Origin of the sequence: Nonomuraea rosea, assembly GCF_039539705.1 — a bacterium.
GTDB lineage: Bacteria > Actinomycetota > Actinomycetes > Streptosporangiales > Streptosporangiaceae > Nonomuraea > Nonomuraea rosea.
Genome location: NZ_BAABDQ010000065.1, coordinates 1 through 52,617 on the forward strand (window position 1 = coordinate 1; position 52,617 = coordinate 52,617).

Below are 52,617 nucleotides of genomic sequence, written 5' to 3' on the forward strand. Positions count from 1 at the left end.
CGTCGCGGGGTGCCTGGCTGGAGTTCGAGATCGACAAGCGCGACAGCGTCGGTGTGCGCATCGACCGCAAGCGCAAGCAGCCGGTGACGGTGCTGCTCAAGGCGCTCGGCTGGACGAGTGACGCCATCTTGGAGCGGTTCGGCCAGTACGAGTCGATGCGTGCCACCCTGGAGAAGGACCACACGTCCGGCCAGGACGACGCGTTGCTGGACATCTACCGCAAGCTGCGCCCGGGTGAGCCGCCGACCAAGGAGTCGGCGCAGACCCTGCTGGAGAACCTCTACTTCAACCCCAAGCGGTACGACCTCGCCAAGGTCGGCCGATACAAGATCAACAAGAAGCTCGGCTCCGAGACGGACATCAACGTCACCGTCCTGACCGAGGACGACATCGTCGCCACGGTCGAATACCTGGTGCGGCTGCACGCCGGCGACGAGGCGACGGACCTGCCGCTCGAAGTGGACGACATCGACCACTTCGGCAACCGCCGGATCCGCAGCGTCGGCGAGCTCATCCAGAACCAGGTCCGCCTGGGCCTGACCCGCATGGAGCGCGTCGTCCGCGAGCGGATGACCACGCAGGACGTCGAGGCCATCACCCCGCAGACCCTGATCAACATCCGCCCGGTCGTGGCGTCGATCAAGGAGTTCTTCGGCACCTCGCAGCTGTCGCAGTTCATGGACCACACGAATCCCCTTTCGGGGCTGACGCACAAGCGGCGTCTCAACGCGCTCGGCCCCGGTGGTCTGTCGCGTGAGCGGGCCGGCTTCGAGGTCCGTGACGTGCACCCGTCCCACTACGGCCGGATGTGCCCGATCGAGACCCCGGAAGGCCCGAACATCGGCCTGATCGGCTCGCTCGCCTCCTACGGCCGGCTCAATCCCTTCGGCTTCATCGAGACGCCCTACCGCAAGGTCGTCGACGGCCGGGTGACCGAGCAGATCGACTACCTCACCGCCGACGAGGAAGACCGTTACGTCAAGGCGCAGGCCAACACGGTGCTCAACGCCGACGGCACGTTCGCCGAGGCCCGCGTCCTGGTCCGCACCAAGGGCGGCGAGACCGAGCTCATGCGGGCCGAGGAGGTCGACTACATCGACGTGTCGCCGCGCCAGATGGTGTCGGTCGCCACCGCGATGATCCCCTTCCTGGAGCACGACGACGCCAACCGGGCCCTGATGGGCGCGAACATGATGCGCCAGTCGGTTCCGCTGCTCAAGAGCGAGGCGCCGCTGGTCGGCACCGGCATGGAATATCGTGCCGCGACCGACGCCGGCGACGTCATCAGCGCCGAGAAGGCGGGCGTCGTAGAAGAGGCGTCGTCCGACTCCGTGACCGTGATGAACGACGACGGCACCCGCACCACCTATCGGGTGGCGAAGTTCAAGCGCTCCAACCAGGGCACCTCCTTCAACCAGAAGCCCATCGTCGCCGAGGGCGACCGGGTCGAGGTCAACCAGGTCATCGCCGACGGCCCGTGCACCGACCAGGGTGAGATGGCGCTCGGCAAGAACCTGCTCGTGGCGTTCATGCCGTGGGAAGGCCACAACTACGAAGACGCGATCATCCTGTCCCAGCGCCTCGTGCAGGACGACGTCCTCTCCTCGATCCACATCGAGGAGCACGAGGTCGACGCCCGTGACACCAAGCTGGGCCCGGAGGAGATCACCCGCGACATCCCCAACGTCTCCGAAGAGGTCCTGGCCGACCTCGACGAGCGCGGGATCATCCGGATCGGCGCCGAGGTCGTACCCGGCGACATCCTGGTCGGCAAGGTCACGCCCAAGGGTGAGACCGAGCTGACGCCGGAGGAGCGGCTGCTTCGCGCGATCTTCGGCGAGAAGGCCCGCGAAGTCCGCGACACCTCGCTGAAGGTCCCGCACGGCGAGCAGGGCAAGGTCATCGGGGTGCGGGTGTTCTCGCGCGAGGAGGGCGACGAGCTGCCTCCCGGCGTGAACGAGATGGTCCGTGTGTATGTGGCCCAGAAGCGTAAGATCACCGACGGCGACAAGCTGGCCGGCCGGCACGGTAACAAGGGCGTCATCTCCAAGATCCTCCCGGTCGAGGACATGCCGTTCCTGGAGGACGGCACCCCGGTCGACATCATCCTCAACCCCCTGGGCGTGCCCGGCCGGATGAACGTCGGCCAGGTGCTGGAGACCCATCTCGGGTGGATCGCCGCCCGGGGCTGGGACATCTCCGGCGTCCAGGAGGCCTGGGCCGAGCGGCTGCGCGACAAGGGCTTCGAGAAGGTCGAGCCGGGCACCAACATGGCCACGCCGGTCTTCGACGGCGCCCATGAGGAGGAGATCGTCGGCCTGCTCGACAGCACCATCGCCAACCGCGACGGGGATCGGCTGGTGCAGCAGAGCGGCAAGGCCCGCCTGTTCGACGGCCGCTCCGGCGAGCCGTTCCCCTACCCCATCGCGGTCGGCTACATCTACATCCTGAAGCTGCACCACCTGGTCGACGACAAGATCCACGCACGGTCGACCGGCCCCTACTCCATGATCACCCAGCAGCCGCTCGGCGGTAAGGCCCAGTTCGGCGGCCAGCGTTTCGGTGAGATGGAAGTGTGGGCGCTGGAGGCGTACGGCGCCGCCTACGCCCTGCAGGAGCAGCTGACCATCAAGTCCGACGACGTCCTGGGCCGCGTGAAGGTCTACGAGGCGATCGTCAAGGGCGAGAACATCCCCGAGCCCGGTATCCCCGAGTCCTTCAAGGTCCTCATCAAGGAAATGCAGTCGCTGTGCCTGAACGTCGAGGTGCTCTCCAGCGACGGCATGTCCATCGAGATGCGGGACACCGACGAGGACGTCTTCCGCGCGGCGGAAGAGCTCGGTATCGACCTGTCCCGGCGTGAGCCGAGCAGCGTCGAAGAAGTCTGACGGTCCCCCTGCGGGATCCGCGGGTGCCGGCCCGATCGCGGGCCGGCACTCCGTGGTGGAGAGCCCGTGGGTGCGCGAAAGACAGTCTGACCGATCCGTCGAAGGTCGCTTCACGCCACGGCAGGATCCGGGAACTTCAGATTTCGGAGGACACGATGAACGACGACACGGCGGCGCTGCTCTTCGATGTGGTGGAGCGTCTGCAGAAGAACATCGCCGCCCGTGAGTGCCCCGCGATCGTCGCTTTCGAAGGACAGCGGAAACTGGTGCTCAGCGACTACGACTATCTCCGCGATCCGCAGTCCGCCACCTCGTTCGAGACACGAGCCGCCGCCGAGGCGCAGGAGATCCAGGCGACGCGCTGGGTCTTCGCCGTCCCGTTGGTCTGGGTCACCACCTTGCAGACCGTCTACAGCCGCGCCGTGTCCAACCTCCCCCTGTCCGAAGGTGAACAGGAAATGATCACCTGGATGAGTTTCAACGAAAGCGACGGCGTGGATTACGGGCGCGTCCCGTACACCCGCCGCCCCAGCGGGGAGCCGGTGTTCGACGATCCGGAGATGTTCGCCGTAGGCGTGCAGCCGGCCCAGGCGATGCCGGGCCGGACGCTGCTCCAGGAGCTCCTCCCGGACAACTGATCGGGCCGGGTTCGACGGAAGGGCCGCCCGCCGATGTGGCGGGCGGCCTCCGTTCCTTCGCCGCACCCGCGCCCGTCGAAGTCCAGTCGCAGCCCGCTCAGGGTGTCGTCGCCGGCTTGCGCGTCCGAAACGCGGACCTGATACCCGTCAAGACCGTCATGACATGTGTCGAGCGTTGGCCCAGCTAGATAGGCATATTTCAAGAAACGTTGAAGTGATCCAGCATGATCGTGCCGGAAACCGATCACCAGAACAGGCCGGCCTTCGACGGCAGGCCGCGGACGTCGAAGGCCGGCTCACGTTCGTCACGCCGCACTGAGGGACTTCCAGAAGCCGCAGCGGTGCTCGCGGGCGAGGTTCACCTCGGCGATCCCGTTCTGGCCGGGGGCGAGTGACAGCACCTGGCCGACGGACGCGCGGTAGGGCGATCGCGGCTATCCGAGAGCGGCCACGCTGATGACGAACCTGGCCTACATCGAGGACCGGCTCCCCCAGGACGACGTCGAATTCGGGCTCAGCCGGATCCTGGACGGCATCGAGACCCTGATCGCCGAGCGGAACAGGGTGGCACGGCCACCTTCATGATCAAGTTACAGGTGTGTTGCGGAGTCTTGACGGTCCGCATATGACTGCGTAGACATGACTGCGCAGACAGAGACGATGTCCCTGAGAGACTCGGGGGCATCCGCCCATCAGGAGTGACCGTGACGCCATTGGTGAAAGGCAGCGCCCGGATGCCGCGCAGCGTCGACGTGGCCCGCCTCGCCGGGGTGTCGCAGAAGACGGTGTCCCGGGTGCTCAACAATGAGCCGTACGTCTCGGCCGACGTGCGGCAGCGCGTGCTCGACGCCGCCGACCAGCTGGGCTACCGGCTCAACAACGCGGCACGCACGCTGGCCTCCGGCCGGACCCGATCCATCGGCGTGGTCTCGCTCGGCACGGCGCTGTTCGGCCCCGCCTCGCTGCTGATCGGGGTCGAGCGCGCCGTCCGGGACGCCGGCTACGCGCTGCGCATCGTCAACACCCTGGAGGGCGACGCCCCGGACATCGCCGGGGCCGTGGAGTCGCTGCTGGAGCAGGGCGTGGACGGCATCGTCATCTCCGAGCCGATCGACGAGCAGACGGAGCCCGTCCGCGTGGACGTGCCGGTGCTCAGCCTGGGCGCCCCTTCGGCCTTCGCCGCCCCCCGCGTGCTCACGACGGGCGTCAGCACCGAGCTGCTGGCGCGGGTCGCCACCGAGCACCTGCTGGATCTGGGGCACGCGAGCGTCCACCACCTCGCCGGTCCCCAGCGGTGGTACGCCGCCAGGGATCGCCTGGAGGGCTGGCGGGCCGCTCTGCAGGCGCGCGACCGGCACGAGCCGGCCGTCCTGCACGGCGACTGGTCGGCCGCCTCCGGATACGCCGCGGGCCGCGAGCTGGCCGGCGACCGCGAAGTGACCGCCGTGTTCGCCGCCAACGACGACATGGCCATCGGCGTCATCCGCGCGCTGCTCGAAGCCGGCCGGCGCGTGCCCGAGGACGTCAGCGTCGTCGGATTCGACGACATCCCGGTGGCCGCCTACGTCACGCCTCCCCTGACCACCGTGCGCCAGCCGTTCGACGCCGTGGCCACCGAGGGGATCAAACTTCTGGTGCGAGCCATCGAACAGCCCCAAGCAGACCTTCCCCCGGCAGCCGGCCAACCGGTCGAGCTCGTCGTCCGCAGCTCCACCGCGCCCCCGCCCCGGACGACCCGGGGACGCCGGCGCGCGACCTCAGACTGATCAGCCCGTCCCCGCCTTCATCCACCCCCTGCTCCATGACGGGAGTTCACCATGCCCGAAACCTCCACCGTCCGCTTCCGCCGGATCACGCTCACCACCGCCGCGACGATGTCGCTCAGCCTCGTGCTGGCCGCCTGCGGCGGCAACAGCGCCTCCCCCACCCCCGCCGCCACCACGTCGATGAGCCAGGCCGAGATCGACAAGGCGCTGTCGACCCCCACCGAGCTGACGTTCTGGACGTGGGTTCCGGACATCGAGCAGGAGGTGGCCCTGTTCGAGAAGAAGTATCCGGCGATCGACGTCAAGGTCGTCAACGCCGGTCAGGGCGTGCCGCAGTACACCAAACTGCGCACGGCACTGCAGGCCGGCACCGGCGCTCCGGACGTGGTGCAGATGGAGTACCAGTACATCCCGACGTTCACGATCACCGGCAGCCTGCTGGACCTGCGGCCCTACGGCGCGCAGGCGCTGAAGGACACGTTCGTCGACTGGACGTGGGGGCAGGTCGGCGGCCCGGGCGGCGAGGTCTGGGCGATCCCGCAGGACACCGGACCGATGGGCATGCTGTACCGGCAGGACATCTTCGACAAGCACGGCATCCCCGTCCCCAAGACCTGGGACGAGTTCGCCGCCGCGGCCCGCAAGCTGCACGCCGCCGACCCGGAGGTCTACCTGACCAACCTCGCGGCGAACGAGGCCGCCGCCTGGCACGGCCTGCTCTGGCAGGCTGGGGCGAAGCCGTATGTTAACGCTAACAAGAGCGACATCTCCATCAAGGTCAACGACGAGCCGTCCAAGAAGCTCGCGGCCTACTGGGGCGGCCTGGCCAAGGACGGTGCCATCGGTGTCGAGCCGGACTTCACCGACTCGTGGTTCTCCGCCCTGAACAAGGGCAAGTACGCCACCTGGATCACCGCCGCCTGGGGGCCGGTCTTCCTGTCCGGCTCGGCCAAGTCCACGGCGGGCAAGTGGCGGGCGGCCCCGCTCCCCCAGTGGGACGCCTCCGCACCGGCGTCGGGCAACTGGGGCGGCTCGACCAGCGCGGTCGTCAAGACCACGAAGAACCCGATCGCCGCGGCGACGTTCGCGCAGTTCCTCAACAGCGACCCCGCCAGCACCAAGCTGTTCACCACCAAGCAGTTCTTCTTCCCGGCGACCAAGGCGCTGCTCGCCGATCCCGCCTTCGTCGGGGACACCCCCGCCTTCTACGGCGGGCAGCGGGTCAACCAGGTGTTCGCCGACATCAGCGGCACGGTCGGCCCCTCCTTCCAGTGGCCGCCGTTCCTGGACCGCGTCGTGACGGACTGGACGGAGACCGTCGGCAAGTCCCTGTCGGCCAAGACCGACACCGTCGCCGCGCTGGAGCAGTGGCAGACGCGGATCACCACCTTCGCCAAGAGCCAGGGCTTCACCGTCAAGGCTCAATGACCGCCAGGGGCCCGTGGGGCCTCGACTTTCCTAGAAAGGCCCCGACGATGACCGCTGTCGTCCGCGGGAACCCGCACCGAGCAGGCCCGATCCGCCGCTCGCGCATCGGCGCCGGCCCGCTGTTCGTCGCCCCGTTCCTGGCGCTCTTCCTGGTGCTGTTCCTGGCTCCGCTCGGCTACGCCGCCTATCTCAGCCTGTTCCAGAACCGGCTGATCGGCGGGACGACGTTCGTCGGGCTGGAGAACTACCTCACCGCCGCACAGGACCCGCTGCTCATTCAGGGAGTGCTCCGCGTCGCGGCGTTCTTCGTCATCCAGGTCCCGGTGATGCTGGTGCTGGCGCTGCTGTTCGCGCTCGCGCTCGACAGCGGCCTGATGCGGCTGGCCCGCGTGGTGCGGCTGGGCATCTTCGTCCCCTACGCCGTGCCCAGCGTGGTCGCCTCCCTCATGTGGGGCTACCTGTACGGCGCCGACTACGGCCCGTTCGCGCAGCTGGCCAAAGGGCTGGACCTGCCTGTCCCCCGCTTCCTCAGCGACGGCTGGATGCTCGGCAGCCTGGCCAACATCGTCACGTGGGAGTTCGTCGGCTACAACATGATCCTCCTGTACGCCGCGCTGCGCGCCATCCCGCACGAGCTCTACGAGGCCGCCGCGATGGACGGGGCCGGCGCCTGGCGGATCGCCTGGAGCGTCAAGCTGCCCGCGCTCCGGCCGGCGCTGCTGCTCGCCCTGGTGTTCTCCGTGATCGGCAGCTTCCAGCTGTTCAACGAGCCGAACCTGCTGCAGCGCCTGGCCCCCGACGTCATCGACAGCGCCTACACCGCCAACCTCTACTCCTACTCCCTGGCCTTCACCAGCCAGCAGATCAACTACGCCGCCGCGGTGTCCTTCCTGCTGGGGCTGGTCATCGTGATCGTCTCCTACGCCGTCCTGCTCACCGCCAACCGCAGGAGAACCCCGTGACCACGCTGACCCCGACCGCCTCCGGCACGCCGAGGGCAGCGGGCCGCCGGCCCCGCTCTCGGCGCAACACCCCGCTGACCATCGCCATGCTGGCCGCGCTCGCCTACTTCCTGCTGCCCCTGTTCTGGCTCGTCGTGGCCGCGACCAAGAGCACGCAGGACCTGTTCACCACCTTCGGCCTGTGGTTCTCGCGCGCTCCGCAGCTCCTGGCGAACGTCTCGGCGACCTTCACCCACGACGACGGCGTCTTCGCCAGATGGCTGCTCAACACCGTCCTCTACGCCGTCGTCAGCGCGCTCGGGGCGGCCCTGCTGGCGGCGGCCGCCGGGTACGGGTTCGCCAAGTTCCGCTTCCGCGGCGACCGCGCCGCCTTCAACCTGGTGCTCGGCGCCATCATGGTGCCGGCCACCGCCCTGGCCATCCCCACCTACCTGCTGTTCGCCAAGGTGGACCTGGTCAACACCCCCTGGGCGATCATCCTGCCCTCGCTGGTGAGCCCCTTCGGCCTCTACCTCATGCGCATCTACGCCCACGACGCCGTCCCGGACAGCATCCTGGAGGCCGCCCGCATCGACGGGGCCGGCGAGGCGAAGATCTTCTTCACCATCGCCCTGCGGATGCTGGCCCCGGGCCTGGTCACCGTGGTGCTGTTCACCCTGGTGGCGACCTGGAACAACTACTTCCTGCCGCTCATCATGCTCAACGACCCGAATCTGTACCCCATCACGGTCGGCCTCGCCTCCTGGGCCTCACAGGCCGTCGGAGGCGGCTCCGGCGCGAACAGCGACATGCTCGCGCTCGTCGTGACCGGGTCGCTGCTCTCGATCGCGCCCCTCGTCGCGGCCTTCCTGCTGCTGCAGCGCTACTGGCAGAGCGGCCTGACCAGCGGCGGCGTCAAGCAGTGACGCCCCGCAGATCCATCGCACCCCACCCTCCGGAGGTTTCCCCCATGGCGGTTCTCCCCGCCCGTGTCCTGTTCGGCGCCGCCTACTATCACGAGTACGAGCCCGCCTACGATCCCGGGCTCCAGCGTGACGAGCGGCTCAAGACCGACCTCGACCTGATGGCCGAGGCGCACTTCACCGTCATCCGCGTCGGCGAGTCGGTCTGGTCGACCTGGGAGCCGGAGAACGGCCGGTTCGACCTCGACTGGCTCCAGCCGGTGCTCGACGGCGCCCACGAGCGCGGCATCTCCGTCATCCTGGGCACCCCGACCTACGCGGTGCCGCCGTGGCTGGCCCGGCTGTACCCCGAGATCACCGGCGAGGACGCCACCGGCCGGCGTATGGGCTGGGGCGCACGCCAGGAAGCCGACTTCACCCATCCCGCCTTCCGCTTTCACGCCGAGCGCGTCATCCGCAAGATCGCCGTGCGGTACGCCGGCCATCCCGCGGTCATCGGCTTCCAGGTCGACAACGAGCCCGGCCTGCACCTGCTGCACAACCACGGCGTCTTCCAGCGCTTCGTCGGCCACCTGCGCGAACGCTACGGCGACGTGGAGACCCTCAACCGCGAATGGGGCCTGGTCTACTGGTCACACCGCCTGTCTGCCTGGGCCGACCTGTGGACACCCGACGGCAACACCCAACCCCAGTACGACGTCGCCTGGCGGCGGTTCCAGGCCGACCAGGTCACCGAGTTCATCGGCTGGCAGGCCGGCATCGTCCGCGAGTACGCCCGGCCGGAGCAGTTCGTCACCACCTGCATCTCCTACAACCGGCCCGCCGTCGAGGACGACCGGCTCACCGACAGCCTCGACGTCGCCGCCGGCAACCCGTACTACGTGATGCAGGACGCCCTGACCCTGCCCGACCACACCGAGGTCGAGCAGCACTGGATGACCACCGGCGGATGGGCGCTGCTGCAGAGCGCGGACCGGATGTTCTCCTCCCGCCAGGAGCCGTTCCTGGTCACCGAGACGAACGCCATGAGCATCGGCACGCCGTGGGAGAACCGGCCGGCCTACGACGGGCAGTGGCGCCAGGCCGCCTGGGCGCTCGTCTCACGGGGCGCCCGGATGATCGAGTACTGGCACTGGCACACGCTGCACTTCGGTGCGGAGACCTACTGGGGCGGCGTCCTCCCGCACAGTGGCCGGCCCGGCCGGACGTACGCGGAGCTGGCCCGCCTGGGGGCCGAGCTGGAGGCCGCAGGCCCGCTCGTCGCCGGGCTGGAGCCGGACGCCGACCTCACGATGGTCTACTCGCTGCCGAGCAAGTGGCTCATGCAGAAATACCCGCCCCTGCAGACGGCCGCCGGCGGGCCGGACGCCGCCGGCTACCACGGCATCTTCGACCCCTTCTACCGGGGGGCCGTTGACGCGGGCCGCCAGCTGCGCATCGTCCACGCCCGGCAGCTCCACGACCCCGATGGCGAGCACGCGGGGACGACCCCCGAGGAGGCCGCCCGCCGGCACCCGGTCCTCCTCGTCCCCGGCCTGTACCTCGCCCACGACACGATGATCGACTGGCTCGCCGCCTATGCCCGCGCGGGTGGTCACCTGGTCCTCGGCCCGCGCACCGCCTATGCCGACCACGAGGCCCGAGCCCGGCGCGAGCCCGCCCCCGGGCGCCTCACCGACGCGGCGGGCGTCTGCTACGAGGAGTTCAGCAACCTCGTGGACGAGGTCCCGATCCGCGCCGTGGCCGGCGCTCCCTTCGAGCTGCCCACGGGCGCCACGGCGACGCGCTGGGCCGACGGCCTCACGGTCCACGACGCCGAGGTGCTCGTACGGTACGACCACCCGCACTTCGGCCGCTGGCCGGCCGTCACCACCCGCCGCCACGGTGAAGGGCGGGTCACGCACGTCGGCACGGTGCCAGGACGCGACCTCGCCCGGGCGCTGGCGACCTGGCTGGCGCCCGTCGCGCGCAGCGGGTGGCGCGACCTGCCGGCGTCCGTCACCGCCACGACCGGGACGTCGCCGGACCGGCGCCGCGTCCACGTGGTGCACAACTGGAGCTGGGAGCCCGCCCGCGTCCAAGCCCCGGTCGACCTGTCCGACGTCCTGGCCGGCACGACCGTGCCGGCCGGCACCGTACTGGAGCTCGGCCCCTGGGACGTGCGGGTGCTCATGACCGAGACCGCCCCGGTGAAAGCTCTCCCATGAAGACGCCCGAAGGACAGGAGGCACCGTTGAACACAAGGAAAAGGCTCGGCAGCGTCATCGCGTCAGCCGCAGCGCTGTCAGCCCTGATGGCCGTCCCGGCCCATGCCGTCAGCCCGACACCTCGAACGCTCTACCAGCTGCCCGGCAATGCGCAGTGCACCAAGGGCTCCGGCAACTGCGCGGGGGTGCCGAAGGCGGCGGCGCTGCCGAGCGGGCGCCTGGTCACCGCGTTCGAGAAGGCGACGGTCGGCCCGTCCGGCACGGCGGCCGGTCAGGTCATCCCGGTGTACAAGAGCGACGACGACGGCACGACCTGGCAGTGGCTGTCCGACGTCCGCGCACCGGCGTACATGTCGAGCGATTCCGCGTACGCGAAGTACACGAGCAACTGGGCGAGCCCGTACCTCTACGTCCTGCCCCAGAACGTGGGCAACCTGACCGCAGGGACCTTGCTGCTGTCCACGGTGGTGACGGGCGAAGACGTCTACTACACCGAGCAGAAGGCCGCGAACCCCAGCTGGGTGCCGACGAACGACGGCGACCGTCGCGACATGGCGATCGCTCTCTACTCGAGCACGAACCAGGGCGCGTCCTGGAACTTCCTCAACGTCATCACCACGGGCGGCTGGCAGGGCGGCAGCGCCGGCGCCATCGGCCAGCGGGTCGCGAATGCCAACACCTATCGGCAGGTCGACCCCATCTGGGAGCCGTACCTGATGGTGTACGGCAATCAGCTCGTCACCTACTACTCCGACGAGAACGACTTCACCGGACACAACACCGCCACGGGCGTGTTGACCATGCGTTCCGACAACGGCACGGCGGGTGACTCCCATGGGCAGGTCATCGCGCACCGGACGTGGAACGGCAGCACCACCGGCGCGTGGAGCGCGCCCGTGCTGGACGTCGCCGGCCTCACCCAGAGCGTGGGCGGCGTGAACCAGATCGGCGGCGGACGGCCCGGCATGCCCAACGTGGTGCAGACCACCGACGGCAGATGGATGATGACGTACGAGTACTTCGGCGGCGGCGACAACGTGCGCTACAAGATCTCATCGAACCCGCTGAACTTCTTCTCCGTCGGCGGCGCGGCGGGATCGAACATCACCGCCCTCCCGATCGGCTCCGGCTCCCCCGTGCTCGCGACCGGCGGAAGCCCGGTCATCGTCCGGCTTCCCGGCGGCCGCCTGATGTTCAACGCCGCCGGCAGCGGCGACGTCTGGGTCAATCCGACCGGCAGCAGCACAGGCGCCTGGACACGCCAGCGCACCACCATCGAGCCGGGATACTTCCGCAACCTGACCTACCTGCCGCGCACGGGCCGCGTGCTGATCGTCACCGGCTTCGGGATCCTCCGTCACGCCGATATCGACTTCGGACGCTCCGCCGGGCCGTACTACAAGCTGGTCAACCGGCAGAGCGGAAAGGTTCTCGACACGTTCGACGCCGACCTGGCCGACGGCGCGAACCTGGTGCAGTGGGCGGACAACGGCGGTTTCAACCAGCACTGGCATGTCACGGACGTCGGCGGCGGCTACCGGACGCTGTTCAACCGCAACAGCGGCCGGACGCTGTCGATCTGGCAGACGGGCACCGCCGACGGCGCCGACGCCGTGCAATGGGTGCAGAACAACGGCGGTGACCAGCAGTGGGAGCTGGTGCCGGCCGGCTCGTACTACAAGATCAAGGCCCGCCACTCCGGCAAGGTCCTGAGCGTGTGGCAGGGAGCGACGACCGACGGCGCGCGGGTCGTGCAGTGGACCGACAACGGCGGCCTCGACCAGCAGTGGCAGCTCCTCCAGGTGTCGTGAGGGAAGCTCCGGCTGGGGCCTTCCGGTCCCAGCCGGGCGTCGCTGACCAGGACCTTGCGGGTGCTCTCGACAGCGAGGCTGATCCGTTCCGTCAGCCGGGCCGGTGACCGCTCCGCCTACTACCGCGTGGCCGAGGACGCCTGGGCCAACTCCTGGCACCGCCCGGCCGATGCGATCGCCCAGGCGCGTACTAGGTCATCCCCTATTCGACGCGTTCGGCGTCGTAACCGCCCGGGTAGACCCAGGCTGGAGACGCGCCTCAGGCCGTCGTCCAGCGACGGAGCTTCTCGGGGTTGCGTACCACCCAGATGTGCTTGATCCGGTCCCCCGCGACCTCGAACGCGAACACCGACACGGTCACGCCGTCCTGCTGAGCCACCAGGCCGGGCTGACCGTTGACCGTACGCTCCAGGAACGTCATGTTGCCGGGCTTCCGGTCGGCGATCTCGGCCCAGGCGCGCGCGATCTGCTCGCCGCCTTCGATGGGGTCCAGGAAGGTCGTGGCGAGGCCGCCGCCGTCGGCGATCGCCGTGGCGTCGGGGTCGAGCAGGCCCATCAGGGCGTTGATGTCCTTGGCCTCCCACGCCTGCTTGAAGTCCCTGACGATGCCGGCCTGGCGGGCCGTCGGGCTCGCGGGGCCCCGTGATGCGCGGATGCGGCGGCGGGCCGAGGAGGCCAGCTGACGGCAGGCCGCCGGAGTACGGCCGACCATCTCGGCCACTTCGGCGAAGGAGTGGCAGAAGACATCGTGCAGGATGAACGCGACCCGTTCTGCCGGGGTCATCGAGTCGAGCACGACCAGGAAGGCCATGTTGACCGACTCGTCCAGGGTGACCCGGTCGGCCGGGTCGGCGGTGGCGCCGCGCTCCCTGCCTTCGGGTAGCGGCTCGGGGATCCATGCGCCCACGTAGGTCTCTCGCCGGGCCCGGGCGGAGCCGAGCAGGTTGAGGCAGATACGGCTGACGACCGTCGTCAGCCAGGCGCCGGGGGCTGCGATGGCGTCCTGCTGCTGCGGGGACATGGCGTACCAGCGGGCGTAGGCCTCTTGGACGGCGTCCTCGGCCTCGGCCAGGGAGCCCAGGAGCCGGTAGGCGATGTTGATCAGCTGGCGCCGCTCGCCCAGGATCGCGTCCGGGCCGTGTCCTGGCCGGGGTTGGGTGGTCATGGTGCCGACTGCTCCTTCGGTCGCATTTGCCCTCACCGGTACGACAAGACAGCGCTCCGGAATGTGAGGCCGGTGCGTCGCCTCACATTCCGGACGGCTGTGTTGTCGAACTGCCGAGACGAACACATCATCCAGCGAACAGGAAAGCATCATGACCACCTCAATGCCGGCACCTCTTCTCGCCGATCCGGCAGCCGCGCAGCGCCTGGAGCGGGCGGCCGCCGCGCTGACCGCACACGGTTTCACCGTCGAGATCCTCGACGACGCCGCCGCCGCGCGTACCCGCGTCAAAGAGCTGATCCCCGAGGGCGTCAGCGTGTTCACCGGGGCCAGCGAGACCCTCCGCCTGTCCGGCATCGATGAGGACATCAACGGCAGCGGGCGGTACGAGTCCGTCAAGGCACGCAGCAGGACCATGGACCGCGCCACCCAAACGGCCGAGATCTGGCGGATGATCGCCTGCCCCGACGTCATCGTGGGCAGCGTCGCCGCGGTCACCGAGACCGGATCCCTGGTGGCCGCCTCGGCCAGCGGAAGCCAGCTGGCCGGCTACGCGGGCGCCGCGGCCCGCGCGATCTGGATCGTCGGGGCGCAGAAGGTGGTCCCCGACCTGGACACCGCGCTGCGGCGCGTCGAAGACCACTGCCTTCCGCTGGAGAACGAGCGCGCCATGAAGGCCTACGGGCAGCCCAGCGCCCTCAACCGCCTGCTCATCCTCAACGCGGAGCCGCACCCCGGACGCGGCGTCGTCCTGCTGCTCCGCGAAGCCATCGGATTCTGAACGATTTCACCACCAAGGGAAAGGTCGGGTAGCGATGCCTACGCAACGCGAGATTGATGAAGCCGAGATCCGCCGGCTGCTCGGCAGGATCGTCGAAGGGCTCCAGGGCAAGGATCTCGAGATCCTGAAGCGCCTTTACGCTCCGGACATCGTGTCCTTCGACATCGAGCAGCCGCTCCAGCATGTGGGGCTCGAGGCGAAGCTCAAGAACTGGGCGCCTGTGTTCACGTTCTTCGACCGGGTGAATTATGAGGTTCGCGACCTGACGCTCACCGTGCGGGACGACGTGGCGTTCGGGCACGCCTTCGCACGTCTCAGCGGCACGCTGAAGGACGGGACGGTGATGAGCGGCATGTGGGTCAGGGCCACGCACTGCCTGCAGAAGATCGACGGCACGTGGCTGATCGTGCACGACCAGGTCTCGGTGCCGCTCGACGTCGCCAGCGGCAAGGGAGTCGTCGACCTCGAGCCCTGATCCCCGCTGCGTGACCGGCAGGCGCTCGTTATGGCCCCGGCCGTCTCACGACCAGGTGACCGGCAGCGAGCGCACGCCGAAGATGAGCATCTCATCGCGTACCGGGACCTGCTCGGCCGGTACCGCCAGGCGCAGGTCCGGCAGGCGGGAGATCAGCTCGCCCAGCCCGATCCGCAGCTCGATCCGGGCCAGCTGCTGCCCCAGGCACTGATGAACCCCGTGCCCGAAGGCCAGATGCGGGGTCCGCGGACGGCGCACGTCGAGCGCGTCGGGGTCGTCCCAGTGCCGCGGGTCCCGGTTGACCTCGGGCGTGGCGATCACGACGGTCGCGCCGGCGGGGAGGTCCACGCCGCCCAGGGTCACCGGCTCCGTGGCGACCCGGCTGACCCCGAGCTGGAGGATCGACAGGAACCGCAGCAGCTCCTCCACCGCGTTGTCGAGCAAACCCGGATCCGCGCGCAGCGCCGCGAGCTGGTCCGGGTGCTCCAGCAGCGCGAACGTGCCCAGGCCCAGCATGTTCGCCGTGGTCTCATGGCCCGCGGTGAGCAGCAGGAGGGCCACGTCGACCAGCTGCGCGTCCGTCAGGGGCGGGTCGGTGTCGTGGATGAGGCCGGACAGGAGGTCGTCGGCGGGGTTCGCGTGCTTGGCGGCCACCAGCCGCCGCATGAACGCGTACAGCTCGGCGCGCGCCGTGGCCTGCTCCTGCGGGGTCGAGCTCGCGTTCAGCCCGACGGCCGTACGCTCCTGGAACTCCGCGCGGTCGGCGTAGTCCACGCCCAGCAACTCACAGATGACCAGCGACGGCAGCGGCAGCGCGAACGCCGGCACCAGATCGGCCCGCGTGCCCGCCGCCTTCATCGCCTCGACGTGCTCGACCGCGATCTCCGTCACCCGCGACTCCAGCTCCCGCATCCGCCGCACCGTGAACTGCCCCGTCAGCGAGCGCCGCAGCCGGGTGTGCTCCGGCGGGTCCATGAAGACGAAGATCCCGTCCTCCCGCTCCCCCCTCGGCGCGGCCACTTCGCGCTGCTGCGGCGACGTCGCGTCCCGATGGCGCATCTTGTCGGCGCTGAAGCGTGCGTCCGACAGCACCGTACGGGCCTCATCGAACCCCGTCACCAGCCACGCCTGAGCACCGTTGAGCAGGTCCAGCGGCCGGACCGCGCCCTGTCCCCGCAGGCCCGGCGGCGGATCGAACGGGTTGCGTCCCCGCTCCACCATTTCCGCGGGCAGGATCCGGCGCATCGCCGCGGTGCTCACGCTCGCGGACTCGTCGGTCACGCTGCTGTCGGTCATCGGGTACGTCCTGTTTCTCGAGGGATCGTAAAGTACGCAGCTGTTTCTTATAGTGCGCCACCGTAGATCACCTCGATAAGATACGCAAGCGAATCTTATGTGCCCGCGTGGCCTCACGCGTCCTCGGAGCCCCCCGGGAAGGGCGTCAGGCCGTACCGGTCGTGGACTCGTTGCTCGATCGCGTTCTCCCGTGGCCGGTACGCGGGATAGAAGTCCCTGCCGCACTCGAGATCGTCCAGGGCGGCCTTGATCTCCTTTTCCAGGTAGGGCATGGCCTCCTCGTACGTGAGGGTCTTCCTGGCGAGCATGATGAACGTCGTGCCCTCCGTGGCCGGCGGAAGCCCGCCGTCGCCCAGTATCAGCCGGGTCTTTTCGCCGGCGAACGCATCGCCGCCCCGCGTGGAGAGGGCCACCGGCGTGGCGTCTTCGACCGCATGGCCCCTGCTCCTGAGGCAATCGGCCATGGCCGCGGCCAGCTCCACCAGCCGAGGGTCGTCATTGAGCGCGCTCGTGAGAGCGCGATCTGTGGCGTCCTCGACCTTGCGGTGGTAGTCGATCGCCGACTTCACCTCCAGTCCCACCACCCGCTCGACCGCCCCGGTCATGCAGGCGTCCCTTACCTGGGAGTAGGCCGTGAGCCGGTCTCCTGCGAGAGTCGAAGAGATCTCGTCGTTGGGATCTACCGCCGGCTCCTCCTGATCTCTGCCGTGGATGTACGCCGAGAACACGCCGAACCCGAAGAACGCCCGATGGACGCGCATCGCCTCGTAGTCGCCGGCGGCTCGCCGTCGCTCCTCGTCGCTCTTCTGCCGCTCGGGTCGCACGTAGGGGACGTACTCGAAGCCCTCCTCCTCCATACAGTCCGCTTTGACCGCTTCGATCAGGTATCTCCGGTCAAGCGCCGGATCCGCGGAGGCGGCGGCGCCCCCGCAGAGCACGGCCACGGCCAGCAGCACGGCCACTCTGTGCAGACCCGACGTCGTGCCGGCCGGCGGGCGCGTGAATCGTAAGATGCTCACGCGCTTTTGACGCGCCGAGGCCGCAAATGGATCATCGGGCCGGGCTGCCGTCGAAGGACCGGCCGAGTTCGGTGGGGCGGTCGATCACATCGCGCACGATGCCGCCAACCGCCTCGCCCCGCGTCTTCTACCGGGCCTCTCCTGGATCAGTACCCCGGCGGGTACGGCGGCTGCTGGACATGTTGCACCGGCAGATGACGAGTCACCCGCCAGCCGATGAAGCTGACGGGGATGGCGACGATCAGCCACAGCCCGAACGTGATGAGCGTCATCCACCAGTGCACGAACACCCACGCGCACCCATGGATGATCATCGCGACCGGGTTGAATCCCCACTCCTTCACCGTCGTGTACTGCACCGGCCCGTACTGAGGACCGCTGGGGACCGGACTGTACTGGGGCCCGCTGTGCATGGGCATGTACGGCTGAGGCTGGTACGGCTGCGGCGGGTACTGCGGGCCGGATTGGCCGCCGTACTGCTGGCCGTACGGGTCTTGCGGCGGCTGGGGCGGATAACCCATAGAGCGGCTCCAGAGGCGTGAGCGAACGGTATGGGACGTTCCAAGCCCGCGCCGGGTTGACCTTCAGCGGGTGTCCACATCCGGACCGCCCGCGCTCTTGACTCGCCACCCGTCTGCGTGCGTGCGTGCCACGAGAGCATCCACCGGGCCCGCTACGCGCTGCGCACCGGCGCAGGACGGCCTCAGAGTCGCCGATGGCCGACTCCTGCCACACCCGGCCGCCCGCCGCGACCGCGCGAAAACCCACCTTTTGCGCTTTCAAGCACAATCACCTGCCGGAATTTCGCAAAGATTGCGAAATGCACTGGGCACTGAAAAAGGCCTGCCCAGCTGATATCGGCAGGCCTTTTCGTCAGGTCACTTCTTGTGGCAGTGCCACTTGTAGGTCTTGTGGTAGTGGCCCTTCTTGTGGTAGTGGCCCTTCCACCAATGGCCGCTCTTGTACCACTTCTTGTAGTAGTGCTTGTGCCAGTAGTAGCCGTGGGGACAGCCGACGGTCTCACTGATCGTGGGAGCGCCGGCGGTGGCGGTGGCGCTCGCCTGGGCAGGAACCGCAGAGGCAAGGCCGGTGAGAGCCAAGGAAGCGGCGAGGGCGCCGCTCGCAAGGAGCTTACGCATGATCTCTTCCTTCCATGAGAAGTGATACTCACGATAGGAAGCCATTTAATTCCGCTCCATGTACTAATACGCGCTCAGCGACGCTTATTCGTGCCGAATACCGCACTGATCAATATCGGATGATCCCTGCCGCATCACGACTCACAGCGGCCACGGATAAATGAAGTCCCGGCGATATCTGCAACGATTGGTCCAGGAGCGAGGCAGCACCCCTGCTTTTCGCCGTCGAGGCCCGGCGCCAGGCGGACTCCGCCCCGGTGCGCGGACGGCGATCGACCGGGGCGGCGCGACAAGCCCGTAATGCGGACGTCACAGGGGGCTCCCCCGCCGGGTTTTGGTCCGCGACGGTTTCACCTGCGTCTTTCTCCTTGCGCCCTACCTGCACGGCCGTCGGCTATTTTTTCCGGGTTATTGACGAAATATGAGCGGCTGGGCACACTCTTCGCAAGCTGCGCGCCGACGTGGCAGGCGCTGACGTGGAGGACGTGACTGATGACTGATTCGGACAACGGGTTGAACGTCGACCGACGGTCCCTGCTGGCGGGCGCCGCCGGCCTTCTGGGAGCGGCGGCACTGCCCGCGACCGCCGCGCAGGCGACGCCGAGCGCAGCCGTGCCGACGAATGTGCCGATGAATGTGCCGATGAATGCGTCCATGAAGAAATACCCGCCGAACTGGCCCGAGCTCCAGCCCTACGGCCTTGCCGACACCCGGCTGGACCTGTGGCCGCGCGCGGACAACTCCTCCATCCTCCCGCTGGAGCTGCGCCCCCGTGACCAGGAGCTCGGCCGGGTCTGGATGCGAGACACCTACGTCAACTGCTTCATCGTGAAGGGCCGTCCGGTCTACGTCGCCACCGGCACCACCCGGGCGCCCGGCGTCGCAGGGCCCGCCCCGTGGAACGACGGCATCTTCGTGTGGACGGCCCCGTCCCTGAGCGGGCCGTGGAAGCTGGCCGACACCACCGGCATCCGGCCCGGCGCCGAGCGCGGCAAGGTATGGTCACCCGAGTTCGTCGGCGAGAACCGGCCTGGACGCACGATCGTCGCCCCATGGCAGGAGTACTGGAACGACGACCAGTTCGGCAAGCGGAGCGATGTCTGGGCCCCTGAGGTGCACCGCTTCCGCGGCAAGTGGTACATCGTCGCGTGCATGGGCGACCACTCCAAGAAGGTCGGCTCGTTCCTGCTCGTGAGCGAGGGCGGCGTCGAGGGCCCGTACCGGCTCGTCCAGGGCAACCTCGACAAACCCTTCGGCGACTCCTTCATCGGCGGACCCGCCTTCATCGAGCCCGGCGCCTACCACCACATCGACGGCAGCCTCTACACCGAGGGCGACGACGCGTGGCTCGTGCTGCACAACAACCTGTACGCGAAGTTCCGGGACGACATGGAGGACATCGTCCCCACGACCAACCTCCCGGCGTTCCAGCAGACGCCCTACACACCCGAGCCGTACCTCGAAGGCTCGTACGTGTTCAAGCACGGCGGCAAGTACTACCTCCTCCACGCCGCCTGGAACCGGACCTCGACCAACCCCGACGGCAGCACCCGGTACGCCTACGACCCGCCCGGCACCGGCCGCGCCCAGTACCACTACGACGCGATCGTCTCCGTCTCGGACACGTTCGAGGGACCGTACTCCAAGCGCTGGACCGCGGGCGTCGGCGCCGGCCACAACAACGTCTTCATGGACCACCGCGGCCAGTTGTGGGCGACCTTCTTCCGCAACCCCAGATTCGGCTACTGGTCCGACCCGGCACGCGTCGGCGACACGGCGGTGGCCGGGATCGTGCGGATGGAATGGACCGGCCCGAACGGCAACCGCCTGTACGTCCAGCGCCGGAAATAGCGCACCCGATCAGCGACTCATCCGCACCCGGCGACCGGTTCGTGCCGGGTGCGGGTCGGTCCGGGTCTTCTGCCGGCGAACGCTTCAGCCGTACGACAGCGCCGCGACGAGGATCACCATCACCAGGAGCGCCAGCACGCCGGCCGGGATCGCGAGCAGGGTGATCATGCAGCCCTTCCCGTTCCACGGCTGGGGTGCGGTGCCGAGGGCGCCTCGGGAGTAGGCCCACAGGGGCGCGCGGTATTCGAGTTCGAGCGCCATCCCGGGCTGGAGCCAGATCGTCAGATCCGCGGGGCCTATCTGGGCCGGGAGGAAATAGGGAAGGTGGACGTGAAGGTGGTACTGACCGGGAGGAAGCGGGATCGCGTTGCGTCCCCATCGGCCCAGCGTCGCGTGGCCGTTGATGATGATCATGGGCGTGATCATGGCGAGCAGCCCGCCGAGCCAGTGCCGCTTCACATCGAGGACCAGGTGCGCTTGCGCCCCAGAGGGAACGGGCTGGGGTGGCCGACTCCATGGAGTGTGCGGCGCGGGCGAATGCATGGCGCTCATGCTAGTGCCGTGCCGATCTTCTGAGCTCACCCTTCAAATCATCTGAAAACAACCCGCCCTTCTTCGGCCGACAGGCTTCCCGGCATCCGTGCGCACGGATGCTGTTGAGTAGCGACTACTCATGCCCCGCCGCGACGCGCCCCTGAGCATGGCAGGACGACCGAGGTCACCAGCACTCATCCGAAGGGGCACGAACATGGCCAACCCGGCAGGCACCTCCGATCCGCACGCGGCTCCACCGACGCCACCCGCCCCGCCCTTTCCGGCTCCGAGCGCGCCCGTGCTGGACAACTCGGCGCGGGAAGTGCTCAAGGGAACGCTCGTGCCCCTGGAGGTCGCCGCGGGCAGCGACGCCGGCGGCGGCGGAATCGTCAAGCTGGGCGCCGTACGGCAACTGGCGCTGTCCCCCGGCGACACCGACCAGGTACGCGATCACCTCCAGGCCGCCGACCGGCTGTACGACGGCGACCCGGCCCTCGTCTCCCCGGCGGCCTTCGACGTGCTCAAGGGGTTCGAGGACCGGCTCGTGCCGTCGCTCCGCCCGAGCAGCACCTCGCTCTCGCAGATCCCCGCCGGAGAGCTGGCGCGATTCGCGAAGGCGCTCATCGAGGTGCGGACCTCGCAGCTGGACCGGGCGCGGTCGCAGGACGCGATCGGCCAGGCCGCCCAGGCGCTCAACACGGCGGTCGTCGCGCTGCGCGGCCTGGAGGTCAACACCGCCGCGCCGCCCATCGGGATGCTCAATCTCGAACGGATCGAGATGGTGCCGATCGGCCTGCAGCGCGGCGAGCTCGTCTCGACCATTCCGCTGGCCCCCGGCGAGGAGACCGCGGTCACGCACAAGGAGTGGTCGGTCACCTCGAAGGAGTTCACGACGATCGTCACCGACGCGCTGGAGGAGATCAGCGAGACGGGCGTGACCGACAACACCGATCTCGCCCAGTCGACGGCGTCGCAGAGCCAGCACTCGAACCAGTTCAACATCACCGGCACCATACAGGGCGGCATCCCGATCATCTCCGGTTCGAGCACCACCGGGTTCACGGCCCAGAGCTCGGATTCGGCGTCGGCGAGCGAGAGCATCAAACACGCCCACGCCACGACGCAGAAGGCCTCGTCGCGTTCCCGGCGGGAACACAAGGTGACCATCTCGACGACCACGGTGACGGGATCGTCGGAAACGTCCACGCGCGTCCTGAAGAACGCAGGGGCGGAGCCGATCAGGATCGACTATTTCAGCCTGATGAGAAAGTGGCGGGTCAGGCTCTATCGGTACGGGCTGCGTCTCACCTACGACATCGCGGTCCCCGAGCCGGGCGCTTCGATGCGGCGCGCGTACGCGGAGCTCGATGGGCTGCGGGCGCAGCAGGGCCCGTTCGAGTTCACCGTCAGGCACGCGGACATCACGACCGACCTCGTCGATCAGGACGGCCATCCGTCCCCCACGGGCATCCCGAAGTACCGGTGGCTCGCCGACCGTCACGGCGTCACGGTCAGGCCGCATCCGGCGGAGCCGACGCCTCTGACGTTGAGCTCCCACGTCAACACCGACGGCAACTGGTGGTTCCTCGACCTCGAGTTCGACATCCCCGGCGGAACGCACCTCCGCGACATCGCGCTGGACGCGCAGGTCGGCAAGGACGACTCCGACGACAAGATGAACTTCGACGTCATCGGGGCCCGCTCCGAGCCGACGTGGCGCAACCTGTCCGGCGCGCTGATCATCCGCGATCACAAGATCATGTCGTTCAACGGGAGCACGCCCTTCATGGAGGGCTTCACCGGCCGCCAGAAGATCACGTTCTTCTTCCATCACTCCGAGCGGGTGTTCGTCGGCCTCAGCGTGCGCCTGGATCTGACGCCCGAGGCCATCGAACAGTGGCGGACCGACGTCTGGAACACTCTCTACAACGCCGCGCAGACCAGGTACTTCGCCCAGCAGGAGGACATCGCCGCCCGCATCGCCGCCATCGACGACAAGCTGGCGAACGTGGACACGCTGACGCTGCGCCGCGAGGAGAGCGACGAGATCATGAAGAGCGTCCTGCGCTTCGTCCTCGGCACCGACTTCGACTTCATGCCGGCCGACGTCCTGGCCGCCTTCGTCGCGGCGCAGGTCGATCTCCAGCACGGCATCGGCTTCGACGGGCCGAGCCTCGGTCTGAGCCTGGACCAATGGACGCTCCTGCGGCAGCACGAGGACCTCGTACGGTTCATCAACCAGGCGATCGAGTGGGAGAACGTGGTGACGTTCCTGTACTCCTACTTCTGGGACGTGCCGCCGAGCTGGGCCTTCATCCGCCAGTTGCGGCATCAGGACCCCAACAGGCAGGCGTTCCTGCGGGCCGGCAGCGCACGCATCGTCCTCACCGTGCGCAAGGGCTGGGAGGAGCGGTGGATGCGCTTCGCCGAAGGGGGCGGGATCGGCGCGCCGATCCCGGCACCGTACCTGACGATCGCGCAGGAGATCGCCGCCTACGACGACCGCAACTATCCGGGGATCCCCCCGGCCAATCCGGAGAGGACGGCCGTCCACCTCCAGGACGCCGCCTACACCACGTCTTCGACGGACCTGACGGCGAGCCCCAACCCGGTCAACATCAAGGTCGGGAGCAGCGCGGGGTTCGTCGTCGGGCTGCCGGTGGTCCTCGACGCGCAGGACGAGCGGCGCGTCCAGGAATCGCAGACGGTCGTCGCGATCCCCGACCCGACGCACATCGTGGTGGCCCGCCTCAAGTTCGCGCACCGCGGCGCGCAGGCCCCCGTGCCGATCCTCCAGCCGGGTGTGAAGGGGGCGCTCATCGCCGAATGGAACGAGTACACGCCCTCGTCCGGCACGGACATCGCCGTCACGTCCAACCTCACGACGATCTCCTAGGGCGGCAGGCCCATGAGCATCTTCTGCTTCCAGAAGAGCCAGAGCGACCGCGTCTCCAAGCTCTCCCTGACCGTGGGCGAGGAGACGCTGCCGCTGATGTGGAAGGGGGAAAAGCCCGATGACAACGTGCACGCGGTCCTCTTCCACCACAGCTCCGGACTGGTGTTCCTGGAGGAGACCCGGTCGTCGGCCGGTCCGCAGGGCTCCTACCGCGTGTTCGTGCTGACGGGCAGGACGCCGGGATCCGGGCGGTTCGAGGCCATCGAGGTGCCGAGAACGGGCGCGCTGAAAACGCTGGGACAGATCGACATCGACGTACGGGACCCCTCCGACCAGGACGCCGACCTCGTCTACACCGGAAAGTTCATCTATTGGCGCAAGTCGATGCCGGTCTCACTCAAAGGCACGAACCCCTTGCTGTACGCAGCCACGTCGGGCCTGATCGGCAACCAGATAGGGAGCCTGCAGTCCAGCAAGGACCACGGCCCGCTGCCCGAGGGGCTGTACTCGTTCTTCACCCATCTCGATCCCCGGCAGAGCTCCCTGGATGCGGCGAACAAACGAGGCGACAAGGCCATCAGCAACCAGGAGGAAGGCATCCAGTTCCTTCCCATAGGCGGCAACGGCCCCGTCTACCCCGACTGGGGCACCTTCCGCGTACGGCTCACCCCGGTGCAGGGGAACATGTTCGGCCGCGGCGGCTTCTACCTGCACAACTCGCACAAGGGATACAGCCACGGCTGCATCGAGGTCGGCGCGGACGCCGGCGGCCTCGACTTCTTCACCAGCCTGCTCACCTACGCCGGCAGCCAGCCGCGCAAGGCGAAGCTCGTCCTGCGCGTCAAGTACTCCTATCCCGAACAGTTCACCGCCGGAAGGACACTCCGGTGACCATCCGCTCCGCCGGCCGGCTCGAAGCGGCTCCGCGTCGTACGCGTCGCAGACCTCTCTAGTACGCCGGCCCGTGGTCAGCGTGATGGCCGGATATGAGCTCGACGGCGACGCAAAGCGCTGGGTCAGCGCCAGGGCATGTGCTGCAGGCACCAGGTGTTGCCGTCGGGGTCGGCGAAATAGGCGTAGAACACGCCGCCCAAGTCCTCGATCTCGCTGATCTCGACGCCGCGTCCGGCGAGGTCGGCGCGGGACGCCTCGATGTCGGCCACTACCAGGTGCAGACCGCGCAGTGTTCCCGGCGGCATGTCGAGCGTGGGGAGACCTTCGGCGAGGGTGATCGAGCAGGCCGAGCCGGGCGGGGTGAACTGGACGATGCGAACGCCGGCCGTCGGGGTGACGTCCACGTCGAGGCGGAACCCGAGCTGGTTCTGGTAGAAGGCCTTGGCCCGTTCGATATCGGTGACCGGCACCGGCACCAGCTCCAGCAGCAGCGTGCCGGGCGGCACGGGCGGGTTGCCGGAATCCTGAGGGGTCTGCGCGGCGTCGGTGGGGATGTTGGTCATGGTCGGTGCCTTTCGAGAGGGAGGGTGGCGAGGAGGGTGGCGAGGTGGTCGTATCCCTCGCCGGCGCCGCGTTCCATGGGGCTGCGCACGACCGCGTCGCGGATCTCGGAGGAGGAATAGCGCACGGTGACGGTCATGACGGTACGTCCGTTCGTCTCGTCCAGAACAGTGGTGACCAGGGCGTCACCGTCGGCCCAGTCACGGTGGATCTCCGTCTGTACGAGGCGCACGGGCGGCACGACCTCGCGGAACAACCCGTAAAGCTCCATCTCGGCGCCGGCCGGGCCGGTGGAGACGAACCGCCAGGCACCGCCGGGGCGCAGGTCGACCTCGCAGGCGGTGAGCCGCCAGCCGCGGGCGCCGTGCCAGCGGCGAAGCAGCTCCGGCCGGGTGAGCGCGGCGAAGACCAGTGCCGCGGGAGCGGCGAACGCGCGGGTGAGGACGAGGTCGGTGGTCCCGGACGCGACGACCCGCAGCCCGAGGCCGGTGTGCGGGGACGTCACTCTTCCGCGTCCTGAAGGTCGTCCAGCAGGGCGTCCAGTTGCTGGTAGCTCGCCTCCCAGTAGTCGCGGTAGTCGCCCAGCCAGTCCGTGGCCGTCCTGAGCGGCTCGGCCACCAGCCGGCAGGGCCGGCGTTGCGCGTCGCGGCTGCGGCTGACCAGACCGGCCCGTTCGAGCACCCGCAGGTGTTTGGAGACGGCCGGCTGGCTCATCGCGAACGGCGCGGCCAGCTCGGTGACCGTCGCGTCGCCGGCCGCGAGCCGGGCCAGGATGGCCCGCCGGGTGGGGTCGGCGAGTGCCGCGAATGTCGCGTCCAGTGTGTCGCTTGCAACCATGTACATAACCCTTCGGTTCCATAACCTTATGGTTTTGTACGTGCTGGGGTCCGGCTTTGTCAAGAACGCGAAGCCCGGCTTCGGAGCGGTGGGCCATCGCCACCTCACCGAGGCGAGGCGAGCCGGCGGACTGACGGCCGGCCTGCGGCAGCGTCGGATGATCGTCACAGTTTCTCCTCGCGCGAGGTACCGGGCATGCTTCGATGTTGCTTTGTCCGTACATCACATGAATTCGCACGATGAGAGGCCACCCATGCCAGATCTTGACGACCCGACCGCCACGTTCAAGGAGTTCGACGGCGACGGGGACGGATACATCACGCGCGAGGAGTTCGTCAGGGCCATGAACGCGCGCGGCGAGGAGATCACCGCCGCCGAGCTCGACTCGATCTTCCATACCTCGGACGAGAACGATGGGGACGCGGACGCGCGCATCTCGCTGGCGGAGTTCCTGGTGGCCTGGAACAAGTGACGGCGCGCCGGCCGGCTCCAGCCTGACGGGACGGCTGCGAGCCGGCCTGTTGTTGCTCGCCTGGTACAAAAGGAATGTTCGTCCGTCCTGTGCTGAGCCAGGCCGGTCGGTCACGCCCGGAGTAACGTCGCTCATGTGAAGGACACTGAACTCGTCGGAGTGCAGAAGACCCTCAGCCCCGTCCTCAGGACCAAGGCACTGGACAACCGGCTGCCGGACCCGATCCTCGGCGACGAGTACGCCGAGGAGACGATGCGCCGCCTCGACCCCGGCTACGACAAGCGCAGATTCGGCACCAGCCAGATCGGCCTCGCCGCCGTGGTGCGCGCCAAGGCCCACGACGACTGGGCCCGGAGCTTCCTCGCCGGCTGCCCCGACGCGGTGGTGCTGCACCTGGGCTGCGGCCTCGACGCCCGGGTGTACCGGATCGACCCGCCCGCCACCGTCGACTGGTACGACCTCGACTACCCGTCCGTCATCGAGCTGCGGCGGCGATTCCTGCCGGCGCGCGAGCACTACACCCTGATCGGCTCCAGCGTCACCGACCTGACCTGGCTGGAACGCGTCCCCCACGACAGGCCGGTGCTGATGATCGCCGAGGGACTGGTGCCCTACCTGACCGCGATCGACGTGAGGCGGCTGCTGACCAGAGTCGTCGACGCCTTCCCCACCGGCCAGATCCAGCTCGACACGGTGCCCGTCTGGGCGTGGCGCACCTCGAAATGGGACCCCACGCTGCGCAAATACGGCACCCGGTTCCACAGCGGCTTCAACGACCCGGCCGCGCTGGCCGACTGGCACCCGCGGCTCGAATACGTCGATGAGGCGCCGATGAACGACTCACCGGTGCTGATGGCCAAGGCGCCGGCGAACATCCGCCGCATCTACCGCCTCATGAACCTGATGCCGGGCATGAGACGGTCCACCCGCATCGTACGGTTCCGGTTCTGACGCGCCTCGCGGAGCAGATCATCCGATCAGGTCGGCGGGGTCGACGGCCTGAGCCACCGCCCGGTATCCGGCGTCGTTGAGGTGCAGGTGGTCGCCGGAGTCGTACGCGGGATCGAGCCGGTCCGCGTCGGACGGCGAGGCGAGCGCGCGGTCCAGATCGACCACCGCATCGTAGGCGCCCGACGTCCGGATCCAGGCGTTGACCGCGTCCCGCTTCGCCTCGCCGCGGGCGGTGTGGTAGCGCGACCCCTTCATCGGCGGCAGCGTGGCGCCGACGGCACGTACGCCCTGCGCCCGGGCCTGGCGGATCAGCTCCCGGTGCCCCGCGATGATCTCCTCCGCGGACACGTCGGTGGGCGGCGCGCCGAGGGGAGACGGGGCCTCGCTCATGCCGATGTCGTTGATGCCCTCCAGGACGATGACCGTCCCCACACCGGGCCGGCCCAGGACGTCGCGCCGGAACCTGGAGGTCGCCTTGTCACCGAGCCACGCCGAGTCGACCGTCAGGCGGTTGCCGCCGATGCCCTGGTTCAGCACGGCACGCGGCCGGCCGGTCGCGGCCAGGCGCTCGGCCAGCTCGTCGGGGTAGCGGTTGTCGGCGCCGGGGGTGGAGCCGTACCCGTCGGTGAGGGAGTCGCCGAAGGCGACCACCGCGCCCCGGTGGGAGGCGCGGCCGAGGACGTCCACCCCGCTCAGGTAGTACCAGGACAGGGAGGTCTGGGTGAACGCGCCGGAGCCGGGGTCGGCGCGGTGGTCGCCCGCGGCCCGGTAGCTGGTCGCCATGGCCTGCGCGTGGTAGGTCGCGGGGCCGGTCGGCGCGGCGAGGTAGAGCGTGACCGTCACGGAGTCGAGGTCGGTCAGGCCCAGGGCCACGGAGTCGGTGGCGAGTTCGGCGCCGGCGGGGATCGTGAAGGCCCGTGCCCGTTTGACGGTGAGCTGCCGCACCGATCCTGGCCGTACGGCGGCGCCGCTCCCGGCCCGCGCGACGGTGGCGCCGGCGATCTTCAGCGGAGCGGAGCCGTAGGCGTTGGACAGGCGGATTCTGACCGCCGAGCCACCGGCGCTGACCCGGACCACCTGACGCAGGGTCTGGTCGCTGAAGCCCTGTTCCGACCAGTTCGGGGTGTAGTTCGCGCCCGGGCGCTGGGGAGCCGCGGTCCAGGTCGCGGTCCAGCTCCGCGCGACTCCAGAGGTCTGCGCGGCCGCCGCTCCTCCGGCGCCGGTCAGGAGCGTGGCCAAGCTGATGGCAAGGATGGACGACAGTCGTCGTGGGGCGTTCATGGGGTGATCTCCTGATTCATGATGTTCTGGGCTTGCCGAGAAGGCGGTCTCCCATGACGACGGCCACGATCACGAGGACGAACGCGAGGAAGGCGGCGCTGGTCCGTACGACGTGGAACATCTCCCACCGCGCCAGGATCTCCGCGTGATCCGCCGGGACGGGGCCGACGGCCCAGCGCTTGATGAGGCCGTTGATGGGCACGTTGCCGAACCGCGTGACGAGGAACGAGGTCACGGCCAGCAACGCCGCGCCCGCGGCCAGCAACCGGGGGGTCCGGCGTGAGACAACGGCCAGCACGATCGAACCGAGGATGGCCAGCGCCATGATCGTCTGCATGACAGCTCCGTTGACCTGCATCAGCGCCGTATGGAACGTGAAGCGCACGTCGAGAGGCACGACCTTGAACGCGTAGGCGACGTTCACGGCCCCGTAGCCGAAGGCTCCCGCGAGCAGGCCGGTGAAGAGCAGGGCGAGCGCTTGGACGGGTCGCGGTGACACGATGCGGTCTCCTGTGCGGATCGTTCCGGAAGTTGACCTCTGCATCGTGGCCGCTCCGACGGCCGGCCCTCATCATGCGTGGGTGTCCTATCCCTGTACGCCGGACGGCGTGGACGCGCCGTCGCCTACTTCCGGCGGAGTAGTGCCGGTCTGCGCCCTGCGCCGACGGAGGCAGGCCCTACTGTGCACAGATGAATCTCGATCGCCCATGGCGTCCACTCGTGCTGGACGTGGTGCTCGCCGTGGCAGGGACCGCCGTCCTGATGATCGGCGCGCTGGCGGCGGGCGACGCCGAGCCGGTGGACTACGTGGCGGTCCTGGCCGGCTCGCTCGTGCTCGTCGTCTGGCGGCGAGCTCCGATCACGGCTCTGATCGTCGCCACCTCCTGCATGCTGTTCTACGTGGTGCGGACCAATCCCGGCCCGCCGGCGGCCTTCCCGGTCCTGATCACGCTCTACGCCGCGGTCAGGGCGGGCCACCAGCTGATCCTCGCGGTGGCGGGCGTCGTGTTCCTGGGCGGCACCGTGGCCGCCAGCCTGGCCACCGCCGAGCAGCCGGTTCAGGATCTCATCGACCGCACCGTCCTGCTGCTCGGCTGGTTCCTGGCCGCGGCCGTCGCGGGGACCGTCAGCAGGCATCGGCAGGCCTACCTCCAGCAGGTCGAACAGCGGGCCGCCGAGGCCGAGCGCACCAGGGAGGAGGTGGCGCGCCGGCGCGCGGGAGAGGAGCGGCTGCGCATCGCCAGAGAGCTGCACGATTCGCTGACCCACTGCATCTCGATCATCAAGGTGCAGGCGGGGGTGGCGGTCCATCTGGCCCGCAAGCGCGGCACCGAGGTGCCGGACGCGCTGCTGGCCGTCCAGGAGGCCAGTGGCGAGGCGATGCGCGAGCTCCGATCCACCCTGGAGGTCCTTCGTGACAGCACCGACGACGCGCCCGTTCACGGGCTGGACCGGATCGACGAGCTGGTGGACCAGGTCCGCTCGGCGGGCCTGCCCATCGTCGTGACGGTCACCGGCGAGCCGCGGCGCCTGCCCGCGAACGTCGATCGCGCCGCGTACCGGATCGTGCAGGAAGCGCTCACCAACATCACCCGGCACGCGGGCGGCGCGTCCGCGTCCGTCCACGTCGGTTACCGTCCCGGCGAGCTGGTCATCCAGGTTGAGGACGACGGCACGACCGGGCCCGATCCGTCGCTGGTGCCCGGCAACGGGCTGACCGGGATGCGCGAGCGGGTCGCGACGCTCGGGGGCCGGCTGCACGCCGGGCACCGTCCCGAGGGCGGCTTCACGGTCCGCGCCGAGCTCCCCGAAGCTCCCGAACCGCTCCCGGCCTAGATCGAGGCACGGCTTGGGCTGATACGGGAGTGTTTGCCCGGTACTGGGGAATGGACGGATCCGCCAAGTACTGCTGTGCAATGATGCTGGCATGCCAGCGCCCGCCTCGGCCGCGACACCGCTGCGCGTCCTGCGCGCCGTGGTCTTCGCGGTGGTGGCGTTCACGTTGGGTGGTCTGGCACATGTGGTCGCCGGTGGCGTGGTGCCGTTCGATTCGGCGGTGACGGCCTTCGCCGTGTGCTTCGTCCCCGCGTGCCTCCTTGCCGGTCGCGAGCGCTCTCCGTTCGAGATCGTGGTCATGCTGACGGCCGCACAAGCAGCGCTGCATCTGCTGTTCTCGGCCACGGACGTCATAGCCGAAGCGGCGGGGCACGCGGAGCATCCGCACATCGGGCTCGTGCCCGGCTTCGGCATGCTTCTCATGCACGGCTGGGCGATCGCGCTGACCGGGCTCTGGATAGCTCGCGGCGAGGCGCTGTTGTGGTCGCTGCTCCGGTGGCTGTCCGTACGACTGCGCATCGTTCAGGTCCTCGTCGCCGCTCCGGTCGCCTGCGAGCCGGCCCACGCGCCGTTCCGGCAGCCGGTGCTCCTGCGCTCGGTGCTGCTCGCGAACGAGCTGTGCAGGCGCGGCCCGCCCGCCATCGCCCGCCCGCACGCCGTCTGACCCTCAGCAGCAGCGCGGCCGCCTCGCGTTCTCCCCTCACCTCTTTCACCGCGGCTGCGCCGGATGCGCCGCGTCCCGGCCCGCTCGGCTCTCTCTGCGCGCACCCAGGCATCAAATGACCTGCTCCCTCCCGTTGAAGAGGCTCACCGTGACTTATCGGATCACCCGTTTACTCGCCCTGGTCGCGATCGTTCTCGCAGCCGCCGGAGTCGTGGGCACTCCCGCGTTCGCACATGCCGGGCTCAAGTCCAGCAACCCCAAGGACGACTCGACCGTCAAGGACTCCATCTCCACGATCGAGCTGGTGTTCACCGAGGACATCAACCCCAGATACACGACCGTGGTCGTCACCGGCCCCGGCGGCGCCAAGGTGGCCGACGGCAAGCCCCAGGTCAAGGGCGACACCGTGACACAGGAGCTGAAGGCGGACCTGGCCAACGGACGCTACGCCCTCGCCTTCCGGGTGATCTCGTCCGACGGCCACCCGGTGTCAGAGGAGCTCCACTTCACCCTCAAGGTGCCCGAGCCGACGCCGACCACCGAGGACACGGCCGGCGCTTCGCCGGAACAGAGCGTGAGCACGCCGCCGACCTCGGCGGAGCCGGTTTCCGCCACTCCGGCCGCCGCCTCCTCCTCGACCGACGAGGGCGGCGCGACGATCCCAGCGGTCCTGCTCGGACTGGGCGCCCTCGTGCTCGTCGCGGGCGTGGTCGTGCTCGTGGCAGGCCGAAAGCGCGCCACCGGCCCGGACGCCTGACCCATCAAGGGAGCTCTCTTCCACCCAAGGGTCGTCCTGGGGTGTCGCCCAGCCCCTGGTCCCCGGTCTGGCGGCGGCGTCCGGCGCATTAGCGGGCGCCTTCTGGACGGCGGCTCACAGGTGGGTGAGAGCTTCACGGACGGTGATACGGGCGGCGCGACTGGCCGCGGCCTCGGTGGCGAGCACCGCACCCAGCACGGACAGCACTGTCCAGATGCCGGCCGCGAGCAGCGAGACCTGGAACGGCAGCGGCGCCTTGGTGAACAGGTTGCCCAGCCCGGCGCCGAGCACGGCGGTGAGGCCGAGTGCCGGGATGACGGCCACCGCGCATCCGGCGAGGGCGAGAAGGACGCCTTCCGTGACCACCACCCGTCGAACGATCTTGGGTCGTGCGCCGATCGCGTGCATCACGCCGAACTCCCGGGTTCTGTCCAGGACGTTGGCGCTCATGGTGGAGGCCAGCCCGATGGCGCCGACCACTCCCAGGGGCAGGGCGACCCCGAGCAGGACCAGCAGAACGGGCCCCATGTGCCCGGCCGAGGCGGCGTTGGTCCGGCTGACCGACGCTGCGGTGCCCACGTCGATTCCCGCGCCGGTGAGGGACTTCCCGATGGCGGCGGCGACCGCCTCACGGGTGCGCTCGTCGTGGCCGGTGGTGATGACGCGGAGCTGGTTGACGACTTGCGGCTGCCCGCTGGCGGCGGCGAACCCCGCGGCGGTGGCGTACGCGCCGCCGCCGCTGCCCTCCCTCTCCTCGACGATGCCGGCGATGCGCCAGGTGCTGGGTCTGCCGTCGACGAACAGGCGCACGGCGTCACCCGCGCCCAGTTCGGGAACGGCGTTGTCGCGGACGATCTGGCTCAGCACCACCGCGCCGGTCTCATCCGGGTTCAGCCAGCGGCCTTCGAGAAGCCGGGGCGGAGCGGACACTCGGCCGGCGGGCACGGTGTTGACCGAGACGCTGCCGTGCCCTTGATCGGGATACGTGCGGGTGAAAGGCAGCCGCCCCGTCCCCGCGATGCCGATCTGCGCCCTGTTCCACACTTCCACGCGGGCGACACCCGGTACGTTGCGCACCGCGCCGGCGACGGCGTCCGCGCGGGCCGGGCCGTCCAATTGCGCCTCGACGTCCCAATAGCGTTGCTGCCGGCGCTGCTCCTCCACCGCCTGGGTACCGGAGTTGAGCGACATCCCCGCGACGAACATCGCACCCGCACTGGCCAGCATGCCGACCGCGAGCCAGAACCGCGCCGGACGCCGGACGGTGTTGCGCAACGCCATCAGCAGGCCGCGGTCCAACCGGGGCATCCGGCCCAATCTGGCCAGGACACCGCCGGCCGCGCTCGGCCTGGAACCGCCGCGATGGTCGATCGCCGCTCTGACCGTGATGCGGCTCGCCTTGAGTACGGGCATCAGCGCCATCAAAGGGGGCAGAGCGAGCCCGACGGCGATGATCCCCGCGTACGCCCACCAGGGCGCGGCGAGATCCCCGCTCTGGATGCCGAGGATCTCCAGCAGGGTCCCCAGCAAATACCGGCCGATCAGGGTGGCGGGCGCGAGGGCGAGCAGCGTCGCCGCGGCGGCCACCAGGAGGACCATCGTCAGGTAGAGGCGCCCGATGCTGCGGGCGCTCGCGCCGATCGCCTTCATGATGCCGATCTGCGGGATGTGCTGGGTGAACAGGTTGTTGAGCATGTTCGCGACGAGAATCGTGCTGAGCAGCAGCGCGGCCGCCCCACCGGCCATGAGCGACAGCAACAGCACGTCAGCCTGCCACTGGTGCGGATGGGCATACGGGGTGGGCACCTGGATCTCGGCGACCGCCAGGCCCAGATCGCGCTGGAGCCAGGCGCCGACGTCACCGGCCGCCGCCACCACCCGCTCGCGGTCCCGGGCCGGCGTGCGCTCCCCCGGCTCGGCGACCTGGATCTTCAGCTGGTCCAGCGAGGCCGGTCGCAGCGACGCCGCGGAGAGGTAGGCGTGGCCCCGCTGCTCCTGGGGCGAAGGTGCCAGGCTGGGGTCGTAGACCGTGCCGGACACCCGCAGGCGCAGCGGCTGCCCGCCCGGAGGCGTGAGGGTCAGCTCGTCGCCGGACCGTACGCCCAGCAGGCCGAGGGAATCGCCGCCGACGAGGATCTCATCGGGCGCCGGTGGCCACGACCCCTTCAGATCGAACCTGACCATCCGCATCGGGTCGTCCGCCGCCGCCACGAACACCTGGAGCGGCACGCTCAGCACGCGCCCGCCGATCGAGACGGCGGCGTCGAACTGGGTCCGCCCGGACGCTCGCAGCACTCCCGGCCTTTTGAGCGCCTGCTCGGTGAGGGCCGCCATCCTGGCAGGATCGATGCCCTGGTCCAGCACGATGGTCGCGGAGGCGGGCTCGGTGCTCATGTACGCGCCGCTGGTCTGCCTGCCGATGGACGCCCATGCGGACAGCAGCCCGCCGAACACCGTCAGGCTGACCGCCAGGGCCACCACCATCAGCGCGAACCTCGACCAGGACGCCCGCAGATCCCTGCGCAGCTTGACCGCCATCAGCCCGCTCATCGTGCCACCACGCTCTCATCGGCCACGACACGGCCGTCCACCAGCGTGACCTCCCTGCCGACGATGGATCGGATGTCGCGTTCGTGGGTCACCACCACGATCGTCCGGCCCTCGGTGTTCAGCCGCGCGAACACCTCCAGGACGGCGTCCGCGGTGTGCGAGTCGAGGTTGCCGGTCGGCTCGTCGGCCAGCAGCAGCGGCGGATCGTTGGCCAGCGCCCGGGCGATGGCGGCGCGCTGCTGCTGACCGCCGGACAACATCGCGGGCAGCTTGCCGGCCTGGTCGGCGATGCCCACGCGCGCCAGGAGCTCACGCGCCCGGTCACGACGCCGTACAGCAGGGATCTTGGCCGCGAAGTCCATCGGCAGCATCACGTTCTCGGCCACCGTCAGCGTCGGCAGCAACTGGAAGAACTGGAACACCAGCCCGACGTTCCGCCCCCGCCACTCGGCCAGGCCCGACTCCGACAGCTCACCGAGATCGGCCCCGGCCGCCCACACGGTCCCCGAAGTGGGCCGGTCGATCCCGGCGAGCAGATTCAGCAACGTCGTCTTGCCGCTGCCCGAACGACCGACGATTGCCACGAACTCCCCCTCCTCGACGGCGAGATTGAGTTGATCGACGGCGACGACCTCATCGCCGCCGAGTGGATAGGCCTTGACGACGTCATTGAGCTGAATAGCGACTCCCATGACGAGAACACCTCCGCTGGTGGATTTCTGAACAGGTGGAGCAAGGACGACGGGCTCAGCCCGCGCCGCCACCGTGACTGGGGATCTGGTGGCCCATACCGCCACCGCCGACCAGCATCATGACCACGAACAGCAGGATCAGGACCGCCACGACGATCCCTGCCAGCTTCGCCCAGCGAGGCATTCCGTCTCCTGCCATGTGATCGCCTTCCTTTGCGCTGTCTTCGGTGGCCGCAAAGCTACGAAGGCGCGGCATCACCCCGATACACCCCGTGAGAGGACCTCTCGCGTCCTCATCGAGTGGAGGAGAATCCCCCCGCAGGGCGACTCTGCGCGAGCACCTCCGGCGTTACCCTGGCCGAGTCATGTCATGGCCCCGCACACCCCACTCGCAGGCGCTCGTCGACGCCGCTCTCGCCGTCACCGTGTTCGTCGTGTCGCTGGCGCTGCTCGACCACGGCGGTCCCACGCCGCTCCGAGCCGGCGCCCGGGAGCTCGACGCGCTCGGCATTCTTCTCGCCGCCTGCTCGGCCGTGCCGTTCGTGGCCTGGCGGCGCTTCCCGCTGGCCGTCTTCGCGGTGACGGCGGGAGCCGGGGTGCTCCTGACCGGGTTCGGCTATCCAGCCGATCTGGTGCTCGGCCCCATCGCCGCCCTCTACCTGCTCGCGGCCCACCGCCCATCCCTGTGGACGGCAGGCAGCGGCGTCGTGGTGGGCGGGCTGCTCGTCGCGTACCTGGCCGCCGCGGCCAACGCGCAGGGGTCTTTCCCGGGGATCGGGCTCATCCACACCGCTCTGCCTTGGGCTCTGGCCTGGTTCGCCGGTGAGCGAACCCGGCTGCGACGGGAGCAGATGGCCGAGCTCAAGAGGCGGGCCGTGGACGCCGAGCGAGAGACCGAACGTGAACGCCTGCGCGCGATCCGCGAGGCCGAGCGCGAGCGGCTGCTCGCCGTCGCCGAGGAACGCGCCCGCATCGCCCGCGACCTGCACGACTCCGCCGGACACGCGATCAGCCTGATCGCCATCCGCGCCGGCGCCGCCCGGCTGCGCCACCACGAGGACACCGGACGCTCGCTGAAGGCCCTGCAGACGATCGAAGATCTGGCCAGGCAGACGGCAGCGGAAATCGACCAGCTCGTGGCCAACCTCCGCGACGGCGACCAGGAGGAAGCCACACCTCTGGGGCTGGCCTCACTCGACACCCTGATCTGCCACCACACCACGTCAGGGCTGCCTGTGGACCTCGACGTCACAGGATCGCGGCGGCCACTCGGCGCCGCCACGGACCAGGCCGCCTACCGGATCCTCCAGCAGGCGCTCACGAACGCGGCCCGCCACGGCACCGGAGGGGCCCGGGTCGGGCTCGACTTCACCGGCCCCGAGCTCAAGCTCACGGTCACGAACCCGGTCCACTCCGGCCCGGCGCCGCGCCGCGACGGAGGCCACGGCCTGATCGGCATGCGTGAGCGGGCCCTCCTGGCCGGTGGCAGCCTCGACACCAGCCAGAGGAACGGCACCTTCCGGGTCCACGCACTGCTGCCGTTCGGAGGCACTCCGGCATGACCCGAGTACTGATCGCCGACGACGACCATCTGGTCCGCGCCGGACTCGCCGAACTCCTCACCGCCGACCCCGTCATCGAGATCGCCGGTCAGGCCGCGACGGGGCGCGAAGCCGTCGAAAGAGCCCGCCGGCTCATGCCGGACGTGGTCCTCATGGACGTGCGGATGCCCGATCTCGACGGGATCGCCGCCACCAGGCAGCTCTCCCAGTCCGCCCCCGCAGTGAAGATCCTCATCCTCACCACGTTCGAGCAGGACGACTACATCTTCGGCGCCCTGCGCGCCGGCGCCTCCGGGTTCCTGCTCAAACGCGCCCGCCCCGAAGAGCTGATCGCCGCCGTGCACGCCGTCGCCGCGGGAGACTCCCTGCTGTCCCCGTCGGTCACCCGCCGTGTGATCGACCGCCTGGCCCAGCAGCCCACTCCCGACCTCACCGGCCAGACCCGGCTCGACGCACTGACCCCGCGCGAGCGCGAAACCCTGGGGCTCGTCGCCGCGGGCATGTCCAACCGCGAGATCGCCGCCGCGCTCGTCGTCGAGGAGTCCACGATCAGGACGCATGTGAAGCGCATCCTGATGAAACTGGGGCTGCGCGACCGTGTGCAGGCGGTCGTCTTCGCCTACGAGGCAGGCATCAACCTCCCCCGCCGCGCAGACCCCACAGACCGGGCCATGGGCTGAGCCACGTCACCCAGCCTGAGTGGAACACTGCCTCTTGCGCCGTGCCGAGCCATTCCGGAAGCCGGCGAACCTCGGCACGTCGTCCACGACACTTCCCTGCCTTCTATTCATCGACTATCGTCGATTTACGATGAATGATGCCAAGGAGCCCCTGCCGCGCGCGGAGGCCGAAGAGTACGCAAGCTGGTTCAGGGCCCTGGCCGACGCCACCCGCATCCAGATCGTGTCGCTGCTGGCCCGACGGCGGACGCCGATGAGCGTCGGCGAGATCGTGGCCGCATCCGGCGTGGGCCAATCCACCGTCTCGCACCACCTCAAGATCTTGGCCGAGGTGCGGTTCGTGCTGGTGGAGAAGCAGGGCACCTCCAGCCTCTATCGGATCAACGAGGCGTGCGTGAGCTGTTTCCCGACCGCCGCCGACGTGGTCATGGGAAATCCGGTGCCGGCCGCGCCCACCTGCGAGTGAAGGAGCATCGCCATGGCGCATGAAGAGATCATCGACCATTACTCGGCGCTGGCCCGGGCCGCGGCGGCCGGGCGGGTGATCGCGGACTGCGGGCCGGACGCCTTCGAGGAGGGCTGCTTCGGCGCCGCCGGCTACGACGACATCCATGCTCTGCCCGACGGGGTGGTGCGAGCGAGCCTGGGCTGCGGCAACCCCGTGGCGGTCGCCGAGCTGCGCACCGGCCAGACGGTGCTGGATCTGGGCTCGGGCGGCGGCATCGACGTGCTGCTGTCGGCCCGCCGGGTCGGCCCGCACGGCACGGCGTACGGGCTGGACGCCAGCCTCGACATGCTGGAGCTGGCCCGGCGCAACGCCGCGCAGGCCGGCGTGCGGAACGCCGAGTTCCTGCACGGCCGGATCGAGCAGGTACCACTGCCGGACCGGTCGGTGGACGTGGTCATCTCCAACTGCGTGATCAACCTGTCCGGCGACAAGGCCGCGGTGCTGGCCGAGGCGTTCCGGGTGCTGCGGCCGGGCGGCCGGTTCGGGGTCAGCGACGTCGTGGTCGGCGGTGTGGCCGACAGCGTGGCCGGCGGGGCGATCGATCCGGTCGCTCGTGCGGCGGTCGAGCAGCGCATCGGCTGCGTGGCCGGAGCGCTGGCGGTGGCCGAGTACCGGCGGCTGCTGGCCGCGGCCGGATTCACCGGCATACGGATCACGCTGACCGCCGGCCACGGCGACGGCGTGCACTCGGCGATCGTCCAGGCCATCAAGCCCGCTGCCGGACCAGGGGTGGAGATCCGGCCGATGCGTGAGAGCGACGCCGATGAGGTGCTGGCCATCTACCAGGCCGGGCTGGACACCGGCCAGGCCAGCTTCGAGACCGTCGCCCCGAGCTGGGAAGGCTTCACCGCGGCCAGGCTGCCGCACCTGCGTTACGTGGCCGGCGACACGAGCACCGGCCAGGTGCTCGGCTGGGTGGCCGCCTCCGCGGTCTCAGCCCGTCCGGTGTATGCCGGGGTGGTCGAGCACAGCATCTACGTGCATCCGGGTTGCCAGGCACACGGCATCGGCAAGGCGCTGCTGTCCGCCTTCGTCGCCGGGAGCGAGGACGCGGGCGTGTGGACGATCCAGACGGGGATCTTCCCCGAGAACGCCGCCAGCCTGTCCCTGCACCAGGCGCTCGGGTTCCGCGTGGTCGGCACCCGTGAGCGGATCGGCCGCCACCACGGCATCTGGCGCGATGTGCTGACGCTGGAACGGCGCAGCTCCGTGGCCGGCGCCTGAGCCAGGAGGCTCCAGGAGCTGGCGCTCGGCTTCTTCACCCGTCTGGCCGGGGAACGCGCCCTCGGCTGGCCCGGGCGAGGTGATCAACCCGGCGAGAGCACCTGCCCGTTCCCAGCAGGCAGAGACAGATGTCAATATAGACACATACCTATTTCGATGAGTGTCTATACGGAGGGGTGCGGTTGGAACTGCTGGAGATCCTGGAGTGCAGCCCGCCACTGACCCGCGAGCCGCTGGACGCCGAGCAGGCGGCCGGGGTGGCGCGCGTGTTCAAGGCGCTGGGCGACCCGGTACGGCTGCGCATCCTGTCGATCGTGGCCAGCCGCGCCGGCGGCGAGGTGTGCGTGTGCGACATCACCGGCGCGTTCGAGCTGTCCCAGCCGACCATCAGCCACCACCTGAAGGTCCTCAAGGAGGTCGGGCTACTCACCTCCGAGAGGCGTGCCTCCTGGGTCTACTACCGGTTGGTGCCCGAAACGCTGGGCGAGCTGTCGGCGCTGCTGACCCTACCTGCCACGGCACCGGCGGTTCCGCTGTGACGGCCACCGCGCCACCGGCCCATGTGCTCGGCGCCCTGTCGGTGCTGGACCGGTTCCTGCCGGTGTGGATCATCGCGGCCATGGCCGCCGGGCTGCTGCTCGGACGGCTGGTTCCCGGCCTGGACGCCGCGCTGGACGCCGTCAAGATCGGCGAGATCTCGCTGCCGATCGCGCTCGGCCTGCTGCTGATGATGTACCCGGTGCTGGCCAAGGTCCGCTACGACCGCCTCGGCACCGTCACCGGCGACCGCCGCCTGCTGATCTCCTCCCTGGCGCTGAACTGGGTGCTCGGCCCGGCCCTGATGTTCGCCCTGGCCTGGACGTTCCTGCCCGACCTGCCCGAGTACCGTACCGGCCTGATCATCGTCGGGCTGGCCCGCTGCATCGCCATGGTGCTCATCTGGAACGACCTGGCCTGCGGCGACCGCGAGGCCGCCGCCGTGCTGGTCGCCCTCAACTCCATCTTCCAGGTGATCGCCTTCGGCGCGCTCGGCTGGTTCTACCTGCAGGTGCTGCCCGGCCGGCTCGGCCTGACCCAGAACGTGCTGCAGGTCTCCGCCTGGGACATCGCCCAGTACGTGCTCATCTTCCTCGGCATCCCGCTGCTGGCCGGCTATCTCTCGCGCAGGCTCGGCGAGCGAGCCAAGGGCCGCGGCTGGTACGAGGCCCGGTTCCTGCCGAAGGTGGGGCCGCTGGCGCTGTACGGGCTGCTGTTCACCATCGTCATCCTGTTCGCCCTGCAAGGCCACACCATCACCTCCCGGCCCGGCGACGTCGCCCGCATCGCGCTGCCGCTGCTGGCCTACTTCGCCCTGATGTGGGGCGGCTCGTTCCTGACGGGCAAGGCGATCGGCCTGGGCTACGAGCGCTCCACCACGCTGGCCTTCACCGCCGCCGGCAACAACTTCGAGCTGGCCATCGCGGTCGCGGTCGGCGTCTTCGGCGTCACCTCCGGCCAGGCCCTGGCCGGCGTGGTCGGCCCGCTCATCGAGGTGCCCGTCCTGGTCGCGCTGGTCTACCTGTCCCTGGCCCTGCGCGACCGCTTCACCGCCGCCGGCAAAGCGGTGACCGCACCATGAGCGCCCTGCTGTGCGGAGCCGCCTTCGGCACCGTCTCCGCGAGCCACCGCGAAAGGTGATCACGTGAGCGACAAGCCCACCGTCCTGTTCGTCTGCGTCCACAACGCCGGCCGCTCCCAGATGGCCGCCGGCTGGCTCACCCACCTGGCCGGCGGCGCGATCGAGGTGCGCTCAGCCGGGTCAGCCCCCGCCGACCAGGTCAACCCGGTCGCGGTCGAGGCCATGCGCGAGGTGGGCATCGACATCACCGGCGAGCAGCCCAAGGTCCTCACCGTCGACGCGGTCGAGGCCTCCGACGTCGTGATCACCATGGGCTGTGGCGACGCCTGCCCGATCTTCCCCGGCAAGCGATATGAGGACTGGAAACTCGACGACCCCGCCGGCCAGGGCATCGAGTCGGTCCGGCCGATCCGGGACGAGATCAAGGACCGCGTCGGCAAGCTGATCGGCGAACTGCTGCCCGGTTGAAAGCCCGGCCGGACGACCGAATAGGCGCCTGCCTGATTGTGGGGGTGCGTTGTGGGTGCGTTCGGGCGCCCTCTGAAAATCGACTGGCGGAGGACTACACCTTGGCCTTCTTGGCAGGGCGCCTGCGACCGATCGCGCGGACGATGAGGGGAATGCCGATCAGGCTGGGAAGGGTCCAGTAGGTCCAGCGAGGCAGCTGGTCCCACAACGGCAGATGCGCGCCGTTGTCGATGTAGAAGCCGGTGAGCAGGGCGATGTAGGACAGGCTCATGCCGGTGATGTGCAGATACGGCGCGCGCCGCCGGTTCAGGTAGCCGACCAGGGCGGCGGTGAGTGCGAGCGTGCCGATGGCGAACAGGTGAGCGTTGTGGCTCCACCGGATCACTGCCAGAACCGCCATCGACGCCCAGACCACCCCCAGCCCCCACAGATAGACCCGGGCATAGCGAACATGCCTGGAGCCGCCCTTGCGTGACAGGGCGGCCACCATTCCGCAGGCGACGCAGGCCAGCCCGGCCGCGACGTGTACAGCCAGCACGGCGAGGAAGAACGGGCCGGCGTCGGGGACCGGGATGCCGAGGACGTCGATCTCGTCCATGGTCGCCTCCATACGTAGCATGGCTATAGGTAGCAACGCTACTTGTTGGATTGTCCGGAAGAAAGGGCCGGTATAGCGTTACTACCTATGCGGGCAGAAGCACTCAAAGGACATCTGGACGGGTTGCTGCTGGCTGCGCTAGAGGCTGGGCCGTTGCACGGGTATGCGGTCAAGGAGGCGCTACGCGAGTCCACCGAGGGCCGCATCGATCTGCCGACCGGCACGGTCTATCCGGCGCTGCATCGGCTGGAGCGGGCGGGACTGATCAGCGGCAGTTGGTCGGTGGTGGGCGGGCGGCGGCGGCGCAGCTACGCGCTCACCCCGGCCGGGCATGTCGCGCTCGGCGGCGAACGCGCCGGATGGCGGGAGTTCGCCAGCGCTGTCACCGCCGCGCTGAAGGTATCGTCGTGGCCGGCCACGAGCTGATCGAGGCTCAGCTCGCCATCTTGTCCGCCCGGTTGCCGGCCCAGGCGGTGGACGAACTCGCCGATGGGCTGTGGGAGACCTATCAGGCCCGGCTGGCGCTCCTGGGAGACGGCGAGGCCGCAGCGCGCGAAGCGATCGTAGAGTTCGGTGACGCCGACGAGGTCACGGCCGCGTTCTTTCGCGACTCGCCATGGCGGCGGATGGCTCTGGGGCTGCTGGCCACCGGGCCGGTGATGGCCGCGCTGTGGGGCGCGAGCCTGGTTTCGGCTCAGGCGTGGGACTGGCAGATCCCCATCGCCGCCCCGATCGCCTACGGTCTGGTTCTGCTGGCGATTGTCGCGACCTTACTGACGGTCACGCGAGCGCGGCGCAACTACCGGCGGGCCCGGACGGCGACCCTGAGCGGAGCGGTCGCTCTCCTGGTGCTGGACGCGGGCATGCTCGTCGCAGTGGCGAGCATGACGTCATTAACGCTGGCCGGGCCGATCGGGGCTTGGCTGCTGCCGGCGGCGCTGGCGGCCAGCCTCTTTCGCATCATCGCCACGCTTCGAGCGTTGCCCGCGATGCGGGGCCGCTGACCGGCCTCCGCCTTCGCGCTCCGTTGCCGCTGCGGCGCGGCTCAGGCGCGGGCCGGCTGCACCAGTGGAGTGAACAGGGCGCCGAGCCGGGCCACGTGCTCGGGGATGATCCAGTAGTAGACCCAGGTCCCGCGCCGCTCGCCGCCGATCAGACCGGCGGTGCGCAGGACCTTCAGGTGGTGGCTGATGGTGGGGGCGGTCAGGTCGAAGGCGTCGGTCAGGTCGCAGACGCAGGCTTCGCCGCCGGCGTGGGAGCCGATCATCGACAGCAGGCGCAGCCGGACCGGGTCGGCCACGGCCTTGAGCAGCACGGCCAGCTCGGCCGCTTCGCCTTCGCCGAGCGGCTGGCGGGCGATCGGCGCGCAGCACACCGCATCCTGCGCGTCCTTGCCGCTCGGGACGAGGGGCAGGGTGGTGGCGGTCATGCGGGAGCCTCCGTACCTGGCTGGTGGTTCGATGCCTGTCTAAATGATAGGCGGTGGTAGCCGACCAGCGACCCGGCGGCGACCAGACAGGTCAGCGCGGCGGCGGCCACGCCAGCAGGACCGAGAAACTGTAGTACAGCACGCCGAACCCGATGGTCTGGGTGATGGCCTGCGCCGCCACGCACCCCTGGCCCAGGGCACGCCCCGGGTCGGGGCGGCGCTGTGGCCGTCGCTCGTCGGCGCAGCGACGGCCGGATCGGCCCCGGTGGCGCTCTCGGTGGCCCTCACGAGACCTGCCGTGGTGCGGCGGGCATGAGGTGACTCCTTCAGATGTGCGGCTGGTGGTGGGGCCGATCCAGGTCAGCCGCAGCAGCCGCCGCCCTGGGAGGCCCCGGCGGTCGCCAGCGGCAGCGGGGTGGCCAGCAGGCCGCCGCTGATCCCGGTGGCCAGGCCGACCCGCTGCTCCTGGGCTTCGGCCAGGCTGGAGGAGCACACTCCGGTCTCGGGCAGGTCCAGCTGTACGTCCCGGGCGGCCTCCCAGTCGCCGGCCAGGGCGGCGACGACCGAGCGGGCCTGCTCATAACCGGTGGCCAGCAGGAAGGTGGGGGCGCGGCCGTAGCTCTTGACCCCCACCGCGTAGTAGCCGGGTTCGGGGTGGGCCAGTTCGTCGGCGCCGTGCGGCGGGACGGTGCCGCAGGAGTGCGCGTTGGGGTCGATCAGTGGTGCCAGCGCGCGGGTGGAGCCGAGGACCGCGTCGAGGTCGAGACGCAGTTCGCCGGCGATGGCGTGGTCGGGACGGTAACCGGTGGCGGCCACGATGCGTTCGGCGGTGATGGTCTGCTCGGCGCCGGACGGGTCGCGGCTGATCACCCGCACCTGCTCGCCGTCGCGTTCGATGGTATGGGTGAAGAAGCCGGTCACCAGGCGGATGCGGCCGGAGGTGACGTGGGCGTGCAGGCGGGTGCCGAGCGCGCCGCGAGCGGGCAGCGCGTCGGCCTCCCCGCCGCCGTAGGCGCGGGCGGCGTCGCCGGCGCGGATGGCCCAGGTGATCGGGGTGTCCTCCAGCTGGGCGAGGGCGAGCAGGGTGGTGGCGGCCGAGTGGCCGGCGCCGACGACCAGGACATGCCGGCCGGCGTACCGGTCGCGGTCGGTGCCGAGGACGTCGGGCAGCGCGTGGTCGACCAGGTCCGCCGCATCGCTCTCGCCGTGGGCGGGCAGGCCGCTCGCGCCGAGCACGCTCGGGGTGGCGTAGGTGCCGGAGGCGTCGATGACGGCGCGGGCGTGCAGCTCGGTGCCGTCGGCCAGGCGGATCAGGAACGGCGCCGCCTCACGTCCGGCGGTGCGGACCCGGTCGTAGCCGAGCCTGCTGATCGCGCTCACCTGCGCGCCGAGGCGGACCCGGTCGCCGAGCAGCTTGGCCAGCGGGGCCAGGTAGTCATCGATCAGCTCGGCGCCGGTCGGCAACCACTCGGCGTCCGGCGCGCTCCAGCCGTCGGCTTCCAGCAGGCGGCGGGCCGCTGCGTCGATGTTGTACCTCCACGGGCTGAACACCCGTACGTGGCCCCACTTGGCCACCGACGCGCCCGCCTGCTCGCCCGCTTCCAGCACCACGAAGTCGAGGTTCCGTTCGGCGAGGTGGGCTGCCGCGGCCAGCCCGACCGGGCCCGCGCCGATCACCACGACAGGCAGCGCGTCAGGCTGTGCGGCCTGCGTGCTGGGCTGGAGTTCGACGGCGGCAGGACCGCAGCATCCGCTCATGGCGCATCTCCTCATCGGTTCTCGCGGACCAAGGCCCGCGCTGTTTTGAAGTCTGTCTAAGTAAGCTCATCGGCAGGATGCCCGATAGATTAGAGATATGTCAAATTAGAGGTTCATCGAATCAAGCAAGGTGCGGCCGCTCAGGCGCGGGCGCGTTCCCGGTCGCCGCACAGGTGACGGGCGAGCGCTGCCACGATGCGCCGGGCGTCGGCGCCCACCCCGCGCAGGGTGTTGGAGGAGGGGGTGCGCTGCCACTCCAGGCCCAGGAAACCCAGGCCGCCATGGGTGAGCGACAGGCCCTGGCGCTGGCGCGGGCGGCCGTCGGCCGTCAGGGCGCCCAGTGCGGCCAGGTAGGGCAGGTTCGGCTGGTAGCCGGTGGCCAGCAGCACCGCATCGACGCGTTCACGCCGGCCGTCGGGCCATTCGACCTGATCGCCGTCCAGGCGCGTGAACATCTCCCGGCGCTGAAAGCGGCCCTCGCGCAGCGCCCGGCGGTAGCGGCCGTCATCGAGGACGGGCGAGGCGGGCGGAGCCTCCGCGCGAGCCAGGGGCAGCCGGTCGAACCCGGTCACACGGAACCAGAAGTGCAGGTCCCGCCCCAGCGGACGTTGCTCCACGAACCGGATCGGCGTGCGGCCGGCGAGCGTCACCCGCCAATCGGCGGCCAGCTCGTAGGCGACTTGGACCGCCGAGTTGCCCGCCCCGACCACGATGACGTGCTCGCCGGGCAGCGAGGCCGGCGAGCGGTAGCCGGCGACAGGACCCGGCGGTCCGGCCGGAGGCCAGGCCACGCATGACTTTCTCAAGGCGTTGGCCCATGAGGGCCGTCAGCAGATCATGCTGCTGTTCGCCCGAGGCGCCGAGCTGTCGGTGAACCAGGTCGCCGAGCGCGCCGGCATCAGCCAGTCCGCCGCCTCCCAGCAGCTCGCGCTGCTGCGTCGCGGCGGTATCGTCACCTCCCGCCGCGACGGCAAGGAGGTGCTGTATCGCGGCGACCGCGACAGCACCGCCCGCATCCTCGGAGATCTGCAGGACTATCTGAAGTTCTGCTGCTGAGCTTCGTGCCGGTGACCTGGCAGAGTGAATGTCACAGCAGCGCGGTGGCCAGACCGAGCACGGCGCAGATGCCGAGGATGCGAAGCATCGGCCACTTCAGGATGAAGGTCATGACGAGTGCGGCCGCCGTGATCAGGCAGGCGACCAGGCTGAGGGTGCCCGGCTCAGGCAGCTGGCTGGTGAACGGCCCCCACTTCCACGTGAAGGTACGGGCGAAGAGGGTGTGCTCGGCGAAGTAGAGGGCCAGGTTGGCGATGACGCCGACGACCGCGGCGGTGATGCCGGTCAGCGCGGCGCTGATGGCGGCGTTGTGACGCAGCCGCTCGACGTAGGGGGCGCCGAGGAAGATGAACAGGAAGCAGGGCACGAAGGTGACCCAGGTGGTCAGCAGGGCGCCGAGCAGCGCGCCCGCCCACGGGGTCAGCGCACCCGGGTCGCGGTAGGCGCCGAGGAAGGCGACGAACTGCACCACCATGATGAGCGGCCCGGGGGTGGTCTCGGCCAGGGCCAGGCCGCGCACCATCTCGCCGGGAGTCAGCCAGGCGTAGGTCTCCACGGCACGCTGGGCGACGAAGGCGAGCACGGCGTACGCGCCGCCGAAGGTGACGAGCGCGGTGCCGGAGAAGAACAGCCCCTGGGTCGTGAACACGCTGTCGGCGCCCAGGAACAGCGCCACCGCGGCCACGGGCAGCCACCAGGCGACCAGCCCGACGGCGAGGACCTTGCCCGCCGAGCGCCGGCTGGGCCGGGCGTGGTGCAGGGCGTCGTCGGGGATCAGCGGCGCGGGTCCGCCGTCGCCCCCGTGCCCGTTGCCCTTCGTGAGCACCTGCGGCGCCAGCCGGTGCACCGCCCACCCGGCGAGGGCGGCAGCGGCGATCACGACGGGGAACGGCACTCCGAACAGAGCCAGGGCGAGGAAAGCCGCCACCGCCACCGCTACGAACAGCGGATGGGTCAGCGAGCGCCTGGCAACCCGGATGACGGCCTGAGCGACGATGGCCAGCACCGCCGGCGCGATCCCGGCGAACAGGGCGGTCACCACCCCGGTGTCCTGCCACAGGACATAGACGGCCGACAGCGCCAGCAACGCGAGCATGCCGGGCAGCACGAACAACGTGCCCGCGACCAGGCCGCCACGGGTGCCGTTCAGCAGCCAGCCGACGTAGATGGCCAGTTGCTGCGCCTCGGGTCCGGGCAGCAGCATGCAGTAGTTCAGCGCGTGGTTGAAGCGCTGCTGGCCGATCCAGCGCTTCTCCTCCACCAGGGTGCGCTGCATGACGGCGATCTGCCCGGCCGGGCCGCCGAACGTTTGCAACGAGATCAGGAACCAGGCGCGTACGGCCTGCCGGAACGGGATCACATCGCGTGTCGCTTCGGTAGTCATCTCGACCTCCTCAGGGGGTGTGCCGGCCTATGGGCAGTCGGACGTCCTCCGCTCGCAGCCTGAGCGGCCGGCAGGACACGGACAACGGCGTCGGGGTCGGCGCTCATGCCGGTTCTCGCCCCAGCAGCAGGGCCCGCCGATAGAACTCGTACAGCCCGTCGAAGATCGGCCCGGTGATCTCCAGCACTCGCGGGTCAGCACAGATCATCGACAGGCCACGCAGAATCGCGTCGAGGCCGGCCGCCTCGGGCGCGTCGAAACGCTCGTCGTCGATGTCCGCCTCGTGCACGATCTCGGCGATCTTCCACAGCACCGGATCGACCAGTTCGTAGCGCCGCAGGATCGTCTCGAAAGTACAGTCGCCGCCGTGATGCGACAGATCCGCGCCCCGCATGTCGAACGGCGTCGCGTCCACGGGCACCTCGGCGGGATCGTTCACGAAAACGAACACCGCATCGGCATCGACGTCGCGGCGAATCAGCCAGGCACACGCCGCCCGGTCAATGTGCACCCCACTTCGCGTGGCCCACTTCACCGGCTCTCCTCCTTCGCGAGGACCTCTTGCGCCAGCGCCCGTACCGCGAGCCGGGCCTCCTCCCGCTCGGGCGGCGGGAAATGGTCGCGACGACCGATCCGGCGCAGCTCCGCCTGCAACCGCTTGACAGCCCGCGCCCGCTCCCCCGGCCTGGCCTGCGCCAGCGCTCCCACCTGCACGATCACCGCCCGGTACTCCTCCGCTCTGGCCTGCCGCATCTCGGCCGCGATCGCCTGCTCCTGCGCCTGGCTGCCCGGAGCGGCCAGCCACAGGGTGGACGTCCCGCCCACCTCGCCGACCTCCTCGGCGATCCATTCCAGCTGCTCACGCGTACGGGCATCGGCGGGCAACGCGACCAGGCCGTCACCGAGCCGCGCCACCCCGAGCCGGTCGAGCTTGCGCCAGATCGTGATCCGCAACGTGGACGGCTGCCGGGGGATCCGGTACGCCAGCAACACCCACTGACCAGTCCCCACTGCCGCCTCCTACAGTAACCGTTGTTACTGTAACCATAGTTGCAGTCATCATCCATCGACAAGGATCGGGCCATCTCGCACCATGCAGCGGGCCCTTGACGTCGACAGGGTGGTCAGCACGTCATCCACATGACGTTCGAGGCCACCAGGGTCGGCGGCAGTGTGGGAGCCATCGCCGAAGGGGCCGACACCACCCCGTGCCGCTGACCGACCTGCGACCGCGCTCTCACTGCGGCGGCTGGGGGTCACCGGCAGGCTCAGCTGTGGCGAAGGCTTCACTGCCGATGGGGAGATCGTGCGCTGCGATGATCACCGCGGGTGGATCCTTGCGACGACCATCCTGGCCGGCCTTACCAGGGCGCTCTGGTGTCAGCCGACGTGGACGATGGGACGCCGGTCGGGATCGGGCTCGGCCTGACGGAGGACCTCGCGGGTCAGTGGCGGGACGTCGCCGCCGCCGAAGACCAGGTAGCGCAGCAGGGCGCCGATGGGGTTGCCCTCGGCGGCCCAGTGGAAGTACACGTTCGGGGTCTTGCCGGTCCGGTCGCGCAGATGCAGCAGCAGGGCGGCGATGGAGTTGGCGACCGTGGTGCTCTGCATGCGCAGGATGCGGAAACCGTGGCGTTCCTCGCCGGTCACGCGGAGCTCTCCGGCGAATTCGGAGGCGTCGGGGATGGTGACCTCCAGGAAGAGCAGGCCTTCGCTCGTGCGCAGGCGGTGCAGCTCCCAGGCCTCGCGGGCCTTGTCGACGTACTCCTTGGCATTGCGGCTGTGGGGCTCGTTGGCGATGAGGTAGATCTCGCCGGCCTCGTTGATGAAGCGGCGGGCGCGGTCGTCCAGGCTGATGTGGGTGACCCGCAGTTCGGTGGAGCGGGTGGCGCGGGAGATGAGCGAGATGACCACGATGGCGAGGACGAACAGCAGGGCGATGACGAGACCGTCGGGCCGTTCGATGATGTTGGCGACGGTGGCGTAGGCGACGATCAGGGTGACGGCCCCGAAGGAGACGGCGGCCCTGGTCTGGCCCTTGTTCCAGGCGGACAGGGTGACCGCGACGGCGGCCGACAGGATCAGGGCCAGGACGCCGGTGGCGTAGGCGCCTCCCTGGGCCTCGACCTCGGCGTCGAAGACGAGGGTGATGAGGCCGGCGATGGCGGTGAAGACCAGCACCATCGGGCGGATGGCGCGGGTCCAGTCGGGGGCCATGCCGTAGCGGGGCAGGTAGCGCGGCACGATGTTGAGCAGTCCCGCCAGTGCCGAGGCCCCGGCGAACCACAGGATGGCGATGGTGGACAGGTCGTAGGCGGAGCCGAACCAGTCGCCCAGGTAGAGGTGGGCGAGGTAGGCCAGGGCGCGACCGTTCGCCGCGCCGCCCTCGGCGAACTCCTCGGCCGGGATGAGCACGGTGGTGGCGACGCTGGAGGTGATCAGGAAGACGCTCATGATGAGCGCGGCGGTGGTCAGCAGCTTGCGCGCGCCCTTGATCCGCTCGGCCAGCTCCCCCTTGACCAGCGGCATGACGGCCACACCGGTCTCGAAGCCGGACAGGCCCAGGGCGAGTTTCGGCATCACGTACAGCGCGACGGCCACCATGGCGATGGGGCTGGAGTAGTCGGTGGCGAGGACGTTCTGCCAGCCGGCCACCTTCTCCGGGTGGGCGAGCACCTGCTGGACGGCGGTGCCCACGACGACCACGTTGAGCAGGAGATAGACGGCGACCAGGACGACCGCGATGGAGATGGCCTCGCTGAAGCCGGCCAGGAACACCCCGCCGAGCGCGGCGATCAGCAGCAGGGTGACCGGCACCTGCCAGTCCGCCCAGGAGTGCGGGATGAAGGGGTTGTGCAGGATGTGCGCGGTGGCGTCCGCCGCCGACAGGGTGATGGTGACGATGAACGCGGTGGCCACGAACCCGAGCAGGAACAGCACCAGCAGCTTGCCGCGCCAGCCGGGCAGCAGCCGCTCCAGCATCGACAGCGAACCCAGCCCGTGCGGGCTCTCCGCCGCGACCCGGCGATAGACCGGCAACGCCCCGAACAGGGTCAGCGCGACCAGCAGAAGCGTCGCGACCGGGCTGAGCGCGCCGGCGGCCAGGGCGGCGATGCCCGGCTGGTAGCCCAGCGTGGAGAAGTAGTCCACGCCCGTCAGGCACATCACCTGCCACCACTTGTGCTGGTGGCCGGGGGTCTCCTCCGGCGCAGGCTGATTCGCCAGGCCCTCGGGGCTCTGCAAGCCCTTGAGCAGCCACCGCCGCAGCGGCGCGCGCTTGTCCACCTCGGCCACCCAGAACCTTCCGTCAAGAAATCGTCAAGACAAAGGCACCCTAGTGAGGTCAAGGGCTGTATCCGCGTGCTCGTGGCGTCAAGAAAACGTCAATATTCCGGGCATGACGTTGGCAGACGTGTCGGTACGCTCGCCTCCGATTTGTAATGGCGTCATAGTGATGTCATTGTGACGTCATGGACTTGGCCCCGTATGTCGATCAGCTCCGCCGCGAGCTCGTGATCGCCGCCGCAGCGGGCGGAGAGGACGTTCGCGCGCTGGCCGAGCGGCTCACCGCAGCGCTCGAGTCGGCCACCCGGCTCGCGCTGCTGGAGGCACTGTCCGCCGCAGCGGACGAAATCACCCTCGACCTGGCGCCGGGCTCGGTCGAGGTACGTCTGCGCGGCCGTGACCCAGGGTTCGTCGTGACGCCGCCGCCGGCCGGCGGGTCGTTCGAGGCAGAAGGCGAAAGGGAGAGACCGCCCGCCCCACCGCCGGACACCGACGAGGGCGGCACGTCCCGGATCTCGCTCCGGGTCCCCGAGCACCTCAAGCCACGGATCGAGGAGACCGCCGCCCGGGACGGGCTTTCGGTCAACGCCTGGCTGGTACGCGCCGTCTCCGCCGCACTCGATCCCGGCCGGACGGGCGCGAGCTCCGGCAGCCGGGGTGCGGCCCGGCAGAGCGGCAACCGTTTCACCGGCTGGGTGCGCTGATGACCACGCCGATCCACGACGAGAGGACCACCATGCCGGCCTTCGACTCCCCCGGCCCCATTCTCACCGTCATCGACCTGGCGACCGCGAGCATCCGGATCCGCGCGGGTGACCGTACCGACACGGTCGTCGAGGTCCGCCCGAGCGACGCGCACAACGACGCCGACGTGCAGGCCGCTCGGCACACCCGGATCGAGTACGCCGACGGCAGGCTTCTGGTGCGCGCGGACCAGACCTGGGCCGCATCGGGATCCGGCCGCGGCCCCTCGCTCGACCTGCTGGTGGAGTCCCCCGCGAACTGGGCCCGCTCACTGCTGCTCGGCCCGGGCTCCGTCAATGTGACGATCGACGTCCCGGCGGGCTCCCGTCTGGACGCCAAGTCCGCGGCGAGCCTGCACTGCCGGGGGCCGCTCGGCGAGGTGGCGTTCACCACCTCTTCCGGCGACATCCGGGTGGAGGAGGCCGGCCGGCTGCGGCTGAAGACCACCTACGGCGACATCTCGGTCACCCGCTCATCCGGGCACGCCGAGGTCACCACGACACACGGCGCCATCCGCATCGGTGCGATCGACGGCACCGCGGTGGTCAAGAACTCCCACGGCGACGTCAGCCTCGGCGAGGTCACCGGCGGGCTGCGGCTGAACAACGCCCACGGCGACAGCACCATCGACCGCCCCCTGGCCGGCGTCACCGCCAAAACCGCGTACGGCAGCGTACGGATCCGCGAGGTGGTGTCCGGCACGGTCGTCATGGAGACCACCGGCGGCAGCCTGGAGCTCGGCATCCGCGAGGGCACCGCCGCCTGGCTGGACGTGAGCTCGAAGGACGGCACCGTGGACGTCGCCCTCGCCTCCGGCGACGCTCCCGGCCAGGCCCACCCGACCGTCGAGGTGCGGGCGCACACCGCCTACGGCGACATCGCCGTCCACCGTTCCTGACGACCGAGGAGGTCAGTCGTCGAGTGCCTGGTAGAGGGTGGTCCAGAAGTCGTGGATGGCGTTCGCCGAATCGGGGGTGGACATCCCGGTCTGGGTGAGCAGGATGCCGACGATGCCGTTCTCGGGGTCGGCGTAGGTGGTGGTGCCGGCTC

52 protein-coding genes and 1 pseudogene are annotated in these 52,617 nt (G+C 69.7%); 31 read left to right on the forward strand and 22 right to left on the reverse strand.

Annotated elements, in window-relative coordinates:
* The 9 genes from rpoB to ABEA43_RS63750 form a co-directional block, all read left to right on the forward strand.
* A partial coding sequence (gene rpoB / locus ABEA43_RS63710) for a DNA-directed RNA polymerase subunit beta (RefSeq protein ID WP_345579261.1) occupies positions 1–2,888 on the forward strand: 2,888 nt, incomplete at its 5' end.
* Positions 2,889–3,043: 155 nt separating this feature from the next.
* Positions 3,044–3,526 (forward strand): hypothetical protein, encoded by a 483-nt coding sequence (locus ABEA43_RS63715; RefSeq protein WP_345579264.1) that lies wholly within the window; start codon positions 3,044–3,046, stop codon positions 3,524–3,526.
* A gap of 456 nt (positions 3,527–3,982) precedes the next feature.
* Entirely contained in the window at positions 3,983–4,111 is a 129-nt protein-coding gene (locus ABEA43_RS63720) for a hypothetical protein (RefSeq protein WP_345579267.1), read from the forward strand.
* Positions 4,112–4,230: 119 nt separating this feature from the next.
* Positions 4,231–5,292, forward strand: a complete 1,062-nt coding sequence (locus tag ABEA43_RS63725) for a LacI family DNA-binding transcriptional regulator (RefSeq protein ID WP_345579270.1) — start codon at positions 4,231–4,233, stop codon at positions 5,290–5,292.
* Positions 5,293–5,343: 51 nt separating this feature from the next.
* Positions 5,344–6,720, forward strand: coding sequence for an ABC transporter substrate-binding protein (locus ABEA43_RS63730; protein ID WP_345579273.1), 1,377 nt, complete (start codon positions 5,344–5,346; stop codon positions 6,718–6,720).
* A gap of 47 nt (positions 6,721–6,767) precedes the next feature.
* On the forward strand, positions 6,768–7,682 hold the full coding sequence (locus ABEA43_RS63735; RefSeq protein ID WP_345579276.1) for a carbohydrate ABC transporter permease: 915 nt from the start codon (positions 6,768–6,770) through the stop codon (positions 7,680–7,682).
* Positions 7,679–8,587 (forward strand): carbohydrate ABC transporter permease, encoded by a 909-nt coding sequence (locus ABEA43_RS63740; RefSeq protein WP_345579278.1) that lies wholly within the window; start codon positions 7,679–7,681, stop codon positions 8,585–8,587. Before ABEA43_RS63735 ends, ABEA43_RS63740 begins: the two co-directional genes overlap by 4 nt.
* 44 nt (positions 8,588–8,631) lie before the next feature.
* Entirely contained in the window at positions 8,632–10,791 is a 2,160-nt protein-coding gene (locus ABEA43_RS63745; protein ID WP_345579280.1) for a beta-galactosidase, read from the forward strand.
* Between the two features lie 26 nt (positions 10,792–10,817).
* Positions 10,818–12,602, forward strand: a complete 1,785-nt coding sequence (locus ABEA43_RS63750; protein ID WP_345579283.1) for an RICIN domain-containing protein — start codon at positions 10,818–10,820, stop codon at positions 12,600–12,602.
* Positions 12,603–12,861: 259 nt separating this feature from the next.
* Here the strand turns inward: ABEA43_RS63750 and sigJ are convergent, their stop codons facing one another.
* Positions 12,862–13,767, reverse strand: a complete 906-nt coding sequence (sigJ, locus tag ABEA43_RS63755; protein ID WP_345579287.1) for an RNA polymerase sigma factor SigJ — start codon at positions 13,765–13,767, stop codon at positions 12,862–12,864.
* 151 nt (positions 13,768–13,918) lie between these two features.
* On the opposite strand from sigJ, the gene ABEA43_RS63760 reads away from it, so the two are divergent.
* Together ABEA43_RS63760 and ABEA43_RS63765 are read left to right on the forward strand one after the other, a co-directional pair.
* Entirely contained in the window at positions 13,919–14,548 is a 630-nt protein-coding gene (locus ABEA43_RS63760; protein WP_345579290.1) for an LUD domain-containing protein, read from the forward strand.
* 34 nt (positions 14,549–14,582) lie between these two features.
* Entirely contained in the window at positions 14,583–15,023 is a 441-nt protein-coding gene (locus tag ABEA43_RS63765) for a YybH family protein (RefSeq protein WP_345579293.1), read from the forward strand.
* A 45-nt stretch (positions 15,024–15,068) separates the two neighbouring features.
* Here the strand turns inward: ABEA43_RS63765 and ABEA43_RS63770 are convergent, their stop codons facing one another.
* The 4 genes from ABEA43_RS63770 to ABEA43_RS63785 all read right to left on the reverse strand — a co-directional run bounded on the left by ABEA43_RS63770 (position 15,069) and on the right by ABEA43_RS63785 (position 18,477).
* A complete protein-coding gene (locus ABEA43_RS63770) occupies positions 15,069–16,319 on the reverse strand; it encodes a cytochrome P450 (RefSeq protein ID WP_345579296.1) in 1,251 nt (416 codons plus the stop codon).
* Positions 16,320–16,432: 113 nt separating this feature from the next.
* Positions 16,433–17,275 carry a hypothetical protein gene (locus ABEA43_RS63775; RefSeq protein WP_345579299.1) on the reverse strand — a complete coding sequence of 281 codons (843 nt, stop codon included), beginning with the start codon at positions 17,273–17,275 and terminating at the stop codon, positions 16,433–16,435.
* Positions 17,276–17,484: 209 nt separating this feature from the next.
* The gene (locus ABEA43_RS63780) at positions 17,485–17,859 is read right to left on the reverse strand and encodes a phage holin family protein (protein WP_345579302.1); all 375 of its coding nucleotides are present in this window, start codon (positions 17,857–17,859) and stop codon (positions 17,485–17,487) included.
* A 357-nt stretch (positions 17,860–18,216) separates the two neighbouring features.
* Positions 18,217–18,477 (reverse strand): hypothetical protein, encoded by a 261-nt coding sequence (locus ABEA43_RS63785; protein ID WP_345579305.1) that lies wholly within the window; start codon positions 18,475–18,477, stop codon positions 18,217–18,219.
* 492 nt (positions 18,478–18,969) lie between these two features.
* Here ABEA43_RS63785 and ABEA43_RS63790 point away from each other — a divergent pair, with 492 nt between their 5' ends.
* On the forward strand, positions 18,970–20,328 hold the full coding sequence (locus ABEA43_RS63790) for a family 43 glycosylhydrolase (RefSeq protein ID WP_345579308.1): 1,359 nt from the start codon (positions 18,970–18,972) through the stop codon (positions 20,326–20,328).
* A gap of 84 nt (positions 20,329–20,412) precedes the next feature.
* On the opposite strand, the gene ABEA43_RS63795 is transcribed toward ABEA43_RS63790, so the two are convergent.
* On the reverse strand, positions 20,413–20,787 hold the full coding sequence (locus ABEA43_RS63795; protein ID WP_345579311.1) for a hypothetical protein: 375 nt from the start codon (positions 20,785–20,787) through the stop codon (positions 20,413–20,415).
* A gap of 289 nt (positions 20,788–21,076) precedes the next feature.
* Here ABEA43_RS63795 and ABEA43_RS63800 point away from each other — a divergent pair, with 289 nt between their 5' ends.
* Positions 21,077–23,758, forward strand: a complete 2,682-nt coding sequence (locus ABEA43_RS63800; protein ID WP_345579314.1) for a hypothetical protein — start codon at positions 21,077–21,079, stop codon at positions 23,756–23,758.
* A 12-nt stretch (positions 23,759–23,770) separates the two neighbouring features.
* Positions 23,771–24,649, forward strand: coding sequence for a hypothetical protein (locus tag ABEA43_RS63805; protein ID WP_345579317.1), 879 nt, complete (start codon positions 23,771–23,773; stop codon positions 24,647–24,649).
* A 125-nt stretch (positions 24,650–24,774) separates the two neighbouring features.
* Here ABEA43_RS63805 and ABEA43_RS63810 read toward each other — a convergent pair whose 3' ends face one another.
* The 3 genes from ABEA43_RS63810 to ABEA43_RS63820 are packed head-to-tail and all read right to left on the reverse strand — an operon-like array spanning position 24,775 to position 26,050.
* On the reverse strand, positions 24,775–25,215 hold the full coding sequence (locus tag ABEA43_RS63810) for a VOC family protein (protein WP_345579320.1): 441 nt from the start codon (positions 25,213–25,215) through the stop codon (positions 24,775–24,777).
* On the reverse strand, positions 25,212–25,718 hold the full coding sequence (locus tag ABEA43_RS63815; RefSeq protein ID WP_345579323.1) for an SRPBCC domain-containing protein: 507 nt from the start codon (positions 25,716–25,718) through the stop codon (positions 25,212–25,214). Before ABEA43_RS63815 ends, ABEA43_RS63810 begins: the two co-directional genes overlap by 4 nt.
* Positions 25,715–26,050 carry an ArsR/SmtB family transcription factor gene (locus ABEA43_RS63820; protein WP_345579326.1) on the reverse strand — a complete coding sequence of 112 codons (336 nt, stop codon included), beginning with the start codon at positions 26,048–26,050 and terminating at the stop codon, positions 25,715–25,717. The genes ABEA43_RS63815 and ABEA43_RS63820 overlap by 4 nt, the downstream gene beginning before the upstream one ends.
* Positions 26,051–26,303: 253 nt before the next feature.
* Between ABEA43_RS63820 and ABEA43_RS63825 the strand changes: the two genes are divergently transcribed.
* Both ABEA43_RS63825 and ABEA43_RS63830 read left to right on the forward strand, forming a co-directional pair.
* Positions 26,304–26,522 carry an EF-hand domain-containing protein gene (locus ABEA43_RS63825; RefSeq protein WP_345579329.1) on the forward strand — a complete coding sequence of 73 codons (219 nt, stop codon included), beginning with the start codon at positions 26,304–26,306 and terminating at the stop codon, positions 26,520–26,522.
* 135 nt (positions 26,523–26,657) lie between these two features.
* The gene (locus tag ABEA43_RS63830) at positions 26,658–27,473 is read left to right on the forward strand and encodes a class I SAM-dependent methyltransferase (RefSeq protein ID WP_345579332.1); all 816 of its coding nucleotides are present in this window, start codon (positions 26,658–26,660) and stop codon (positions 27,471–27,473) included.
* Positions 27,474–27,491: 18 nt separating this feature from the next.
* On the opposite strand, the gene ABEA43_RS63835 is transcribed toward ABEA43_RS63830, so the two are convergent.
* Both ABEA43_RS63835 and ABEA43_RS63840 read right to left on the reverse strand, forming a co-directional pair.
* Complete coding sequence (locus ABEA43_RS63835) at positions 27,492–28,754, reverse strand: SGNH/GDSL hydrolase family protein (RefSeq protein WP_345579337.1); 1,263 nt, start codon at positions 28,752–28,754, stop codon at positions 27,492–27,494.
* 16 nt (positions 28,755–28,770) lie between these two features.
* Positions 28,771–29,253, reverse strand: a complete 483-nt coding sequence (locus tag ABEA43_RS63840) for an anthrone oxygenase family protein (protein WP_345579340.1) — start codon at positions 29,251–29,253, stop codon at positions 28,771–28,773.
* Positions 29,254–29,444: 191 nt separating this feature from the next.
* Here ABEA43_RS63840 and ABEA43_RS63845 point away from each other — a divergent pair, with 191 nt between their 5' ends.
* The 3 genes from ABEA43_RS63845 (at position 29,445) to ABEA43_RS63855 (ending at position 32,011) form a co-directional block, all read left to right on the forward strand.
* On the forward strand, positions 29,445–30,590 hold the full coding sequence (locus ABEA43_RS63845) for a sensor histidine kinase (protein WP_345579343.1): 1,146 nt from the start codon (positions 29,445–29,447) through the stop codon (positions 30,588–30,590).
* A gap of 91 nt (positions 30,591–30,681) precedes the next feature.
* Positions 30,682–31,254, forward strand: coding sequence for an MFS transporter (locus ABEA43_RS63850; RefSeq protein ID WP_345579346.1), 573 nt, complete (start codon positions 30,682–30,684; stop codon positions 31,252–31,254).
* A gap of 148 nt (positions 31,255–31,402) precedes the next feature.
* The gene (locus ABEA43_RS63855) at positions 31,403–32,011 is read left to right on the forward strand and encodes a copper resistance CopC family protein (protein ID WP_345579349.1); all 609 of its coding nucleotides are present in this window, start codon (positions 31,403–31,405) and stop codon (positions 32,009–32,011) included.
* A 114-nt stretch (positions 32,012–32,125) separates the two neighbouring features.
* Here ABEA43_RS63855 and ABEA43_RS63860 read toward each other — a convergent pair whose 3' ends face one another.
* From ABEA43_RS63860 to ABEA43_RS63870, 3 genes are read right to left on the reverse strand one after another with little or no spacing between them, the layout of a single operon-like run.
* Entirely contained in the window at positions 32,126–34,561 is a 2,436-nt protein-coding gene (locus ABEA43_RS63860) for an ABC transporter permease (protein ID WP_345579352.1), read from the reverse strand.
* Positions 34,558–35,253, reverse strand: a complete 696-nt coding sequence (locus ABEA43_RS63865) for an ABC transporter ATP-binding protein (protein WP_344887514.1) — start codon at positions 35,251–35,253, stop codon at positions 34,558–34,560. The genes ABEA43_RS63860 and ABEA43_RS63865 overlap by 4 nt, the downstream gene beginning before the upstream one ends.
* Before the next feature lie 55 nt (positions 35,254–35,308).
* The gene (locus ABEA43_RS63870) at positions 35,309–35,437 is read right to left on the reverse strand and encodes a hypothetical protein (RefSeq protein ID WP_345579357.1); all 129 of its coding nucleotides are present in this window, start codon (positions 35,435–35,437) and stop codon (positions 35,309–35,311) included.
* Between the two features lie 181 nt (positions 35,438–35,618).
* On the opposite strand from ABEA43_RS63870, the gene ABEA43_RS63875 reads away from it, so the two are divergent.
* The 7 genes from ABEA43_RS63875 (at position 35,619) to ABEA43_RS63905 (ending at position 41,313) form a co-directional block, all read left to right on the forward strand.
* A complete protein-coding gene (locus ABEA43_RS63875; protein WP_345579360.1) occupies positions 35,619–36,815 on the forward strand; it encodes a sensor histidine kinase in 1,197 nt (398 codons plus the stop codon).
* On the forward strand, positions 36,812–37,495 hold the full coding sequence (locus ABEA43_RS63880) for a response regulator (RefSeq protein ID WP_345579363.1): 684 nt from the start codon (positions 36,812–36,814) through the stop codon (positions 37,493–37,495). The genes ABEA43_RS63875 and ABEA43_RS63880 overlap by 4 nt, the downstream gene beginning before the upstream one ends.
* 130 nt (positions 37,496–37,625) lie before the next feature.
* The gene (locus ABEA43_RS63885) at positions 37,626–37,961 is read left to right on the forward strand and encodes an ArsR/SmtB family transcription factor (RefSeq protein WP_345579366.1); all 336 of its coding nucleotides are present in this window, start codon (positions 37,626–37,628) and stop codon (positions 37,959–37,961) included.
* A gap of 12 nt (positions 37,962–37,973) precedes the next feature.
* Positions 37,974–39,227 carry a GNAT family N-acetyltransferase gene (locus ABEA43_RS63890; RefSeq protein ID WP_345579369.1) on the forward strand — a complete coding sequence of 418 codons (1,254 nt, stop codon included), beginning with the start codon at positions 37,974–37,976 and terminating at the stop codon, positions 39,225–39,227.
* A gap of 182 nt (positions 39,228–39,409) precedes the next feature.
* Complete coding sequence (locus tag ABEA43_RS63895; RefSeq protein WP_345579414.1) at positions 39,410–39,766, forward strand: ArsR/SmtB family transcription factor; 357 nt, start codon at positions 39,410–39,412, stop codon at positions 39,764–39,766.
* Entirely contained in the window at positions 39,763–40,845 is a 1,083-nt protein-coding gene (arsB, locus tag ABEA43_RS63900; protein WP_345579372.1) for an ACR3 family arsenite efflux transporter, read from the forward strand. Before ABEA43_RS63895 ends, arsB begins: the two co-directional genes overlap by 4 nt.
* A 63-nt stretch (positions 40,846–40,908) precedes the next feature.
* Entirely contained in the window at positions 40,909–41,313 is a 405-nt protein-coding gene (locus ABEA43_RS63905) for an arsenate reductase ArsC (protein ID WP_345579375.1), read from the forward strand.
* A 94-nt stretch (positions 41,314–41,407) separates the two neighbouring features.
* On the opposite strand, the gene ABEA43_RS63910 is transcribed toward ABEA43_RS63905, so the two are convergent.
* Positions 41,408–41,911, reverse strand: coding sequence for a hypothetical protein (locus tag ABEA43_RS63910; RefSeq protein ID WP_345579378.1), 504 nt, complete (start codon positions 41,909–41,911; stop codon positions 41,408–41,410).
* A gap of 87 nt (positions 41,912–41,998) precedes the next feature.
* On the opposite strand from ABEA43_RS63910, the gene ABEA43_RS63915 reads away from it, so the two are divergent.
* The gene (locus ABEA43_RS63915) at positions 41,999–42,337 is read left to right on the forward strand and encodes a PadR family transcriptional regulator (RefSeq protein WP_345579381.1); all 339 of its coding nucleotides are present in this window, start codon (positions 41,999–42,001) and stop codon (positions 42,335–42,337) included.
* Complete coding sequence (locus ABEA43_RS63920) at positions 42,319–42,915, forward strand: hypothetical protein (RefSeq protein WP_345579384.1); 597 nt, start codon at positions 42,319–42,321, stop codon at positions 42,913–42,915. Before ABEA43_RS63915 ends, ABEA43_RS63920 begins: the two co-directional genes overlap by 19 nt.
* A 41-nt stretch (positions 42,916–42,956) precedes the next feature.
* Here ABEA43_RS63920 and ABEA43_RS63925 read toward each other — a convergent pair whose 3' ends face one another.
* The 3 genes from ABEA43_RS63925 to ABEA43_RS63935 all read right to left on the reverse strand — a co-directional run bounded on the left by ABEA43_RS63925 (position 42,957) and on the right by ABEA43_RS63935 (position 45,889).
* Positions 42,957–43,340, reverse strand: coding sequence for a metalloregulator ArsR/SmtB family transcription factor (locus ABEA43_RS63925; RefSeq protein WP_345579387.1), 384 nt, complete (start codon positions 43,338–43,340; stop codon positions 42,957–42,959).
* Between the two features lie 360 nt (positions 43,341–43,700).
* Positions 43,701–45,098 carry an FAD-dependent oxidoreductase gene (locus ABEA43_RS63930; protein WP_345579390.1) on the reverse strand — a complete coding sequence of 466 codons (1,398 nt, stop codon included), beginning with the start codon at positions 45,096–45,098 and terminating at the stop codon, positions 43,701–43,703.
* A gap of 140 nt (positions 45,099–45,238) precedes the next feature.
* The gene (locus tag ABEA43_RS63935) at positions 45,239–45,889 is read right to left on the reverse strand and encodes an NAD(P)/FAD-dependent oxidoreductase (RefSeq protein WP_345579393.1); all 651 of its coding nucleotides are present in this window, start codon (positions 45,887–45,889) and stop codon (positions 45,239–45,241) included.
* Between the two features lie 16 nt (positions 45,890–45,905).
* On the opposite strand from ABEA43_RS63935, the pseudogene ABEA43_RS63940 reads away from it, so the two are divergent.
* Positions 45,906–46,154 (forward strand): annotated as a pseudogene (locus tag ABEA43_RS63940) (ArsR/SmtB family transcription factor); the annotation flags it as partial.
* Positions 46,155–46,185: 31 nt separating this feature from the next.
* Here ABEA43_RS63940 and chrA read toward each other — a convergent pair.
* The 4 genes from chrA to ABEA43_RS63960 all read right to left on the reverse strand — a co-directional run bounded on the left by chrA (position 46,186) and on the right by ABEA43_RS63960 (position 50,832).
* Positions 46,186–47,538, reverse strand: coding sequence for a chromate efflux transporter (chrA, locus tag ABEA43_RS63945; RefSeq protein WP_345579396.1), 1,353 nt, complete (start codon positions 47,536–47,538; stop codon positions 46,186–46,188).
* Positions 47,539–47,641: 103 nt separating this feature from the next.
* On the reverse strand, positions 47,642–48,073 hold the full coding sequence (locus ABEA43_RS63950) for a chromate resistance protein ChrB domain-containing protein (RefSeq protein WP_345579399.1): 432 nt from the start codon (positions 48,071–48,073) through the stop codon (positions 47,642–47,644).
* A complete protein-coding gene (locus ABEA43_RS63955) occupies positions 48,070–48,549 on the reverse strand; it encodes a Chromate resistance protein ChrB (protein WP_345579402.1) in 480 nt (159 codons plus the stop codon). The genes ABEA43_RS63950 and ABEA43_RS63955 overlap by 4 nt, the downstream gene beginning before the upstream one ends.
* Before the next feature lie 369 nt (positions 48,550–48,918).
* Entirely contained in the window at positions 48,919–50,832 is a 1,914-nt protein-coding gene (locus tag ABEA43_RS63960; RefSeq protein ID WP_345579405.1) for an APC family permease, read from the reverse strand.
* A gap of 176 nt (positions 50,833–51,008) precedes the next feature.
* On the opposite strand from ABEA43_RS63960, the gene ABEA43_RS63965 reads away from it, so the two are divergent.
* Together ABEA43_RS63965 and ABEA43_RS63970 are read left to right on the forward strand one after the other, a co-directional pair.
* On the forward strand, positions 51,009–51,527 hold the full coding sequence (locus ABEA43_RS63965; protein WP_345579408.1) for a hypothetical protein: 519 nt from the start codon (positions 51,009–51,011) through the stop codon (positions 51,525–51,527).
* Positions 51,527–52,465, forward strand: coding sequence for a DUF4097 family beta strand repeat-containing protein (locus tag ABEA43_RS63970; RefSeq protein WP_345579411.1), 939 nt, complete (start codon positions 51,527–51,529; stop codon positions 52,463–52,465). The genes ABEA43_RS63965 and ABEA43_RS63970 overlap by 1 nt, the downstream gene beginning before the upstream one ends.
* The last annotated feature ends 152 nt before the right edge of the window (positions 52,466–52,617 follow it).

Coding starts and splice junctions, on each gene's coding strand:
- ABEA43_RS63715 (WP_345579264.1), top strand. CDS start 3,044: ATGAACGACGACACGGCGGCGCTGCTCTTCGATGTGGTGGAGCGTCTG.
- ABEA43_RS63720 (WP_345579267.1), top strand. CDS start 3,983: ATGACGAACCTGGCCTACATCGAGGACCGGCTCCCCCAGGACGACGTC.
- ABEA43_RS63730 (WP_345579273.1), top strand. CDS start 5,344: ATGCCCGAAACCTCCACCGTCCGCTTCCGCCGGATCACGCTCACCACC.
- ABEA43_RS63735 (WP_345579276.1), top strand. CDS start 6,768: ATGACCGCTGTCGTCCGCGGGAACCCGCACCGAGCAGGCCCGATCCGC.
- ABEA43_RS63745 (WP_345579280.1), top strand. CDS start 8,632: ATGGCGGTTCTCCCCGCCCGTGTCCTGTTCGGCGCCGCCTACTATCAC.
- sigJ (WP_345579287.1), bottom strand. CDS start 13,767: ATGACCACCCAACCCCGGCCAGGACACGGCCCGGACGCGATCCTGGGC.
- ABEA43_RS63760 (WP_345579290.1), top strand. CDS start 13,919: ATGACCACCTCAATGCCGGCACCTCTTCTCGCCGATCCGGCAGCCGCG.
- ABEA43_RS63765 (WP_345579293.1), top strand. CDS start 14,583: ATGCCTACGCAACGCGAGATTGATGAAGCCGAGATCCGCCGGCTGCTC.
- ABEA43_RS63770 (WP_345579296.1), bottom strand. CDS start 16,319: ATGACCGACAGCAGCGTGACCGACGAGTCCGCGAGCGTGAGCACCGCG.
- ABEA43_RS63780 (WP_345579302.1), bottom strand. CDS start 17,859: ATGGGTTATCCGCCCCAGCCGCCGCAAGACCCGTACGGCCAGCAGTAC.
- ABEA43_RS63785 (WP_345579305.1), bottom strand. CDS start 18,477: ATGCGTAAGCTCCTTGCGAGCGGCGCCCTCGCCGCTTCCTTGGCTCTC.
- ABEA43_RS63790 (WP_345579308.1), top strand. CDS start 18,970: ATGACTGATTCGGACAACGGGTTGAACGTCGACCGACGGTCCCTGCTG.
- ABEA43_RS63800 (WP_345579314.1), top strand. CDS start 21,077: ATGGCCAACCCGGCAGGCACCTCCGATCCGCACGCGGCTCCACCGACG.
- ABEA43_RS63805 (WP_345579317.1), top strand. CDS start 23,771: ATGAGCATCTTCTGCTTCCAGAAGAGCCAGAGCGACCGCGTCTCCAAG.
- ABEA43_RS63810 (WP_345579320.1), bottom strand. CDS start 25,215: ATGACCAACATCCCCACCGACGCCGCGCAGACCCCTCAGGATTCCGGC.
- ABEA43_RS63820 (WP_345579326.1), bottom strand. CDS start 26,050: ATGGTTGCAAGCGACACACTGGACGCGACATTCGCGGCACTCGCCGAC.
- ABEA43_RS63825 (WP_345579329.1), top strand. CDS start 26,304: ATGCCAGATCTTGACGACCCGACCGCCACGTTCAAGGAGTTCGACGGC.
- ABEA43_RS63835 (WP_345579337.1), bottom strand. CDS start 28,754: ATGAACGCCCCACGACGACTGTCGTCCATCCTTGCCATCAGCTTGGCC.
- ABEA43_RS63845 (WP_345579343.1), top strand. CDS start 29,445: ATGAATCTCGATCGCCCATGGCGTCCACTCGTGCTGGACGTGGTGCTC.
- ABEA43_RS63850 (WP_345579346.1), top strand. CDS start 30,682: ATGCCAGCGCCCGCCTCGGCCGCGACACCGCTGCGCGTCCTGCGCGCC.
- ABEA43_RS63860 (WP_345579352.1), bottom strand. CDS start 34,561: ATGAGCGGGCTGATGGCGGTCAAGCTGCGCAGGGATCTGCGGGCGTCC.
- ABEA43_RS63865 (WP_344887514.1), bottom strand. CDS start 35,253: ATGGGAGTCGCTATTCAGCTCAATGACGTCGTCAAGGCCTATCCACTC.
- ABEA43_RS63870 (WP_345579357.1), bottom strand. CDS start 35,437: ATGCCTCGCTGGGCGAAGCTGGCAGGGATCGTCGTGGCGGTCCTGATC.
- ABEA43_RS63875 (WP_345579360.1), top strand. CDS start 35,619: ATGTCATGGCCCCGCACACCCCACTCGCAGGCGCTCGTCGACGCCGCT.
- ABEA43_RS63880 (WP_345579363.1), top strand. CDS start 36,812: ATGACCCGAGTACTGATCGCCGACGACGACCATCTGGTCCGCGCCGGA.
- ABEA43_RS63885 (WP_345579366.1), top strand. CDS start 37,626: ATGAATGATGCCAAGGAGCCCCTGCCGCGCGCGGAGGCCGAAGAGTAC.
- ABEA43_RS63890 (WP_345579369.1), top strand. CDS start 37,974: ATGGCGCATGAAGAGATCATCGACCATTACTCGGCGCTGGCCCGGGCC.
- ABEA43_RS63910 (WP_345579378.1), bottom strand. CDS start 41,911: ATGGACGAGATCGACGTCCTCGGCATCCCGGTCCCCGACGCCGGCCCG.
- ABEA43_RS63915 (WP_345579381.1), top strand. CDS start 41,999: ATGCGGGCAGAAGCACTCAAAGGACATCTGGACGGGTTGCTGCTGGCT.
- ABEA43_RS63925 (WP_345579387.1), bottom strand. CDS start 43,340: ATGACCGCCACCACCCTGCCCCTCGTCCCGAGCGGCAAGGACGCGCAG.
- ABEA43_RS63930 (WP_345579390.1), bottom strand. CDS start 45,098: ATGAGCGGATGCTGCGGTCCTGCCGCCGTCGAACTCCAGCCCAGCACG.
- chrA (WP_345579396.1), bottom strand. CDS start 47,538: ATGACTACCGAAGCGACACGCGATGTGATCCCGTTCCGGCAGGCCGTA.
- ABEA43_RS63965 (WP_345579408.1), top strand. CDS start 51,009: ATGGACTTGGCCCCGTATGTCGATCAGCTCCGCCGCGAGCTCGTGATC.
- ABEA43_RS63970 (WP_345579411.1), top strand. CDS start 51,527: ATGACCACGCCGATCCACGACGAGAGGACCACCATGCCGGCCTTCGAC.